Source organism: Enterobacter sp. MGH119 (assembly GCF_001037675.1).
GTDB lineage: Bacteria > Pseudomonadota > Gammaproteobacteria > Enterobacterales > Enterobacteriaceae > Enterobacter > Enterobacter hormaechei_C.
This window is the reverse complement of record NZ_KQ089932.1, coordinates 227615-284495: the sequence shown is the minus strand read 5'-3', so window position 1 is coordinate 284495 and position 56881 is coordinate 227615. Positions and strand designations below refer to the sequence as shown.

54 protein-coding genes, 4 tRNA genes and 1 pseudogene (2 of these 59 cut by a window edge) are annotated in these 56881 nt (G+C 56.1%); 14 read left to right on the top strand and 45 right to left on the bottom strand.

Annotated features, from left to right (window positions below):
- A protein-coding gene (gene cspA, locus SK53_RS18310) for a transcription antiterminator/RNA stability regulator CspE (protein ID WP_003860775.1) crosses the window boundary here: on the bottom strand, positions 1 to 41 show its 5' end (the start). Its footprint begins 172 nt before the window's first position; the window shows 41 of its 213 coding nt (coding positions 1-41); the start codon lies at positions 39 to 41; its stop codon lies off the left edge, out of view.
- Between the two features lie 243 nt (positions 42 to 284).
- Positions 285 to 995 carry a DUF3053 domain-containing protein gene (locus SK53_RS18305; protein WP_017383576.1) on the bottom strand — a complete coding sequence of 237 codons (711 nt, stop codon included), beginning with the start codon at positions 993 to 995 and terminating at the stop codon, positions 285 to 287.
- 330 nt (positions 996 to 1325) lie between these two features.
- Here SK53_RS18305 and SK53_RS18295 point away from each other — a divergent pair, with 330 nt between their 5' ends.
- A complete protein-coding gene (locus tag SK53_RS18295; RefSeq protein ID WP_003860776.1) occupies positions 1326 to 1613 on the top strand; it encodes an HTH-type transcriptional regulator in 288 nt (95 codons plus the stop codon).
- Between the two features lie 38 nt (positions 1614 to 1651).
- Here SK53_RS18295 and SK53_RS18290 read toward each other — a convergent pair whose 3' ends face one another.
- From SK53_RS18290 to ubiD, 3 genes are all read right to left on the bottom strand, one after another.
- A complete protein-coding gene (locus SK53_RS18290; protein ID WP_048209863.1) occupies positions 1652 to 3271 on the bottom strand; it encodes an ABC-F family ATP-binding cassette domain-containing protein in 1620 nt (539 codons plus the stop codon).
- 216 nt (positions 3272 to 3487) lie between these two features.
- Positions 3488 to 4189: an NAD(P)H-flavin reductase gene (gene fre / locus SK53_RS18285; RefSeq protein ID WP_003860778.1), complete on the bottom strand. Its 702-nt coding sequence runs from the start codon at positions 4187 to 4189 to the stop codon at positions 3488 to 3490.
- Between the two features lie 39 nt (positions 4190 to 4228).
- Positions 4229 to 5725, bottom strand: a complete 1497-nt coding sequence (gene ubiD, locus SK53_RS18280; protein WP_032608225.1) for a 4-hydroxy-3-polyprenylbenzoate decarboxylase — start codon at positions 5723 to 5725, stop codon at positions 4229 to 4231.
- A 169-nt stretch (positions 5726 to 5894) separates the two neighbouring features.
- Here ubiD and rfaH point away from each other — a divergent pair, with 169 nt between their 5' ends.
- Positions 5895 to 6386: a transcription/translation regulatory transformer protein RfaH gene (gene rfaH, locus SK53_RS18275; RefSeq protein WP_003860779.1), complete on the top strand. Its 492-nt coding sequence runs from the start codon at positions 5895 to 5897 to the stop codon at positions 6384 to 6386.
- On the opposite strand, the gene tatD is transcribed toward rfaH, so the two are convergent.
- The 9 genes from tatD to udp form a co-directional block, all read right to left on the bottom strand.
- Complete coding sequence (tatD, locus tag SK53_RS18270) at positions 6383 to 7165, bottom strand: 3'-5' ssDNA/RNA exonuclease TatD (RefSeq protein ID WP_048209862.1); 783 nt, start codon at positions 7163 to 7165, stop codon at positions 6383 to 6385. The genes rfaH and tatD overlap by 4 nt on opposite strands.
- Before the next feature lie 41 nt (positions 7166 to 7206).
- Positions 7207 to 7977: a Sec-independent protein translocase subunit TatC gene (tatC, locus tag SK53_RS18265; RefSeq protein ID WP_023315191.1), complete on the bottom strand. Its 771-nt coding sequence runs from the start codon at positions 7975 to 7977 to the stop codon at positions 7207 to 7209.
- Positions 7978 to 7979: 2 nt separating this feature from the next.
- The gene (gene tatB / locus SK53_RS18260) at positions 7980 to 8522 is read right to left on the bottom strand and encodes a Sec-independent protein translocase protein TatB (RefSeq protein WP_003860783.1); all 543 of its coding nucleotides are present in this window, start codon (positions 8520 to 8522) and stop codon (positions 7980 to 7982) included.
- 3 nt (positions 8523 to 8525) lie between these two features.
- A complete protein-coding gene (tatA, locus tag SK53_RS18255; RefSeq protein WP_003860787.1) occupies positions 8526 to 8780 on the bottom strand; it encodes a Sec-independent protein translocase subunit TatA in 255 nt (84 codons plus the stop codon).
- Between the two features lie 76 nt (positions 8781 to 8856).
- The gene (ubiB, locus tag SK53_RS18250) at positions 8857 to 10497 is read right to left on the bottom strand and encodes a ubiquinone biosynthesis regulatory protein kinase UbiB (RefSeq protein ID WP_048209861.1); all 1641 of its coding nucleotides are present in this window, start codon (positions 10495 to 10497) and stop codon (positions 8857 to 8859) included.
- Complete coding sequence (ubiJ, locus tag SK53_RS18245) at positions 10494 to 11099, bottom strand: ubiquinone biosynthesis protein UbiJ (protein ID WP_003860788.1); 606 nt, start codon at positions 11097 to 11099, stop codon at positions 10494 to 10496. The genes ubiB and ubiJ overlap by 4 nt, the downstream gene beginning before the upstream one ends.
- Positions 11100 to 11112: 13 nt before the next feature.
- Positions 11113 to 11868: a bifunctional demethylmenaquinone methyltransferase/2-methoxy-6-polyprenyl-1,4-benzoquinol methylase UbiE gene (ubiE, locus tag SK53_RS18240; RefSeq protein ID WP_003860790.1), complete on the bottom strand. Its 756-nt coding sequence runs from the start codon at positions 11866 to 11868 to the stop codon at positions 11113 to 11115.
- 66 nt (positions 11869 to 11934) lie between these two features.
- The gene (rmuC, locus tag SK53_RS18235) at positions 11935 to 13392 is read right to left on the bottom strand and encodes a DNA recombination protein RmuC (protein ID WP_023315189.1); all 1458 of its coding nucleotides are present in this window, start codon (positions 13390 to 13392) and stop codon (positions 11935 to 11937) included.
- Between the two features lie 139 nt (positions 13393 to 13531).
- The gene (gene udp / locus SK53_RS18230) at positions 13532 to 14293 is read right to left on the bottom strand and encodes a uridine phosphorylase (protein WP_003860792.1); all 762 of its coding nucleotides are present in this window, start codon (positions 14291 to 14293) and stop codon (positions 13532 to 13534) included.
- A gap of 259 nt (positions 14294 to 14552) precedes the next feature.
- Between udp and SK53_RS18225 the strand changes: the two genes are divergently transcribed.
- Positions 14553 to 15359 (top strand): dienelactone hydrolase family protein, encoded by an 807-nt coding sequence (locus tag SK53_RS18225; protein WP_023302906.1) that lies wholly within the window; start codon positions 14553 to 14555, stop codon positions 15357 to 15359.
- Positions 15360 to 15406: 47 nt separating this feature from the next.
- Here the strand turns inward: SK53_RS18225 and metE are convergent, their stop codons facing one another.
- On the bottom strand, positions 15407 to 17668 hold the full coding sequence (gene metE, locus SK53_RS18220) for a 5-methyltetrahydropteroyltriglutamate--homocysteine S-methyltransferase (protein ID WP_032661086.1): 2262 nt from the start codon (positions 17666 to 17668) through the stop codon (positions 15407 to 15409).
- Between the two features lie 116 nt (positions 17669 to 17784).
- Between metE and metR the strand changes: the two genes are divergently transcribed.
- Positions 17785 to 18738: an HTH-type transcriptional regulator MetR gene (gene metR / locus SK53_RS18215; RefSeq protein ID WP_015570000.1), complete on the top strand. Its 954-nt coding sequence runs from the start codon at positions 17785 to 17787 to the stop codon at positions 18736 to 18738.
- Here metR and SK53_RS18210 read toward each other — a convergent pair.
- The 3 genes from SK53_RS18210 to pldB form a co-directional block, all read right to left on the bottom strand.
- Entirely contained in the window at positions 18626 to 19525 is a 900-nt protein-coding gene (locus tag SK53_RS18210; RefSeq protein WP_045342698.1) for a carboxylate/amino acid/amine transporter, read from the bottom strand. The genes metR and SK53_RS18210 overlap by 113 nt on opposite strands.
- 82 nt (positions 19526 to 19607) lie before the next feature.
- Positions 19608 to 20408: a sugar/pyridoxal phosphate phosphatase YigL gene (gene yigL / locus SK53_RS18205; RefSeq protein ID WP_048209860.1), complete on the bottom strand. Its 801-nt coding sequence runs from the start codon at positions 20406 to 20408 to the stop codon at positions 19608 to 19610.
- A gap of 31 nt (positions 20409 to 20439) precedes the next feature.
- Complete coding sequence (pldB, locus tag SK53_RS18200) at positions 20440 to 21432, bottom strand: lysophospholipase L2 (protein WP_015570002.1); 993 nt, start codon at positions 21430 to 21432, stop codon at positions 20440 to 20442.
- A 111-nt stretch (positions 21433 to 21543) separates the two neighbouring features.
- Between pldB and rhtB the strand changes: the two genes are divergently transcribed.
- A complete protein-coding gene (rhtB, locus tag SK53_RS18195; protein WP_003860798.1) occupies positions 21544 to 22164 on the top strand; it encodes a homoserine/homoserine lactone efflux protein in 621 nt (206 codons plus the stop codon).
- Here rhtB and rhtC read toward each other — a convergent pair.
- From rhtC to pldA, 3 genes are all read right to left on the bottom strand, one after another.
- Entirely contained in the window at positions 22161 to 22781 is a 621-nt protein-coding gene (gene rhtC, locus SK53_RS18190; protein WP_022650176.1) for a threonine export protein RhtC, read from the bottom strand. The genes rhtB and rhtC overlap by 4 nt on opposite strands.
- A gap of 61 nt (positions 22782 to 22842) precedes the next feature.
- Complete coding sequence (gene recQ / locus SK53_RS18185) at positions 22843 to 24672, bottom strand: ATP-dependent DNA helicase RecQ (RefSeq protein ID WP_003860800.1); 1830 nt, start codon at positions 24670 to 24672, stop codon at positions 22843 to 22845.
- Between the two features lie 90 nt (positions 24673 to 24762).
- A complete protein-coding gene (pldA, locus tag SK53_RS18180) occupies positions 24763 to 25632 on the bottom strand; it encodes a phospholipase A (protein ID WP_003860803.1) in 870 nt (289 codons plus the stop codon).
- Between the two features lie 160 nt (positions 25633 to 25792).
- Between pldA and yigI the strand changes: the two genes are divergently transcribed.
- Together yigI and rarD are read left to right on the top strand one after the other, a co-directional pair.
- Positions 25793 to 26260: an acyl-CoA thioesterase YigI gene (gene yigI, locus SK53_RS18175; protein ID WP_006812366.1), complete on the top strand. Its 468-nt coding sequence runs from the start codon at positions 25793 to 25795 to the stop codon at positions 26258 to 26260.
- A gap of 51 nt (positions 26261 to 26311) precedes the next feature.
- A complete protein-coding gene (rarD, locus tag SK53_RS18170; RefSeq protein ID WP_017694744.1) occupies positions 26312 to 27208 on the top strand; it encodes an EamA family transporter RarD in 897 nt (298 codons plus the stop codon).
- A gap of 83 nt (positions 27209 to 27291) precedes the next feature.
- Here rarD and corA read toward each other — a convergent pair whose 3' ends face one another.
- From corA to SK53_RS18135, 8 genes are all read right to left on the bottom strand, one after another.
- Positions 27292 to 28242 carry a magnesium/cobalt transporter CorA gene (corA, locus tag SK53_RS18165; RefSeq protein ID WP_032608220.1) on the bottom strand — a complete coding sequence of 317 codons (951 nt, stop codon included), beginning with the start codon at positions 28240 to 28242 and terminating at the stop codon, positions 27292 to 27294.
- A gap of 150 nt (positions 28243 to 28392) precedes the next feature.
- Positions 28393 to 28449, bottom strand: coding sequence for a YsgD/CorL family protein (gene ysgD, locus SK53_RS23840; protein ID WP_212743980.1), 57 nt, complete (start codon positions 28447 to 28449; stop codon positions 28393 to 28395).
- Between the two features lie 149 nt (positions 28450 to 28598).
- A complete protein-coding gene (gene uvrD, locus SK53_RS18160; protein WP_017383586.1) occupies positions 28599 to 30761 on the bottom strand; it encodes a DNA helicase II in 2163 nt (720 codons plus the stop codon).
- A 79-nt stretch (positions 30762 to 30840) separates the two neighbouring features.
- Complete coding sequence (gene yigB, locus SK53_RS18155; RefSeq protein WP_003860811.1) at positions 30841 to 31557, bottom strand: 5-amino-6-(5-phospho-D-ribitylamino)uracil phosphatase YigB; 717 nt, start codon at positions 31555 to 31557, stop codon at positions 30841 to 30843.
- Positions 31557 to 32459, bottom strand: coding sequence for a tyrosine recombinase XerC (gene xerC, locus SK53_RS18150; RefSeq protein WP_022650173.1), 903 nt, complete (start codon positions 32457 to 32459; stop codon positions 31557 to 31559). Before xerC ends, yigB begins: the two co-directional genes overlap by 1 nt.
- On the bottom strand, positions 32456 to 33163 hold the full coding sequence (locus SK53_RS18145; protein ID WP_003860814.1) for a DUF484 domain-containing protein: 708 nt from the start codon (positions 33161 to 33163) through the stop codon (positions 32456 to 32458). Before SK53_RS18145 ends, xerC begins: the two co-directional genes overlap by 4 nt.
- Positions 33160 to 33984, bottom strand: coding sequence for a diaminopimelate epimerase (gene dapF / locus SK53_RS18140; RefSeq protein WP_022646661.1), 825 nt, complete (start codon positions 33982 to 33984; stop codon positions 33160 to 33162). Before dapF ends, SK53_RS18145 begins: the two co-directional genes overlap by 4 nt.
- A gap of 35 nt (positions 33985 to 34019) precedes the next feature.
- Positions 34020 to 34223 carry an LPS translocon maturation chaperone LptM gene (locus SK53_RS18135; RefSeq protein WP_003860815.1) on the bottom strand — a complete coding sequence of 68 codons (204 nt, stop codon included), beginning with the start codon at positions 34221 to 34223 and terminating at the stop codon, positions 34020 to 34022.
- 135 nt (positions 34224 to 34358) lie between these two features.
- On the opposite strand from SK53_RS18135, the gene cyaY reads away from it, so the two are divergent.
- Entirely contained in the window at positions 34359 to 34679 is a 321-nt protein-coding gene (gene cyaY, locus SK53_RS18130) for an iron donor protein CyaY (RefSeq protein WP_048209859.1), read from the top strand.
- Positions 34680 to 34770: 91 nt separating this feature from the next.
- Here cyaY and cyaA read toward each other — a convergent pair whose 3' ends face one another.
- Positions 34771 to 37314, bottom strand: coding sequence for a class I adenylate cyclase (gene cyaA, locus SK53_RS18125; RefSeq protein WP_022650172.1), 2544 nt, complete (start codon positions 37312 to 37314; stop codon positions 34771 to 34773).
- 350 nt (positions 37315 to 37664) lie between these two features.
- Between cyaA and hemC the strand changes: the two genes are divergently transcribed.
- From hemC to SK53_RS18100, 5 genes are all read left to right on the top strand, one after another.
- Positions 37665 to 38606 carry a hydroxymethylbilane synthase gene (gene hemC, locus SK53_RS18120; RefSeq protein ID WP_048209858.1) on the top strand — a complete coding sequence of 314 codons (942 nt, stop codon included), beginning with the start codon at positions 37665 to 37667 and terminating at the stop codon, positions 38604 to 38606.
- A complete protein-coding gene (hemD, locus tag SK53_RS18115) occupies positions 38603 to 39343 on the top strand; it encodes a uroporphyrinogen-III synthase (protein ID WP_003860818.1) in 741 nt (246 codons plus the stop codon). The genes hemC and hemD overlap by 4 nt, the downstream gene beginning before the upstream one ends.
- Before the next feature lie 20 nt (positions 39344 to 39363).
- A complete protein-coding gene (gene hemX / locus SK53_RS18110; protein ID WP_022646657.1) occupies positions 39364 to 40557 on the top strand; it encodes a uroporphyrinogen-III C-methyltransferase in 1194 nt (397 codons plus the stop codon).
- Between the two features lie 2 nt (positions 40558 to 40559).
- Positions 40560 to 41759, top strand: coding sequence for a protoheme IX biogenesis protein HemY (gene hemY / locus SK53_RS18105; RefSeq protein WP_026080629.1), 1200 nt, complete (start codon positions 40560 to 40562; stop codon positions 41757 to 41759).
- Positions 41760 to 41926: 167 nt separating this feature from the next.
- On the top strand, positions 41927 to 43138 hold the full coding sequence (locus SK53_RS18100; protein ID WP_048209857.1) for an MFS transporter: 1212 nt from the start codon (positions 41927 to 41929) through the stop codon (positions 43136 to 43138).
- A 505-nt stretch (positions 43139 to 43643) separates the two neighbouring features.
- Here the strand turns inward: SK53_RS18100 and SK53_RS18095 are convergent.
- From SK53_RS18095 to wecA, 15 genes and pseudogenes are all read right to left on the bottom strand, one after another.
- Positions 43644 to 43720: transfer RNA gene (locus SK53_RS18095), tRNA-Pro, on the bottom strand.
- Between the two features lie 44 nt (positions 43721 to 43764).
- Positions 43765 to 43851: transfer RNA gene (locus tag SK53_RS18090), tRNA-Leu, on the bottom strand.
- A gap of 21 nt (positions 43852 to 43872) precedes the next feature.
- Positions 43873 to 43948: transfer RNA gene (locus SK53_RS18085), tRNA-His, on the bottom strand.
- A gap of 67 nt (positions 43949 to 44015) precedes the next feature.
- Positions 44016 to 44092 (bottom strand) — tRNA-Arg (locus tag SK53_RS18080).
- Between the two features lie 102 nt (positions 44093 to 44194).
- Positions 44195 to 45580: a bifunctional threonine/serine APC transporter ThrP gene (locus tag SK53_RS18075; protein ID WP_017693946.1), complete on the bottom strand. Its 1386-nt coding sequence runs from the start codon at positions 45578 to 45580 to the stop codon at positions 44195 to 44197.
- Positions 45581 to 45778: 198 nt separating this feature from the next.
- Complete coding sequence (gene wecG, locus SK53_RS18070) at positions 45779 to 46519, bottom strand: lipopolysaccharide N-acetylmannosaminouronosyltransferase (RefSeq protein ID WP_022646653.1); 741 nt, start codon at positions 46517 to 46519, stop codon at positions 45779 to 45781.
- A 12-nt stretch (positions 46520 to 46531) separates the two neighbouring features.
- Entirely contained in the window at positions 46532 to 47884 is a 1353-nt protein-coding gene (wzyE, locus tag SK53_RS18065; protein ID WP_023323983.1) for an ECA oligosaccharide polymerase, read from the bottom strand.
- On the bottom strand, positions 47881 to 48960 hold the full coding sequence (locus SK53_RS18060) for a TDP-N-acetylfucosamine:lipid II N-acetylfucosaminyltransferase (protein ID WP_022650167.1): 1080 nt from the start codon (positions 48958 to 48960) through the stop codon (positions 47881 to 47883). Before SK53_RS18060 ends, wzyE begins: the two co-directional genes overlap by 4 nt.
- Positions 48957 to 50207, bottom strand: a complete 1251-nt coding sequence (gene wzxE / locus SK53_RS18055; protein ID WP_017383597.1) for a lipid III flippase WzxE — start codon at positions 50205 to 50207, stop codon at positions 48957 to 48959. The genes SK53_RS18060 and wzxE overlap by 4 nt, the downstream gene beginning before the upstream one ends.
- 1 nt (position 50208) lies before the next feature.
- Positions 50209 to 51339 carry a dTDP-4-amino-4,6-dideoxygalactose transaminase gene (gene rffA / locus SK53_RS18050; protein ID WP_032608214.1) on the bottom strand — a complete coding sequence of 377 codons (1131 nt, stop codon included), beginning with the start codon at positions 51337 to 51339 and terminating at the stop codon, positions 50209 to 50211.
- Positions 51340 to 51343: 4 nt separating this feature from the next.
- A complete protein-coding gene (gene rffC / locus SK53_RS18045) occupies positions 51344 to 52021 on the bottom strand; it encodes a dTDP-4-amino-4,6-dideoxy-D-galactose acyltransferase (RefSeq protein WP_022650165.1) in 678 nt (225 codons plus the stop codon).
- Positions 52018 to 53280, bottom strand: a complete 1263-nt coding sequence (gene wecC / locus SK53_RS18040; RefSeq protein ID WP_048209856.1) for a UDP-N-acetyl-D-mannosamine dehydrogenase — start codon at positions 53278 to 53280, stop codon at positions 52018 to 52020. The genes rffC and wecC overlap by 4 nt, the downstream gene beginning before the upstream one ends.
- A complete protein-coding gene (wecB, locus tag SK53_RS18035) occupies positions 53277 to 54407 on the bottom strand; it encodes a non-hydrolyzing UDP-N-acetylglucosamine 2-epimerase (protein ID WP_032608211.1) in 1131 nt (376 codons plus the stop codon). Before wecB ends, wecC begins: the two co-directional genes overlap by 4 nt.
- 56 nt (positions 54408 to 54463) lie before the next feature.
- A complete protein-coding gene (wzzE, locus tag SK53_RS18030) occupies positions 54464 to 55510 on the bottom strand; it encodes an ECA polysaccharide chain length modulation protein (RefSeq protein ID WP_017383601.1) in 1047 nt (348 codons plus the stop codon).
- Positions 55511 to 55523: 13 nt separating this feature from the next.
- A pseudogene (wecA, locus tag SK53_RS18025) lies at positions 55524 to 56546 on the bottom strand (UDP-N-acetylglucosamine--undecaprenyl-phosphate N-acetylglucosaminephosphotransferase); the annotation flags it as partial.
- Positions 56547 to 56606: 60 nt separating this feature from the next.
- Here wecA and SK53_RS18020 point away from each other — a divergent pair.
- Positions 56607 to 56881, top strand: the start of a protein-coding gene (locus tag SK53_RS18020; protein WP_001067855.1) for an IS6-like element IS26 family transposase. The gene runs 430 nt beyond the window's last position; the window shows 275 of its 705 coding nt (coding positions 1-275); its start codon is at positions 56607 to 56609; the stop codon falls past the right edge of the window.

The window sequence follows — 56881 nt, the reverse complement described above, 5'->3', positions numbered from 1 at the left end:
GCGTTGAACCATTTTACCAGACCAGTCATTTTAGCAGACATAGAAATTACCTTATTAACAAATATATTGTGCCTTCCGGCTTGATGGATTGCGTTACAGATTTTTAAGCGATGAAGGAAGGGTCACTACGAAGGGTATCTATGGATAACAATCTGGACTGCTTTACTAAACTGCTTTAGGTCTGTGTAACAAACCGACGAACATAGTTATACCGATGTGGTAGATGAATGACAAGCGTTATTTTCATCAAGCATAAAAAAACCCCGCCGAAGCGGGGGTTTTTCTTATTCCGTAGCAGCGACCGCTGCGCTCCAGGCCTGGCTAAAGGCCTGATGCTGGGACGCGAGCGGACCGATCAGCGCGTTATACTGGCTCGCCTGCTGGGAGGTCGGGAACTGGATACCGTTAGAGACAAAGCTCACCTGCGTACCTTGTTCACTAATAAAGTCACCCACCTGGACCAACTGCTGAGTAAAGACCTGCGCCGCCGGGATCAGCGGTTGCAAAGCGTTTGACGGCTTGGTCACGACTTTCTCATACACCTGGTCATAGACCGGTTTAAGATCCTCGCCCTGCTTCAACGCGGAACGCGACGCATCAGCCTGCATTTTGGCATTTTGCAGCTGCTGGCTCAGTACCCCAAGCGCGCCATTTGACTGGCGTAGCGGTTCGCGCTGGGTCATATAATCCTGTGGAACACGGATGGCATTCACGCTATCCACTACCGGGCGAATACCGGAATCCATCGCCTGGCTTACCTGCTGAGAATAGCCATACAGAATGGCGTAATCCGACACGAATGGACCAAACTGTTTTTTCTGATCCGCAGTCAGCGTTGGTAAACGCTCGCCGCTACGCATCACTGTATTCTGTAGAAAATCGATAAACGCTTTGCGCTGATCGCCTTCTTTATCGAAACACCCACTCAGGCTAACAACCATCAATAACGCCGCAATAGGCGCAAACCAGCGAGAGCAGGACTTTCCTGTCGCCATTTTATTACTCCTTTCACCCAAAAAGCGCACACCGGCACACGCGTGCCCAACGCTGACAAGGATAGTCCAGGTCAGCCTTGCAAGATAGAGTTTTCATGCAAAACGGGTATTCCCTTTTTTGTACTGACTATTTACAAAAAAATACCTGTGAATCCCTACATATGACTAATCAGGTAATTAGCATAACTATCCATATAGCTGAAACGTGTAAAGCGATCGTTATCGCACAATTAATCACAGCCGTGACGATCCTGTGTCTGGTTTAGGGACTATTCTTAACAGGCTCTCTGATGTTCATGATCCCGATGTGTGATTTATGAGGAGTTCTCAATGGAATTAAAAGATCCTGAGTTTGAGCTGCTGAGCAGCCTGGAACAGATTATTTTTAAAGATGTACCGCCGACGGTTACCCTGAATCAAAAGTCCAATCCTTTTAGTGAATTTGAGCGTTTACGCAAAGGATCGGGCCTGAAAACAGATGAATTCGCAAGAGCGATGGGTGTCAGCGTAGCAATGGTGCTGGAGTGGGAGTCAAAACGTGAAAAACCTACCCCAGCCGAGCTAAAGCTGATGCGCCTGATCCAGGCAAACCCTGACCTTCGCAAGCAGTTAGCCTGATAAAGTTTGTTTGCCCCCGCCCTTGCGGGGGCTTGTGTTTACAGGGTTTCACATCGCCATCCCGTCTCTTCCCACACCAGTTCATGCGTCAGCTTCAGCCCTGCCAGAAAAGCTTCATCGTGCGACACCACCAGCAGCGCGCCGGGGTAATCGGCTAAGGCCGCTTCAATGGCCTGAACAGAGGCCAGATCAAGATGGTTGGTCGGCTCATCCAGAAGCAACAGCTGCGTTGCCGCTTCACGCCACAATACGCAGGCCAGCGCGGCCTTCAGGCGCTCGCCGCCACTCAGTTCGGCCAGTGGTAGTGTCACTTTCTCTGCGCCCAGTTGAAGCTGCGCTAAACGGGTACGCAGCGCCCCCTCTTCGAGCGGCGTATTGCCCAGGCTAAGGTGAGTCATCACCGACTGCGACAGATCCAGCCGGGAAAGATGCTGATCGAGATAAGCACACCTGACAGAGACCTTACAGATTCCCGTAACAGGGGCGGTTTCGCCCAATATCACTTTCAACAGCGTGGATTTTCCACAGCCGTTCGGCCCGCGTAGCGCCACGCGCATCGGGCCATCCATTCGCCAGTTTATCGGTGGGACAGGCACGTGCGGAAGCACCAGTTCTTCCAGCACCAGCACCTGTTTCCCTTCCGGGATTTCACTGCCCGGCAGGGTAAACATCACCGCATTATCCTCTTCAACCCGCTCGCGTGCCTGGTTGACCGCAGCGTTCAAAGCATGGTTTTGATCGCTATGCTGTTTTTTCCAGGAACCAATACGCTCTTTCGCCGCCCCTTTGTATTTGACCCGTTCAAACGAGGCGATGTTAAGGCTGTCGACCGTGCGAAGCGTTTTGGCTGAACGCCGCAGGCTGTCGTCATGCTCTTTATGCATACGGGCGCGGGTACGCTTGCGCTCGGTGGCAGCATGCTCCAGCGCGGCGCGGGCAGCCAGCTGTTCAGCATCACGCTGGGTTCGATAGTCAGCATAATTCCCACCGTAGCTGCGCAAGCCCAACGCGCTCAGTTCAAGGATTCGCGGTACCTGGGCCAGCAACTCACGGTCGTGAGAGGCCACCAGCACCCCGCCCTGATACCTGGAAAGCTGCTCGTAGAACCACTTGCGGCCTTGCCTGTCGAGGTGGTTGGTCGGTTCGTCCAGCAGCAGGTAGTCAGCATCCGCGGTGAATGCGCTGCACAGCAAGGCACGAATGCGCTCGCCACCGCTCAACTCTGCCGCGCGTTTACTCGGGTCAAAAGGGGGAAGTTTTGCAGCGATAAAAGCCTGGCTCAGCCGTTCAGCCAGATCCCAATAACCGTCGAGCGTGTCGAGATCGTCGGGTTCATAATGACCGCTGTCGATGCGCGTGCGCGCCGCAAAGATCGCGTCGTAACCAAGCAGTTCGGCAAGCGTGGTATCCGCAGAAATATCCTGCTGCTGCGCCACGTAGACGTGTGTACCAAAGCGTTCAATATGACCGCTGGCGGGTTCATCAACTCCTGCCAGCAACCGGAGAAGGCGTGTTTTACCGCTGCCGTTGCGGCCAACCAGCGCGCACACTGACGCATCCAGAGAAAGATTCAGTGGACCAAAAAGGATATCGCCCGTCGCAAACTGACAGGTGACCTGATGCAAAATAAAAGAGGGGGACTGCGCAAAATGAGCCATAAGCACTCCTGAATGAAATCAAAACATCCCCTGCCGACGCGATGCGTTGAGCAAGGATCGAAATTCATCAGTCGTGTTTGTTCATTTTTGGGGGGCGCTCCTGAGGGCGAAATTTAACGGGAACAAGAATAACGGCAATGCGCCGCCCATTTCAAGGTTAAATTTTCACCAGGCTATTGCCCGAGCATAAAAAACCCGCCGAAGCGGGTCTCTCAATCAGATAAACGCAAACGCATCGCCAAACAGACGATCTTCCCGCGCGTCACGCTCGTTGCAGAACAGGTCGCGGGCAATTTTTGCCATTTCAAAGCGACCGGCAATGTAGATATCGTGCCCGGCCAGCGTCCCGTGATCCTGCAATACCGCAGTCAGCACCGTACCGCTGCGCCCGCGCCAGCCCTCTTCCGGCTGCTCGACAACCGGCTCAATGCGCAGGTTTGGATGATTTACGCTCAGCGCCTCCAGCTCAGACAGATCGTAAAGGTGCTTCTCTTCACGGCCGCCCCAGTAGATGGTGATATCGCGATTTGGATTACGTGCCAGCGCCGTCAGCAGAATAGAGCGGACATAGGAGAAGCCCGTGCCACCGGCAATCAGGATCAGCGGACGGTCTTCGTCTTCACGCAGCCAGGCCTCGCCATGAGGAATATCGACCACGATTTCACGCTCTTTCAGGATGCGGTCCATCACGGCCATCGCGTACAGGTTAAGCTCAGACGCACCAATATGCAGCTCAATAAATTCCTTCTCTGCTGGCGTTGAGGCCATAGAGAAAGGACGCTTATCACGCTCGTCCATCACGACCATCAGGTACTGACCGGCACGGAATGAGAATGCCGCTTCAGGAACCAAACGGACGCGATATACGGTGTCGGTAATAGCATCTACCGACGTCACTTTACAGCTTAAGGTTGTCATTCGCTCTCTCTGTCGGGAAGTCTATAGGGCTAAACGGTCTTATTCTGCCTTACCGTTATTCATTATGGCCAGCTCGTCCCAGATCGCGTCAATTCGCGCGGTCACGGCAGGATCTTTTTCGATCGGGCGACCCCATTCACGGTCGGTTTCGCCAGGCCATTTGTTCGTGGCATCCAGTCCCATTTTTGAGCCAAGTCCGGAAACCGGCGAGGCAAAATCCAGGTAATCAATCGGCGTGTTTTCCACTAACACCGTATCACGCGCCGGATCCATACGCGTGGTGATGGCCCAGATAACGTCATTCCAGTCGCGGGCATTGACGTCATCATCGCAGACAATCACAAACTTGGTATACATAAACTGGCGCAGGAAAGACCATACGCCCATCATCACGCGCTTAGCGTGACCGGCATACTGCTTCTTCATCGTCACCACCGCCAGGCGATACGAACACCCTTCCGGCGGCAGATAAAAATCAACGATTTCCGGGAACTGCTTTTGCAGGATCGGCACGAACACTTCGTTCAGCGCCACGCCCAGTACCGCCGGTTCGTCGGGTGGACGGCCGGTATAGGTGGAGTGATAGATGGCATCTTCACGCTGGGTAATGTGGGTGACGGTGAACACCGGAAAGTTATCCACTTCGTTGTAATAGCCGGTGTGGTCGCCGTACGGCCCTTCGGGTGCCAGCTCGCCCTGTTCAATGTAACCTTCCAGCACAATCTCTGCGCTGGCCGGTACTTCCAGGTCATTGGAGATGCACTTCACCACTTCGGTTTTGGTGCCGCGCAGCAGCCCTGCAAAGGCATATTCAGACAGCGTATCAGGAACAGGCGTCACCGCGCCCAGGATGGTTGCCGGATCGGCACCCAGCGCGACGGAAACCGGGAAGCGTTCGCCCGGATGGGCCGCGCACCACTCCTGGAAATCCAGCGCCCCGCCGCGATGGGACAACCAGCGCATGATGAGCTTGTTTTTGCCAATCAGCTGCTGGCGGTAAATGCCGAGGTTTTGACGCTCTTTATGCGGCCCACGCGTCACGGTGAGGCCCCAGGTGATCAGCGGTGCGGCATCTTCAGGCCAGCACTGCATGATGGGAATATTGGTCAGATCCACCGCATCGCCTTCCAGCACTTTTTGCTGGCACGGCGCACCGCGCAGGCGTTTGGTGGGCATATTCAACACCTGCTTAAACTGCGGCAGTTTGTCGAACAGGTCGCGGAACCCTTTTGGCGGCTCCGGCTCTTTCAGAAAGGCCAGCAGTTTGCCCACTTCACGTAACGCCGTGACATCTTCCTGCCCCATCCCCAGCGCCACGCGGCGAGGTGTGCCAAACAGGTTGCACAGCACCGGCATGGTGTAGCCTTTTGGGTTTTCAAACAGCAACGCCGGGCCGCCCGCGCGCAGGGTGCGGTCAGCGATTTCTGTCATTTCCAGATACGGATCAACAGGAAGCGTAATGCGTTTGAGTTCGCCCTGCTTTTCCAGCAGCGCCAGGAAGTCGCGTAGATCGTGGTATTTCATGCAGTTAATCATGGCCTCTCTGTAAGCGCTTCATTATACGGCGTAAGACCGCGTGATGCTGTAATTTTGTTAAATTAGCGTGAACTTCCACGACTTACTCTCTTTTTCGCCATTATAATCACCTTAGCGATCCCGCCAGGGTTTTGGTATGCTTGCGCCCCGAACAATGGGAAGAGTGATTATGCAGGCCTGGTATTTACTGTATTGCAAACGCGGGCAACTTCAGCGCGCGCAGGAACATCTTGAACGTCAGTCTGTTAACTGCCTGACACCCGTGATCACGCTTGAAAAAATGCAGCGTGGAAGACGCACGACCGTCAGTGAGCCTCTGTTCCCGAATTACCTGTTCGTCGAATTCGACCCCGAAGTGATCCACACCACGACGATCAGTGCCACGCGCGGCGTCAGCCATTTTGTGCGTTTTGGCGCCCATCCGGCAAGAGTACCGTCATCGGTTATTCATCAGCTTTCTGTCTACCAGCAGCCTGAAGATATTACCGATCCGGAAACCCCTTATGCCGGCGACAGCGTGGTGATCACCGAAGGCGCCTTTGAAGGCTTACAGGCCATCTTCGCTGAGCCGGACGGTGAAGCGCGCTCCATGCTGCTGCTCAACCTGCTGAACAAAGAGGTGTTGCAGAGCGTGAAAAACACCGATTTCCGCAAAGTTTAGAACTGCACGCCGAACAGACGACGCACGTTATCATCGGTTTGTGCTGCCAGCCACTGCACATCTTCTCCCCGCCAGTGCGCCACTCGCTCAGCAATATGCCCCAGGTAGGCCGGTTCATTACGTCGTGATGGCGGTTTGGGCTGCATATCCCGGGGCAACAGATACGGCGCATCCGTTTCCAGCAGCAAACGATCTGCCGGGATAACGGGTAACAGCTCACGCAGTTCCAGCCCACGACGCTCATCGCAGACCCAGCCCGTGATACCCAAATAAAACCCGCGGTTCAGGCAATCCAGCGCTTCCTGACGGGAGCCCGTAAAGCAGTGCAACACCGCGCCCGGCAGTTTCTCCAGCCAGGGTTCCAGTAGCGCCATAAAACGTTCATGCGCATCGCGACAGTGCATAAACACCGGCATCTCCAGCTCTGCTGCCAGCGCGAGCTGGGCGGTAAATGCCTTCTCCTGCTCTTCAGGCGTCGAGAAGTTACGGTTGAAATCAAGCCCGCATTCGCCAATGGCAACCACTTCTGGCGTTTGTGCCAGACGATGAAGCGCCTCAGCGCTTTCATGCGTCCACTGGCTGCTGTCATGAGGATGCACGCCTGCGGTGGACCAGCAGTGTTGATAGCGTTGCGCCAGCTGCCGTGCCTGCTCACTCTCATGCAGATTCGTTCCCGTCAGTAGCAGCCCACCCACGCCGGCGGCAAAGGCGCGCGCCACCACCTCATCGTGGTCTTTCGCAAACTGGGAGCTAGTGAGGTTAAGCCCGATATCAAACATACGTATCCCCATATGACAACCGCCCTGACGGGCGGTTGGTTTTATTCTTTAGTGGTCTCTTCAGACGGCTCGTCTTCTTCGTCCCGGGTACGTCCCTTTCCGACGTAGAAACGAGCGAAGAACACGCCGACTTCAAACAGGCAGTACATCGGTATCGCCAGTAAGGTTTGCGAGAAGACGTCCGGTGGCGTTAACAGCATACCTACGACAAATGCCCCCACCAGGATGTACGGGCGCTTCTTACGCAGATCGTCAGGCGTGGTCACCCCCACCCAGCAGAGCAGGACAATTGCTACGGGCACCTCGAAGGCGACACCAAAGGCCATAAACAGCGCCATCACGAAGCTGAGGTAGCTGGCGATGTCCGTCGACACCTGTACCCCTTCCGGTGCGGTATGCGTCAGGAAGCCGAAGGCCAGCGGGAAGACAACGAAGTAGGCGAACGCCATGCCGATGTAAAACAGCAGCGAACTGGACACCAGCAGCGGAATAACCAGCTTGCGTTCATGCCTGTACAGCGCGGGCGCCACAAATGCCCAGACCTGATACAAAATGACCGGCGCAGAGGCAATCAACGATACCCAGAAGGTCAGCTTGATGGGGGTAAAGAACGGTGAAGCAACGTCCGTTGCAATCATCGTCGCGCCCAGCGGCATCTGTTTAATCAGCGGCGCGGAAACCACCTGATAGATATCGTTGGCGAAATAGACCAGACATAAAAAAATGAGGAAAACCGCAATAATGCAGTTTAACAGGCGCTTACGCAGCTCAATGAGGTGCGCAATCAGCGGTTGAGTATCATCTACTGCCATGTTTACGCTTTATCACTCGACGAGGGGGATGATTCGGAAACAGGCGCGGCGGGTTTTACCTCAGCCGTTTTGACCACGGGCTCTTCCGGCGGCACCTGCTTTTTCACTTCGGGCTCCTGCGGCGATTGCTCTGGCGAAGCGGCCTGATGCTCCGCGCTGGAAGGCGTCACACCCTCGCGCTGCTCTTCGCTGCCCTTCACCACCGGATTATGGATGGTGTTTGCTTCATCGCTCGCCTTCTCAGGATCGTTAATGCTGTATGAGCGCTTCATGGATTCAGCCGCTTCGCGTAACTCATCCATTGATGCTTTCAGCTCCGGCGTCAGGTTATCCATGCTCGCCTTTTCAACCTTTTTCAGGCTGTCCTGAAATTCCTGAAGCTTCAGCTCCTGTGCCAGCTCGTTCTGCACGGTAGTTGCCAGCGAGCGAAGTGCCCGCACCCAGCCCACGACGGTTTTCACCGCAACGGGTAAACGCTGCGGCCCCAACACAATCAGACCAATCACAAAGACCAGCAGTAACTCACCAAAACCAATGTCGAACACGAATTACACCTGCTCTTTATCGTGACGTTTAGCCTCTTCCTTTTTGGCTTCGTCCTGCTTATCGGCGATGGATTTAGCGGTAAAATCAGCATCCTGACTGGTTTTTTCCTGCTTATTCTCATCATCGCTCATGGCTTTCTTGAAGCCTTTGATTGACGCGCCCAGGTCGGAACCAATCGATCCGAGTTTTTTCGTGCCAAACAGCAGCACAACGATGACGGCAATGATCACTAACTGCCAGATACTGATACCACCCATGCGTGTTCCCCAGTGATAGATGATTAATTAGTCAGATCGCATTATACGTATGCAATCTCTCGATAGCGACGCTAATTCAGCGCGTTTTTCGCCAGCCAGCAAGCCAGACAACCACACCGGCAGCCATAATCCAGGCTGGCATCATTTCCCAGTCCGGACGATTGATCAACAGTAACGTGCCGCTTATCAGCAGCGTCGCGCCAATTCCGAAGAGATAGCGGGACTGCCCCTGACGCACGCGACTGGATTGAAGCTCGTGCGCGATTTTATCCATGCTGTGCTGAAGGTTCTTGCTCTGACGCAAACTGTCGTAAACCAGTTCAGGAATTTCAGGTATTTTTTCAATCCAGAACGGGCCTTTGTCTTTAAGCGAGCGAACCAGGGCTGGAATACCGACCTGATCCTTAATCCAGGATTCGAGGAACGGTTTCGCGGTTTTCCACAAGTCTAACTGAGGATAGAGCTGGCGGCCTACGCCCTCAACGTAAAGTAATGTTTTCTGAAGTAAAACTAATTGTGGCTGCACTTCCATATTGAAACGGCGTGCGGTGTTGAACAGGTTGAGCAGGACGTGTCCGAAAGAGATCTCCGAGAGCGGCTTTTCAAAAATCGGCTCACAGACGGTGCGGATCGCAAATTCAAACTCTTCCACGTTGGTATCTGGCGGAACCCAGCCTGAATCCACGTGCAGCTCGGCCACCTTACGGTAGTCGCGATTGAAGAAAGCGATAAAGTTCTCGGCGAGATAACGCTTATCCTCTTTATTCAGCGAGCCGACAATACCGCAGTCGATGCCGATGTATTTAGGATCTTCCGGGTGCTCATAGCTGACAAAAATGTTGCCCGGATGCATGTCAGCATGGAAGAAGCTGTCGCGGAAAACCTGAGTAAAGAAGACCTGCACGCCACGTTCGGCCAGCAACTTCATGTTGGTGCCCTGTTTTTCCAGCGCCGTCACGTCCGAGACCGGAATACCGTAGATACGTTCCATCACCATCATGTTCTGACTGCAATAGTCAGAATAGACTTCAGGAACATACAGCATCGGGCTGTCTTCAAAGTTTCGACGCAGCTGAATGGCGTTCGCCGATTCACGCAGCAGGTTAAGCTCATCAATCAGCGTTTTTTCGTATTCCCGTACCACTTCCAGCGGACGCAGACGGCGGCCATCCGGCAACAGACGCGGCACCCAGCGAGCCAGGCGATAAATCAGCTTCATGTCTGCTTTGATAACCGGCAGGATATCCGGACGAATCACTTTAATGACCACCTCTTTGCCATTTTCCTTCAGGCGCGCAGTATGAACCTGCGCAATAGAGGCAGAGGCCAGAGGCTGAATATCGAAATCATCAAACCAGGTCTCGATGGGGATATTGCCCATCGCTTCTTCGATTTGTTTCTTCGCTCTCTCTCCGTCAAACGGAGCGACGCGATCCTGCAATAGTGCGAGCTGATCGGCAATCTGCGGTGGAAAAAGGTCGCGACGTGTTGAGAGCATCTGCCCAAACTTGATCCAGACCGGTCCCAGCTCCTGCAACGCAAGACGCAGGCGTGCGCCCAGCTCCTGATCCTTATGGCGATTCGGCATCCAGAACAGCGTGCGACGCCAAAGCCGAAGCGGCAGAGTGATACGCATTCTGGGGATAAGCTCGTCGAGCCCGTAGCTCAAAAAGGTGCGAACGATAAAATAGAGGCGCCGAATTTCACCAGGCGTCATTTGCCCTCCAGTTTTTCCAGCCGTTTGGTTAACGCATCAACTGCGCGCTCAACTGCCGCGGTCTCTTCTGCAAACCAGGCGACTTCTAAAGGCCCCGGCGCCATACGCCACTCTTCGGTCAGCACCTCGGCAGCATAGCGCTGTTGACGGAGCAGACCTTTACGCAGGAAAGCGGAACCCGTGCGCAGCGTTTTGCTTATCCCTTCAGCCGCGATGTCGCCGATATAGGGCGCCAGCAGTTCCGCCGGGTCGAATTCAGCCTGATCGCTGAGTGCAACGAAGTTCTGTACCACCTGAATATCGCCTTCGACCTCCAGCTCACCGCTGCGAATAAGCGCCGTCATCTGCTGACGGTCACGCAGTTTTGGTAAGACGCTCATGTGCGTAATTACCGAGCAATCAGCTTCGCCTTCCCACTCCCCCAGAACGTCAAGCTGGCGTTCGCTGAAGACCAGCACAAGCGGCGTCGAGAACTCCTTTAACACGATGCGCAGCACCTTTCCGTTAAGCCGCTGACGTGCGGTTTTCAGCGCCGGAGCGCGATACAGAAAGGCATTCAGTACGTTCTCGATGCCTGCGGTGACTAAGGGTTTAATGGGCACAGGAAACCTCCACTCAGAACTTGTAACCACGATGCAGCGCGACGACACCCGCCGTCATATTGAAGTATTCCACGTTTTCAAACTCGGCATCCTGCATCATCGCTTTCAGCGTGTCCTGATCCGGGTGCATTCGGATGGATTCGGCCAGATAACGGTAACTTTCTGCATCGTTTGCCACCAGCTCGCCGATGCGCGGCAGAACGTGGAAGGAATAGGCATCGTAAGCTTTGCTCAGCGGGTCGATAATCGGTTTAGAAAACTCGAGAACCAGCAGTCGGCCGCCCGGCTTCAGCACGCGGTACATGGAGCGCAGCGCTTTATCTTTATCGGTCACGTTACGCAGACCGAAAGAGATGGTGATGCAGTCGAACGTATTATCCGGGAACGGCAGCGCTTCGGCGTTGGCCTGAACATATTCAACGTTGCCTACCACGCCGATGTTACGCAGCTTTTCGCGTCCCATTTTCAGCATGGAGTCGTTGATATCCGCCAGCACCACGCGGCCGGTTTCGCCAACCAGACGGGAGAATTTAGCGGTTAGATCCCCTGTGCCTCCGGCTAAATCCAGCACCGTTTGTCCACGGCGCACGCCGCTGCAATCAATAGTGAAGCGCTTCCACAAGCGATGAATGCCGAATGACATCAAATCATTCATCACATCGTACTTCGCCGCCACGGAATGAAATACGTGGGCCACCATGTCAGCTTTCTGCGCTTTGGCGACAGTCTGAAAGCCAAAGTGCGTTGTGTCTTGTGAATCGTCAACCATCTCAGAGCCTGCTAATCAGTCAAATGTTCGTGAAGTGTAACAGATTGGGCGCATTTGCCCTACGTTTCAACCACCGTGAAAGAAACGTGCCGGCTGCGCTTCGGGGGATAAACTCGCCGCTAAACCGTTGTCTTCATTGCGGCTATTTTGCTCACCGTCGCCTTCACGCAGACGAAACTCTTCGTCCTGAGCGGTAGCCTGCTCCACCAGTTCCGGATTAATCTCGCGTTTAACTTCCACCCCCAGGCTGCGAAACGCCTCCGCCTGCGCCAGCAAATTGCCACGCCCGGAGGAGAGTTTTTTCATCGCCTGGCGGTAGTTATCCTGCGCGCGATCCAGGCTTTGCCCCACCGAGGACATATCGTCCACAAACAGCCGCATTTTGTCGTACAGCTTGCTGGCGCGATCGGCAATCTGCTGCGCGTTACGGCTTTGGTGCTCATAGCGCCACAGGTTGGCAATGGTACGTAACGCCACCAGTAGCGTGGTGGGGCTGACCAGCATAATGTTATTTTTCAGCGCTTCGGTGATCAGTTCGGGCTGTCTGTCGAGCGCCAGCAGGAAGGCTGGCTCAACCGGAATGAACATCAGCACATAATCCAGCGATCGCAGCCCCGGCAACTGCTGATAATCTTTTCTGCCCAGCAGACGGATATGGTTACGCACGGAGGCGATGTGCTCCTGCAACGCTGTTTCGCGGGTGTAGTCATCTTCCGCGTTGAAGTAGCGCTCATAGGCCACCAGCGTCATTTTGGCGTCGATAACCACATCTTTGCCCTGTGGCAGACGAACAATGACATCCGGCTGCATCCGCGAGCGCGCATCGTTTTCAATGCTGACCTGCGTTTCGTATTCGTATCCTTCGCGCAGGCCAGAGGCCTCCAGCACGCGCGTCATGACCACTTCGCCCCAGTTTCCCTGCGCTTTGTTATCACCTTTCAGTGCGCGCGTCAGGTTAACCGCCTCCTGCGCCATCTGCGCATTCAGCTGCTGGAGATTACGAATTTCATGCGCCAGCGTGTGGCGCTCGCGGGCCTCCTGACCAAAGCTGTCCTGTACCTGACGTCGAAAGCCGTCCAACTGCTCACGCAGGGGCGTCAGCAGGCTGTTCAGGCTCTGACGGTTCTGCTCATCCACGCGGCGATTGCTGTGCTCAAAAATGCGGTTCGCGAGGTTCTCAAACTGCTCGCTAAGACGCTGCTCGCTGTTGATCATCTGACGGATTTTGTCTTCGGCGTGCAGTTGGGTGGACTCAAGGCGGGTGGTCACTTCCCGGAGATCGGCCTCCAGCGAGGTGTTAATGTCGCGCAGATTGCGCAGTTCGTTATTGAGCAGTTCACACTCATCGCGCCAGTGGTCACTCAGCGCAAGCTGTTGTTTCGTCGCGCTGAGTTCGGCGACGATCTCTTCGCGCTCTGCCAGCTGTTCGGCTTTCTGCTGCGCATGCTGGTAGCCGGAAATGAGCCAGCCAATCCCCACGCTCACCAGCGCAACTACCGCATAAACCAGGATTGAGATATCCACAATGCCCCCTGCATCCACGTCTAACCCGCACAAAATAGAATTGTGCTGTATGAACGTCCAGTTTGAAAGGGTTTTCCTGCGAGGCGTTACGCAAAAAGAAAAGGCCGAGCATGTCGGCCTTTTAGCACTGAAGAGAGAATTAGATCAGGCGGCGCGCCGCTTCAACCACGATTTTCACCGCATGGCTTTCAGTCTGCTTCATGGTTTCAGCGTTCGGGATCTCCTGTTGGGTACGGTTGACGATAACGCCCGCCACCATACCGGCACGCAGACCCTGGCTCGCGCACATGGTCAGCAGCGTCGCAGATTCCATTTCGTAGTTCATGACGCCCATCGACTGCCACTCTTCCATGGAGCCTTTGAAACGGCTCACCACGCGACCAGAGAAGGTGTCGTAACGCTCCTGGCCCGGGTAGAAGGTATCGGAAGAGGCAGTTACGCCCACGTGGGTGGTGGCGCCCACGGATTTCGCGGCTTCAACCAGCGCGGTGGTGCATTCGAAATCAGCCACTGCCGGGAATTCCATCGGTGCAAAGTGCAGGCTTGCCCCGTCCAGACGCACGGATGCGGTGGTAACCAGCACGTCGCCCACGTTGATGTGCGGCTGAATGGCGCCTGTGGTGCCGATGCGCAGGAAAGTACGAATGCCCAGCTGCGCCAGCTCTTCAACGGCGATAGAGGTAGACGGGCCACCAATACCGGTAGAGCACACGATCACCGCTTTACCGTCCAGCTCTGCGCGCCAGGTGGTGAATTCGCGATGCGCTGCCAGCTTAACCGGCTTATCCATCAGCGCGGCGATCTTTTCCACACGCTCTGGATCGCCAGGGACGATAGCAAGCGTAGCCCCTTGTAAATCGTTTTTAGTGAGGCCGAGATGAAAAACATCAGACTTAGACATAGGTGACTCCTCTGTGGGTCGGTTTGTCAGAAGAAGTAAAACGGTACTTTACAGAAGCAATGTGCATTATTTCGTGACACACCTCACCATGAATGAAAATGATTGCAGCTAATTTCCATAAAACAGTGATTCACATCACATTAACAAGTTATATCGCCGGGTGCTGCACAAAAGATAGACGCTATAAGGCACTGTGGGTTGTTAACCTGGTGTCTATATTTATCTTTGCGCTAATCCATTCATTGGTACGGAGAATGCCATGACTGAAAAAATCGGTTTTGCACCTGCTGCGGCCCCGCACGCTTCAACCATCGTCTCAACCCCTGAAGAAGCCATTACCGCAGGCGAGACCTCCATTCCCTCCCAGGGAGAGAACATGCCAGCGTACCACGCGCGGCCAAAATCTGCCGATGGCCCGCTGCCCATCGTGATCGTGGTGCAGGAAATATTTGGCGTTCATGAACATATTCGCGACCTCTGCCGCCGTCTGGCGCTGGAAGGTTACCTGGCCGTTGCGCCGGAACTCTATTTCCGTCAGGGCGATCCGAATGATTACAGCGACATCCCGACGCTGTTCAGCAACCTGGTCAGCAAAGTGCCGGACGCGCAGGTACTGGCCGATCTCGACCACGTTGCCAGTTGGGCGGCGCGCAACGGTGGCGACCCGCACCGTCTGATGGTGACCGGCTTCTGCTGGGGTGGACGCATTAGCTGGCTGTATGCCGCGCACAATCCGCAGTTGAAAGCGGCCGTGGCCTGGTACGGCAAACTGGTGGGCGAAAAGACGCTGAACTCGCCGAAACATCCGGTTGATATCGCCACCGATTTAAATGCCCCGGTGCTAGGGCTGTATGGCGGTCAGGATACCGGCATTCCGCTTGATACCGTCGAGACCATGCGCCACGCGCTGCGGGCGGCAAACGCGAAGGCCGAAATCGTGGTGTACCCGGATGCGGGACACGCGTTTAATGCCGATTATCGTCCGAGCTATCACGCGGAATCCGCGAAAGATGGCTGGCAGAGAATGCTGGCGTGGTTCAGCCAGTACGGCGGGAAGAAAGCGTAATACCAAAAGCCCGGTGGCGGCTACGCCAACCGGGCAATCCAGCCCCACTACGCCTGACGCAAATTCTGCGCCGCCTGCACCATGTTCGCCAGCGCCGCGCGGGTTTCAGGCCAGCCACGGGTTTTCAGGCCGCAATCCGGGTTTACCCACAGACGTTCCGCCGGGATGCGCTGGGCCGCTTTTTGCAGCAGCGATTCAATCCACTCCACGCTCGGCACGTTAGGGGAGTGAATGTCATACACGCCCGGCCCGATTTCGTTCGGGTAGTCGAACTCTTCGAACGACTCCAGCAGCTCCATGTCTGAACGCGAGGTCTCGATGGTGATCACATCGGCGTCGAGCGCGGCAATGGAGTCCATGATGTCGTTAAATTCGCAGTAACACATGTGGGTGTGGATCTGCGTGTCGTCCTTCGCGACGGCCGCGTTGAGGCGGAACGCCTCCACGCCCCACTGTAAGTAAGCATCCCAGTCGCTGCGACGCAGCGGCAACCCTTCACGCAGCGCCGGTTCGTCGATCTGAATGATGCCAATCCCCGCCGCTTCCAGATCCGCCACTTCATCACGCAGCGCCAGGGCGATCTGTTTGGCGATGGTTTCCCGGGATACATCTTCACGCGGGAACGACCAGCAGAGAATGGTCACCGGCCCCGTCAGCATGCCTTTTACCGGTTTGTCGGTCAGAGACTGGGCATACTTCGCCCACTCCACGGTGATCGCTTCCGGGCGGCTGACGTCGCCGATCACCACCGGCGGCTTCACGCAGCGGGAGCCGTAGCTTTGCACCCAGCCGTTCTGGGTAAAGACAAAGCCGTCCAGGTGTTCACCGAAGTATTCCACCATATCGTTACGCTCGGCCTCGCCGTGCACCAGCACGTCCAGACCCAGACGTTCCTGCTCGACGATCGCCTGTTTGATGTGTTCCGCAATGCCGGTGCGGTAGTGATTCGCATCCAGATTGCCCTTTTTGAAGTCCAGGCGCAGGCCGCGGATCTCGGTAGTCTGCGGGAAGGAGCCGATGGTTGTGGTCGGCCACGCGGGCAGGTTAAAGCGCGCACGCTGGGCTTCGGCGCGCACTTCATACGGGCTCTGGCGCTGGCTGTCCCGGGCGGTGATGGCCGCCAGACGTTTTTCCACCGCCGGGTTATGCACGCGCGTCGAGTGACGGCGCGCCTGGATCGGAGCGCTCCAGTGGGTAATCGCTGCCGTGTCGCCGCTGTTCAACGCGTCGCGCAGCAGAGCCAGCTCCTCACACTTTTGCAGGGCAAAGGCAAACCAGCTTTTCACCTCAGGGTCGAGTCGGGTCTCCACGCTCAGGTCGATCGGGCTGTGCAGCAGGGAACAGGAAGAGGCTACCCATAATTCACGTTTACCGACAATGTCCTTAATTTGTGCATATTTCTCGGTGAGATCGGCACGCCAGACGTTACGACCATTCACCAGACCGGCAGAGAGCAGCCACTCCGCAGGCAGACGCTTGTGCAACTCTGCCACATCGTCTTTGCCGTGAACGAGATCAACGTGCAGACCCTGAACCGGCAGCGCAGTAATGGTGTCGAGGTTAGGCGTTACGCCCTCGAAATAGGTGGTCAGCAGCAGCTTCACCTGGCCCGTGAGCGCGTCATACGCCGGTTTGAAGGCATCCAGCCACGCCTGCGGCAGCTCAAGCACCAGCGCCGGTTCATCGATTTGCACCCACTGAATACCGCGCTTACCCAGCTCAATCAGCACCTGCTTATAAACCGGCAGAATATCGTTCAGCAGGCTGAGGCGGTCGAACTGCTCACCTTTCACTTTGCCCAGCCACAGGTAGGTGACCGGCCCCAGCAGCACGGGTTTCACCTGGTGACCCAGCGCCAGCGCTTCGTCCACTTCATCCAGAAGCTGGGTCCAGGTCAGTTTGAACTGCTGGCCCTTAACGAACTCCGGCACCATATAGTGATAGTTGGTGTTAAACCACTTGGTCATTTCCGCCGCTGCCGCTGGCTCACCCGTTGGCGCGCGGCCACGGCCGATGCGGAACAGGGTATCGATATCCACCGATCCATCGTTGTTCTGATGACGAGCCGGCACGTTGCCAAGCAGCAGGCTGGTGGTCAGAACATGGTCGTACCAGGCGAAATCGCCCACCGGCAGCAGGTCTACGCCCGCCTGTTTTTGCTGATCCCAGTGACGCGCGCGCAGCTCGCGTCCCACCGCCAGCAGTTCTTCGCGGGTGGCGTTACCCGCCCAGTAGCTTTCTTGCGCTTTTTTCAGCTCGCGACGCAGACCAACGCGAGGGAAACCGAGAGTGTGAGTGCGGATTGTCATGGCATACCCCTTGTAGAAATTCGTTATTTAGACGTCCAGATGTTTACACTTCTATAATTGGCAGGTACTGTATATTCCTCAAGCGCAAAATGTTCATGCCGAAGTGAAGGACTTTCATGATCGAGATTAAACACCTGAAAACGCTACAAGCGTTGCGGAACTGCGGTTCTCTTGCGGCGGCAGCGGCCACGCTGCACCAGACTCAGTCTGCCCTTTCTCACCAGTTCAGCGATCTGGAACAACGCCTCGGCTTTCGTCTTTTTGTGCGTAAGAGCCAGCCTTTGCGCTTTACGCCGCAGGGCGAAATTTTGCTTCAGCTGGCGAACCAGGTGCTGCCGCAGATTGCCAGCGCGTTGCAGTCCTGCAACGAGCCGCAGCAGACCACCCTGCGCATCGCCATTGAGTGTCACAGCTGTATTCAGTGGCTGACCCCCGCGCTTGAGAACTTCCGCCAGAAGTGGCCGCAGGTGGAGATGGACTTCAAATCCGGCGTCACGTTTGATCCGCAGCCGTCGCTTCAGCAGGGTGAGCTGGATCTGGTGATGACCTCAGATATTCTGCCACGCAGCGGTCTGCACTATTCGCCAATGTTTGATTTTGAGGTGCGTCTGGTGCTGGCCCCGGACCATCCGCTGGCCGCCAAAACGCGTATCACGCCGGAAGATCTGGCAACGGAGACGCTGCTGATTTACCCGGTACAGCGCAGTCGTCTGGATATCTGGCGCCATTTCCTGCAACCCGCGGGCATCAGCCCACAGCTGAAAAGCGTGGATAACACGCTGCTGTTAATTCAGATGGTGGCGGCCAGAATGGGGATTGCGGCGCTGCCGCACTGGGTGGTCGAGACGGTTGAACGCCAGGGTCTGGTGGTTACCAAAACCCTGGGTGAAGGACTGTGGAGCCGGCTGTACGCCGCCGTGCGCGATGGCGAGCAACGTCAGCCAATTACGGAAGCGTTTATTCGCTCAGCGCGGAACCACGCGTGCGACCATCTTCCGTTTGTGCGGAGCGCGGAGCGACCCAGCGGCGATGTACCCACAGCGAAGCCAGGATCACCGTTCCCCCAATAAGGAAACTCGGCCAGTGCGGCTGCTCCTGCCAGATGGCGAGGTTCACCAGTAGCCCCGCCGGCACGTGCACGTTGTTCATGATCCCCAGCGTTCCGGCGTCTACCTGCGTAGCGCCGTAGTTCCACATAAAATAGCCCAGCCCCGACGCCACCACGCCCAGCCAGACCAGAACGCTCCACTGCACGGAGGTTGTCGGCAGCTTTTGCGGATTGCCGAGCATAAACCATGCCGCAATCGCGACAATCGCCGCGCCCATATAGAACCACGCAAACGCGTTATGCTGCGGCATCGGGCGGGTCTCCATCAGGCGTTTGTAACCCACCATCCCGATGGCAAAGCTGATATTAGCGAGCTGGACGAACATCAGCCCGGTCCAGAAGTGATCGCTTACCTTGTCATAGCGAATAATCGCCGCGCCAATGACTGCCAGCGCAGCGCTCAGCAGATATCCCCAGCGCAGGCGGCGCCTGCTGAGCAGGTCATAAATCAGCGTGATGTAGAGCGGCGTCAGCACGGTGAAGAGCAGAAATTCCGAGACGGACAGGTAAACGTAGGCCCGGAAGCTGAACAGGTACATGATGCCGAGCTGCATCGCGCCTACCAGCATGTACAGCAGAATAGTTTTTAGCGATTGCCCGCGGGTACGCAGGAACGGCAGGAACACCAGCGCCGCCAGCCCCACGCGCATCAGCACCGAAAAGTAGCTGTCGACCGATCCGGCAAGGTATTCGCCAATCAGACTAAAGGAGAAGGCCCACAGGATAGTCGTGATAATGAGTAGCGCCACAATGCTTGTCTCTCAAAAAGAAGGAGAGGCATTGTAGCGAACTCTTTAGTTGACATCTGAACAATAAACAATCAAATGAAGATTATTCAAGGAACAGTTTGCGCAGATACTTAGGTACCGCGTTGTCTGCGTTCGTGCCAATCACTTCCAGCTCCGGGTGCAGATCTTTCAGGCGCTGGTGCGCGTTCTGCATGATGCAGCCTTTACCCGCCATGGAGAGCATCTCGGCATCGTTCATGCCATCGCCAAAGGCGATACAGTCTTTCAGATCAAAACCCAGCCGTTTCGCGACCGCTTCCAGCGCGTGACCTTTGGACACCCCGCCCGCCATCACTTCCAGACAGGTCAGCGTGGAGAAGCTCACGTTCACGCGGTCGCCCCAGCGGGCGTTGATCGCCTGCTCCAGCGGCAGTAACTCCTCATGATTTACACAGGTGAAGAACACCTTACTGATCCCTTCCGGCTCCAGCAGACCCGGCTCGTACAGTGAGTACTGGAATACGGCTTCCTTGAAGAAGCGCATCTCTTCCGGGCGATGGCGGTTCATAAACCACTCGTCGTCGCGGTAAACGTTAGTCACGATATCCGGGTTGTAATGCACAATGCCGAACAAATCGGTGGCGATGTCACGATCGAGATTATGGGTAAAAATCAGGTTGCCGTCCGTGTCATGTACGCGCGCACCGTTAGAGGTGATCATGTACGACTTGATCTCCAGGTTATCGCGGATCTGCCCCACGTCCACGTGGTGGCGGCCAGTGGCGAACACGAAGTTCACGCCACGGGCAGTCAGGAGTTTTAGGGTCTCTTTCGCATAAGGCGACAGGGTGTGGTCGGGGGAAAGCAGCGTGCCATCTAAATCAGATGCAACAACCTGGTACATAGGGATTTCAACCTCTGGTGGAAAACAATAATCAGTTATGCCTGTTGAAAAATTCAACAATGGCGTTGAGCGCGACTGAGCGCATAGCGTCCTTTTCAAAAAGGATCTCATGGTACGCACCGTTGATGACCAGCGGTTTACCCCCTTCACAGGGATGGCCCGCAGCGGCGCGAAGTTCACAATAGCGGTCATGCATGCGGTTATCCACCACACGCTCTTCTTCCGCCTGGATCAGGAGCGTCGGCGTGTCATCATCGCCTACGCCTGCCAGCACCTGTTCACCGGCATGAATACCTTCCCGCACCCAGTGCCAGGTGGGGCCGCCGACCCGCAGACGCGGTTCATCGGCATAAAAACGCAGGTTGCGCCGATAACGCTGCCGACTGTGGGTTAACACGTTGATGGCAAACGGTAACGCCCGCCAGCGTCCTGTTCCGATGGCATAGCCTTCTCGAATGCGCTGATGGCCCTCAGCCCAGTCGAGAAGATGGCGCACCATCCAGTCAGGAAAACGTATCACAATGCCGTACATCGGCGCGGTCAGCGCAATGGCGTCGCACTGGTGCTTATGGCGCTGCAAAAACAACGTCGAGATCGCGCCCCCCATGGAGTGGGCAAGAATATAACGCTTGCGCCACGGCCCGGGCTGCACTTCCTGCTGCCAGAACGCGGCCAGATCGTCGACGTAATCGCTGAAGTTATCCACGTGGCCGCGATGGGTATCCGGCAACATCCGGCCGGAAAGCCCCTGCCCGCGATGGTCGATAATTAACACATCAAAGCCCAGATGGAACAGGTCATACGCCAGCTCGGCATATTTGATATAGCTTTCGATGCGCCCGGGGCAGACCACAATCACCCGGTCATTTTTTTCATCACGGAAACGAACGAAGCGTACCGGGATTTCCCCGACGCCCATAAACTCATCTTCCTCACGCTGGCGCCAGAAATCGGTCAGCGGCCCCATGGAGAAAGCAGCAAATGCGTTTTCTCGTGTTTCCCAGTCCTTTTTCTGCTGAAACATTGGGTTTCCACCCCCCGTAATTCAGGGAATATCGTTTTTTTCGTCACCGGTCACAAAATGACTCAACAATAGCGTATTGTGGCATAAAAACAGACGATCCGGGAGTTTCAAATGACCTTCGAGTGGTGGTTCGCCTACCTGCTGACATCCATCATCCTCAGCCTTTCACCTGGCTCGGGCGCAATCAACACCATGACCACCTCAATTAATCACGGCTATCGCGGCGCGGTGGCGTCAATCGCCGGTTTACAGACCGGGCTTGGCATTCATATTGTGCTGGTGGGGATTGGTCTGGGCACGCTGTTCTCCCGTTCGGTGCTGGCCTTCGAGGTGCTGAAATGGGCTGGCGCAGCGTATCTTATCTGGCTGGGCATTCAGCAGTGGCGCGCCGCTGGCTCGATTGATCTGCATACGCTCTCCCGGACGCAAACACGCGGCCACCTGTTTAAGCGCGCGGTGTTCGTTAACCTGACCAACCCGAAAAGCATCGTGTTCCTCGCCGCCCTGTTCCCGCAGTTTATCGTGCCGCATCAGCCACAGGTGATGCAGTACGTGGTGCTGGGCGCAACCACCATTATTGTCGATATCATTGTGATGATTGGTTACGCGACGCTGGCGCAGCGAATTGCGGCGTGGATCAAAGGGCCTAAGCAGATGAAGGCCCTGAACAAAGTCTTTGGTTCGCTGTTTATGCTGGTTGGCGCGCTGCTTGCGTCAGCGCGTCATGCTTAGCGAGAAATGATGAGATGAATGCCGAAGCCGGCGAACAACGCGCCGGCAAAGCCGTCGATCCACTTCGCGATGCGCTGGTAGCCGCGACGCATCGCCGGTAAGGCAAACAGGCTTGCCACAACGGTAAACCAGGCGAACGTTTCCACAACGATCAGCAGGAAGATCCCCCAGCGCGCGCCCGCGCCGACGTTATCCCCCACAAACAGCGAGAATACCGAGCCGAAGTAAATAATTGCTTTCGGGTTCGCCAGGTTGGTCAGTAGCCCTTTCACAAAGCTACGGCCGCCCGTTGCCAGCTCAACCTTTGGCTCTTCCGGCTTGCTCTCTTCTTTCTTCAGCGCTCCGCGCAGCATCTGGTAGCCCATCCAGCACAGGTACAGACCGCCGCCAACCATAATGATGTTATGCAGCCACGCCATTTTCGCCAGGATCAGGTTCAGACCGAGCAGCGCAACCGCCGCCCAGACCATGACGCCCATGGTAATACCGAGCACACCCATCATCGCCTCTTTGCGGGAGCGGCTGACGGCCGTTTGCGACACGAAGAAAAAATCAGGGCCTGGGCTCATCAGCGCAACGATGTGCACTAACGCCACGGTGAGAAATAGCATTAACATAATTAGCTCGCGGGGAAATAATACAGTGAGTCACCATCCTGGCACTTTTTCGCCCGGCTGACTACTCCTCATCATCACCATCAGCGTGGGAACGGATGAGCGCCATAAACTCTTTACCGAAGCGCTCCAGCTTGCGCGTGCCGACGCCGTTGACGCTGAGCATCTCGCTGGCGCTGAGCGGCATTTGCTCGGCCATCTCGATCAGCGTCGCGTCGTTGAACACCACGTATGGCGGGATGTTCTCTTCATCGGCAATAGCTTTACGCAGCTTACGCAGCTTGGCGAACAGCTTGCGATCGTAGTTACCGCCGTAGGATTTCTGCATCACGCGCGGCTTCAGGGCGACGACGCGCGGAACGGCGAGCTTCAGTTCAACCTCGCCACGCAGGACAGGTCGCGCCGCTTCGGTCAGCTGAAGCGCAGAATGCTGGGCAATATTTTGCGTGGCAAAGCCGAGGTGGATCAACTGGCGGATAATACTCACCCAGTGCTCATGGCTCTGGTCTTTCCCGATGCCGTAAACCGGTAGCTTGTCGTGACCCATATCGCGGATACGCTGGTTGTTAGCCCCGCGCAGCACTTCAACGACGTAGCCCATCCCAAAGCGCTGGTTCACGCGTCCGATAGTCGAGAGCGCTTTGCGCGCGTCCATCAGGCCATCGTACTGCTTCGGCGGGTCGAGGCAGATATCGCAGTTGCCGCACGGCGCCTGACGCCCTTCACCAAAGTAGTTGAGTAACACCAGACGGCGGCAGGTTTGCGCTTCGGCGAAGGCCCCCATCGCGTTAAGCTTGTGGCGTTCGATATCCTGCAACTGCCCCTGCGGTTTCTCTTCCAGACAGCGGCGCAGCCACGCCATATCCGCCGGGTCGTAAAACAGCATCGCTTCCGCAGGCAGACCATCACGCCCGGCGCGGCCGGTTTCCTGATAGTAGGATTCGATATTGCGCGGAATGTCGAAATGCACCACAAAGCGCACGTTGGGCTTGTTGATCCCCATCCCGAACGCCACCGTTGCGACCACGATTTGCAGGTCGTCGCGCTGGAATTTTTCCTGCACATCGGCGCGGATGTGGTTCTCTAACCCGGCATGGTATGCCGCCGCGCTAAAGCCGCGATTTTGCAGACGCGCAGCGGTGTCTTCCACCTTTGCGCGGCTGTTGCAGTAGATGATGCCGGACTTGCCGCGCTGCTCCTGCACGTAGCGCAGGAGCTGATCCAGCGGCTTGAACTTTTCCATCAGCATATAGCGGATGTTCGGGCGGTCGAAGCTGCTGACCTGAATATACGGGTCGTTCAGTCCCAGCAGGCGAACGATGTCCTGACGCGTGGTGTCGTCCGCCGTGGCGGTAAGCGCCATAAACGGCAGCTCGGGGAAGCGCTGACGAAGCTGGCCGAGGGCGGCGTATTCCGGGCGGAAATCGTGCCCCCACTGGGAGATACAGTGCGCTTCATCCACCGCCAGCAGCACCGGGTTCCAGTGCGCCAGGTGGTCGAGGAAGTTGTCCAGCATCAGGCGCTCTGGCGCGATATACAGCAGGCGAACCTGTCCGGTGCGGCACCCGGCCATCACCTCTTGCTGCTGCTCGCGAGTTTGCGTTGAGTTAAGACAGGCCGCCGCCACGCCGTTGGCGAGCAGCTGGTCGACCTGGTCTTTCATTAGGGAAATAAGGGGTGATACCACAACCGTCAGGCCATTAAGCACCAGCGCGGGCACCTGATAGCAGAGCGATTTACCGCCGCCGGTCGGCATGACCACCAGGCAATCGCGGCCTTCCAGCACGGTTTCAATGATGGTTTCCTGGCCAGGACGGAACTGCTGGTAGCCAAAGGTTTCATGCAAAACCTGTTTAGCCAGCGATTCCTGATTCAATACTTCCGCCTGCGCCACGTTAACCCCATATGCCAGAAATGAAACAGGCGCTATTTTCAGCGCCTGAGAGAGAAACTTCAACGTTTAACGCAAAAACATTCGAGCAGCTTAGAAAATATCGTTCAGCATGACGCCCACACCGACGCGGGTCTGGTTGAAGTTGTAGTCGATCAGCGATTCGCCATACCCGCTATACACCTGAGTATAGAGACGAACGTGTTTCGTTACCGGGTAGCTCAGGCCCAGCTCTGCACCGCCGTAGCCGGTATTCCAGTTGTACTGGCCTTTGGCACTCAGCACCGCGTCACCCAGCTGATAGCCCACTTTAAGCTGATAGTAGCCCATATATTTGGTGATATCCGGGTTGTCATCGGTGCTGCCTACTACGTACCACGGCTTCACTTCCACCATGAAATTGCCGTTCTGCGCCATCAGACGCGTATAGATGCGGTTCCAGCTGCGTGAGGTTGGGTCGGAACGACCGTTGGAATCGTGGTTATAGCCCACCTCCACGTCTCGCAGCGTCCAGCCTGCAAACTCATAATCGGTGGCGAAACCGAGGAACAGCTGCGGTTCATAGTTGGTTTCGCGGAACGGTGATGATTCCCCGCTGTTGGAGAGCTGCCACCATGACTTCTGCGTGTAGGACGCGCCAAGTACCGAGTTCGGCCCCAGGATGCCGCGCCAGAACGGGAAGGCGAGGCTGAGCTGGAACTTCACCTCATCTTTACGCGCATTATCAGACCAGTTATAGGAGCTTATCGCCTCTTTGTTGAGATCGCTGGTCTGGGTGTAGATCACGTAGTTTGTGTCATACGGGTACAGCGTGAACGGATTGTCATGCTCCTGAAGCATATTGGCGATGATGCTGCCCTTAACGGCAGGTTTATCATGCACCTCTTTGATCGTCGCTTCCTGCGCATATGCTGTGAGGGGCAGCGCAACCGCCGCCAGTAACCAACCCAGATACGTCCGCATCGGTGGTGTTCTCCTGAAATGGTGACATTTAATGAATAGTTTTGTCCGGGCATTCTACAGACTTCTGCGATAACTTCCGCTTCCTCGTTTCTTAAAGTGGCATTCCTTTATCCTGAAGCATAAAATCAACATTTTGTTAACAACAAGGATGCCACGTCAGATGTCAGCCACACTCACCGCCGAAGAAACCTTAAAGCTCGTGGGCGAGATTTTTGTGTACCACATGCCGTTCAACCGTGCACTGGGTCTTGAGCTGGAGCGATACGAAAAAGACTTCGCTCAGCTGAGTTTCAATAATCAGCCAATGATGGTCGGTAACTGGGCGCAAAGCATTTTGCACGGCGGGGTAATTGCCTCCGCGCTGGACGTGGCGGCCGGTCTGGTGTGCGTGGGCAGCACGCTGACGCGCCACGACACCATCAACGAAGATGAGTTACGCCAGCGCCTGTCGCGCATGGGCACCATCGATTTACGCGTCGACTACCTGCGCCCAGGACGCGGAAACCGCTTCACCTGTACCAGCAGCCTGCTGCGCGCCGGGAATAAAGTTGCCGTCGCCCGCGTTGAGCTGCATAACGAGGAGCAGGTTTATATCGCCAGCGCAACCGCCACTTATATGGTGGGTTGAGACGGCAAATTCGGGTAAAATTACTTCACTTTTTTGTAACGGATTTTCCCGATGGATGCTAAACAGACGCGGCAGGGCGTTTTACTCGCCCTTGCCGCTTATTTTATTTGGGGTATAGCACCGGCGTACTTCAAACTTATCGCCTATGTCCCGGCGGACGAGATCCTCACTCACCGCGTCATCTGGTCGTTTTTCTTCATGATTGCGCTGATGAGTATCAGCCGTCAGTGGTCAGGCGTCAAAACGCTGCTGAAAACCCCGAAGAAGGTCTTCCTGCTCGCCCTCTCTGCGGTGCTGATTGGCGGAAACTGGCTGCTGTTTATCTGGGCGGTGAATAACCATCACATGCTCGAAGCCAGCCTGGGCTACTTTATTAACCCGCTGGTCAATATTTTGCTGGGGATGATTTTCCTCGGCGAGCGCTTTCGCCGGATGCAGTGGGTGGCAGTGATTCTGGCCTTCTGCGGCGTGCTGGTACAGCTGTGGACCTTCGGCTCACTGCCGGTTATCGCCCTGGGGCTGGCGTTCAGCTTTGCCTTCTACGGCCTGGTGCGTAAAAAAATCGCCGTGGAAGCGCAGACGGGAATGCTGTTTGAAACCCTGTGGCTGCTGCCTGTCGCCGCGATCTACCTGTTCGGTATTGCCGACAGCGCCACCAGCCATATGGGCAGCAACCCATGGTCGCTGAACCTGATGCTGATGGCCGCGGGCGTGGTCACGACGATACCCCTGCTGTGCTTCACCGGCGCGGCAACGCGTCTGCGCCTCTCCACGTTGGGCTTCTTCCAGTACATTGGCCCGACGCTGATGTTCCTGCTGGCGGTGGTGTTTTACGGCGAGGTGCCGGGTGCGGATAAGATGGTGACGTTCGCCTTTATCTGGGTGGCGCTGGCCATCTTTGTTGCGGATGCGATTTATACCCAGCGCAGGGTGCGCAAAGGGCTGTGATGTTGCCCTCACCCTAACCCTCTCCCACAGGGAGAGGGAATTCGATCGTAGGGCGGGTAAGCGCAGCGCCACCCGCCAGATTTTTACAGCCAGTTCCGGCGTTTAAAATAGAGATACGGCGCCAGCCCGGCGAGGATCATAAAGATAATCGCCCCCGGGTAGCCAAAGCTCCACTTCAGTTCCGGCATAAACTCGAAGTTCATCCCGTAGCTGGAGGCTACCAGCGTCGGCGGCAGGAACACCACGGACACCACCGAGAAGATCTTGATGATGCGGTTCTGCTCGATGTTGATGAAGCCCATCGCCGCCTGCATCAGGAAGTTGACCTTCTGGAACAGGGATTCGTTGTGCGGCAGCAGGGATTCGATATCGCGTAAGATCTCACGCGCCTGCTCCAGCTGACCGCCCGGCAGACGCGCCTTGCGCACCAGGAAGTTCAGCGCGCGCTGGGTATCCATCAGACACAAACGCACCTTCCAGCCGATATCTTCCAGCTCAGCCAGCGTGGACAACGCTTCGTCGTACTCATCGCCCTGATGGCCTTCCATGATCACGCGGCTCAGCTTTTCCAGGTCGCTGTAGATGTTTTCGATTTCATCCGCCAGCTGTTCGATTTTGGTTTCGAACAGATCCAGCAGCAGCTCATAGGCGTTACCGTCCATCATCGCCTGGCTGCGGGCGCGCATACGGTAGAGACGAAACGCAGGCAGTTCGCGCTCGCGCAGGGTGAACAGGCGGCCATCGCGGATGGTAAACGCCACGGTGGAGTTCCCCGCGTGGTCTTCGGCATCCTCGAAAAAGAAGAAGGAGTGAATGTGCAGGCCGTCTTCGTCTTCAAAAAAACGGGCGGATGCTTCGATGTCTTCCAGTTCCGGGCGTGTCGCCAGGCTTTGCCCCAGTTCAGATTGTACGCGAAGGCGCTCATCGTCGTCCGGCTCGACCAGATCCACCCATACGGCATCAATGAGGGGCTGTGACTCTTCGGCTTCAAGCCGAGTCAGTCGGTTATTTTCGAGTTGAAATGCGCTCAACATGACCGGGACTCCCAATGCAAAAAATATCGGACAGTTCGGTGGGCACACAGAAACAAATTGGGTTTCAGACCATTAAACAGCCTGACTCAGCGCGACGGGAATGATGCAGTCGCTGACAACCACTAAGGCCATCAGCAAGAGGAGATAGCCTTAGGAGTTGTTCCTGGATGACAGGGAATTGAGCCAGTATCTACTGGGTGTGTCCAAGGCGAATGTCCTCTTAGCGTAATCGTGCGCGCATGTTACGCCAGCAATAACTGTGGCGTCAACACGCAACGGAACGCTGAAGGGCATTAATTGACCTTCAACGTATAAGGCTAGCAGATTATTACAAAATAGTGATACTTTTCTGAAAGTTACACACTTTCCAGCTTGGCATAGGCTGCCACCAGCCATTTGATCCCCTGCCCCTGGAACGCTACCTGCAAACGGCTGTGCTCGCCGCTGCCTTCCAGGTTGACGATGGTGCCTTCGCCAAACTTCGAGTGGCGCACGCGCTGGCCCAGCTTGTAACCGGTGTCGGTTTCAGAGATCGGCGAGCCCATACGCTGATGGCTGACCGGACGGCTGATGCTGGCGCGCAGGCGCACCTCTTCCACACACTCTTCCGGCAGTTCGCCGATAAAGCGCGACGGACGGTGATACACCTCTTTCCCGTACAGGCGGCGGGTTTCCGCGTAGGTCAGAGTCAGTTTCTGCATCGCACGGGTCACGCCCACGTAGGCCAGACGACGCTCCTCTTCCAGACGCCCGCCTTCATCCAGCGACATCTGGCTCGGGAACATCCCCTCTTCCATCCCGACGATGAACACCTGCGGGAACTCCAGACCTTTCGCGGAGTGCAGGGTCATCAGCTGAACCGCATCCTGCCAGGTATCGGCCTGCCCTTCACCCGCCTCCAGCGCGGCGTGAGAGAGGAATGCCTGCAACGGCATCAGGTCTTCGTCTTCTTCGTTGTAGCTGAACTGGCGCGTTGCCGTCACCAGTTCCTCTAAGTTCTCAATACGGGTCTGGCCCTTCTCGCCTTTTTCCTGCTCGTACATGGTGCGCAAGCCGGAATCTTTAATCACCCGGTCGGTCTGGACGTGCAGCGGCATGTCGGCCGTTTCCTGCGCCAGTGCGTCGATTAACTCCAGAAAGCGTTGCAATGCGCTGGCGGCGCGCCCGGCGAGGGCTTTTTCCTGTAACAGCTCGCGGCATGCCTGCCACAACGTGAGCTGACGATCGCGCGAGGCCTGACGCACCACGTCCAGCGTACGATCGCCGATGCCGCGCGTCGGTGTGTTCACCACGCGCTCAAATGCCGCATCGTCGTTACGGTTGGCAATCAGACGCAAGTACGAGAGCGCATCTTTGATCTCCTGACGTTCGAAGAAGCGCATACCTCCATAAATGCGGTACGGCATGCTCACCTGCAACAGCGCCTCTTCCAGCACGCGCGACTGGGCGTTGCTGCGATAGAGAATGGCACACTGCTCCAGCGCGCCGCCGTTCTCCTGCCAGGTTTTAATGCGGTTCACAACGAAACGGGCTTCGTCGAGCTCGTTGAAGGCGCAGTAAATCGAAATCGGTTCGCCGTCGACGCCATCGGTCCACAGCTTTTTACCCAGGCGCCCGTTGTTGTTCTCAATCAGGGCGTTGGCCGCGCTCAGAATGTTGCTGGTAGAACGGTAGTTCTGTTCCAGACGGATGGTTTGCGCGCCGGGGAAATCGTTGAGGAAGCGCTGGATGTTCTCCACCTGCGCGCCGCGCCAGCCGTAGATAGACTGGTCGTCATCGCCTACGATCATCACCTTGCCGGTATCCCCGGCCAGCAGGCGGATCCAGGCGTACTGGATGTTGTTGGTATCCTGGAATTCGTCCACCAGGATGTTGGTAAAGCGTTCACGGTAGTGTTGCAGGATATGCGGTTTGTTCAGCCACAGCTCGTGGGCACGCAGCAGCAGTTCGGCGAAATCCACCAGACCGGCGCGATCGCACGCTTCCTGATAGGCCTTGTAGACGTTCTGCCAGGTCTGCTCGACCGGGTTACCGAAGCTCTGAATATGATGCGGACGCAGCCCTTCGTCTTTCTGACCGTTGATGTACCACATCGCCTGACGCGGCGGCCACTGCTTCTCGTCGAGGTTCATCGCCTTGATCAGGCGTTTCAGCAGGCGCAGCTGATCTTCGCTGTCGAGGATCTGGAAATCCTGCGGCAGGTTAGCGTCCATATGGTGCGCGCGCAGCAGACGGTGCGCCAGGCCGTGGAAGGTGCCAACCCACATGCCGCCCTGGCTGGTGCCCATCAGCTGTGCGATACGGTGGCGCATCTCCGCCGCCGCCTTGTTGGTGAACGTCACGGCCATAATCGAGTACGGCGAGCAGTTCTCCACGCTCTGTAGCCAGGCGATACGGTGAACCAGCACGCGCGTCTTACCACTGCCCGCTCCAGCCAGTACCAGCAGGTTTGTACGCGAGGCGGCAACCGCGTCACGCTGTTTATCATTAAGGCTGTCGAGCAGGTAAGAAACGTCCATTGGCACCGTCACGTCATGGCGGGCAGGCAAATGTTTCCATTCGCCAAAACCCTGTTAATTTATACAGAACAATTGATGATTATATCAGCGTCGTGAGGGATGCCAACCGTGAAATTTCCACGTGCGGCAGAAGACGGCTATCCGGGGTAGTCATCAGATCGGCATTTTCCGGCTTGATCCAGCAGGCCTGCATGCCGCAGCGGATCGCCCCGGCGACGTCCGTGGTCAGGTCGTCGCCCACGTGCAGGATCTCACCGAGCGGCAAATCCAGTTTTTCCGCTGCCAGATGATACATATCGTTGAACGGCTTCGAGCGTCCGTGCGGGCCCGCGCGCAGAACGAACTGAAAATAGTTCCCCAGACCAAACAGTTCAGGCTGAGCGTTGCCGTTGGTGATGGCCACCAGCGGCCACTTTTCGGCGAGCTTCGCCAGCGTGTCGTGGGTCTCCTGCGGCACGTCGATCCGACTGCGCCATTTGGCGAAGTTTTCCATGGCCGCTTCGGCACCCGTGGCCGCGTCCTGCGCGCTCAGGCCGGCATTGAGCATCGCCTGCTCAACCGCACGGCGGCGCCATTCGGTCACGTCATGATAAATTTCCGGCTCGGTTTCCCGCAGGGACTGACGCAGCTTCTGGAAATCTTTGTTCTGCATTGTTTTCAGCGCAGGATGGTAGTTCTGCACAAACGCCAGCGACTCCTGCTCGGTACGCAGGATCACCGGACGATTGTCGTAAAGGGTGTCATCAAGATCAAACGTCAGGGCTGAGATCTGACCAAGTGGGCGGTAAAAACGCATTATTTCCCCCGTTTGGCGCGTGGATGCGCCGCGTCATACACCGAGGCAAGGTGTTGGAAGTCTAAGTGGGTATAGATTTGGGTGGTCGACAGATTCGCGTGACCAAGCAGCTCCTGTACCCCACGCAGGTCGCCGCTTGATTCCAGCATGTGCGTCGCAAAGGAGTGGCGCAGCTTGTGGGGGTGAACGTGGCTGTTCAGCCCCTGCTTAATGCCCCACTCCGCAAAGCGCTTCTGCACGTTACGCGCCGAGATCCGCTTGCCGAGTTTCGACAGGAACAGCGCATCTTCGTCGGCGCCAAACAGCCCGCGAAGGTCCAGCCAGTGCTCAATCCAGGAGACCGCATTGCGGCCGATCGGCAGGCGGCGCTCTTTGCTGCCCTTGCCCATCACCCACACCTCGCCGGATTCCAGATCGAGGTGCTTCAAGTCGAGGTTCACCAGCTCAGAGAGACGCAGGCCCGCGCCGTACATCACCTCCAGCATCGCGCGGTCGCGCACGGCCAGCGGATCGTTAAGATCGATATCCAGCAGGCGGTTTACGTCGTCAACGTCGATATTTTTCGGCAGATGACGCGGGGCTTTCGGCGTGGCGATCCCTTTCGCCGGGTTGGCTTTCAGACCGCCCTGACTGACCAGCCAGTCGAAGAAACTGCGCAGGGCAGAGAGTCGGAGCGCCAGGCTCGCCGGGCTTAAGTTTTTTTTACGGCTACGCACGACGAACCCGCGTACCGTGGCGGCGTCACATTGTTGCCAGCTTTTCAGGCCGATTTCATCGGCAATCTGCATGATGGCATCAAGCTGACGCTGATAGTTGAGCAGCGTAATAGGGCTGAGCTGGCGTTCTACGCCCAGATAGCGCAGAAAGCGGGTGACGTCAGTGGCGAGCAGTCCGTCCGTCATACGCGCTCAATCCAGCGCTCCAGCAACTCAGGCAACATCAGGGCGATCTCCTGCAACAGTTGCGTACCCTGCCCCTGTTCATAGTGATGCGCGTCGCGGCTGGTAAATAACATCACGCCCAGGTCACCATCGCGCCCCATCAGCGACATCGCCACCGAGCCGATAGCTTTGGCTTCCGGCAGCACCACCAGCAGTTCTGGCCCGTTGAGCGGCCCCAGATAATGGTGCTCATGGCCCAGACGCTGAATGCGCAGCGGCTCAAACGCCTGACGGCTCAGCGCCAGATGGGTAAACCCGGACGGCGCGCCAATGCGCCAGCGGTCAGGGAAGAGACGGATCGTCGCGCCTGCCAGCCCCAGCTCGCGCGCCCAGCGGTGGAAGCGGTTGAGGAACTCTTCGAGACTGTGTGCGGAAGCCAGACGCGCCTGAAGGTGCAGAAGACGGTAGAACAGGCTTTCGTTATTGCTGGCCTGCTCCATCAGCAGCGTCATGTTCTCTTCGAGCTGATTGATGTGGTTGCGCGAGCGCGCCATGTGCCATTCAACCAGCGACACGGTCTCGCGAACCGGATGCGGCACGCGCATCCGTTCGACGACGCGTGCATTGCGGATAAAAAACTCAGGATTGTGCAGCAGATAATCCACAACAGTGCTGTCGTCCAGCTCTGTTACAGGTTCCCGCAGTTCTTCCCCTGGTTGCTTCATAGATGGATAAACCCGTCATAAACATGTGTCGCCGGGCCAGTCATGTACAGTGGATGACCCGCTCCTTTCCAGGCGATATCAAGCCGACCGCCTGGTAATTCCACGCGAACCTCTTCTGCCAGTAACCCCTGTGAGATACCGACGGCCACCGCCGCACAGGCACCGCTTCCGCAGGCCTGGGTTTCGCCCGCGCCGCGCTCGTAAACCCGCAGGCGAATATGTTCACGCTTCACCACTTGCATGAAACCGATGTTCGCCCGCTCCGGGAAGCGCTCGTGGCTTTCCAGCACCGGGCCGAGCGTTTCAACCGCCGCGGTTTGCACATCATCCACCTGAATCACGCAGTGCGGGTTACCCATTGAGACGACGCCGCACAATACTGTCTGCTCGGCGGCACGCATGATATAGGTCTTTTCCGCTTTGTTGGCGCGAAACGGCACGGCAGAGGGTTCGAAGTTCGGCTCTCCCATGTTCACGCGCACCAGTTCGTCGTCGGTGACGCTGAGCACCATCCGGCCATTGGCGGTGCTGACGCGGATATCGCGCTTGTTGGTCAGCCCTTTCAGCCGAACAAAGCGGGCAAAACAGCGCGCGCCGTTGCCGCACTGGGAAACTTCGCTGCCGTCGGCGTTAAAAATGCGATAGTGAAAGTCCAGGTCAGGATCGTAAGGCGGCTCCACCACCAGCAGCTGGTCAAACCCCACGCCCACGTGTCGATCCGCCAGACGACGGATCAGTTCCGGGGAGAAAAAGACATTCTGCGTTACCGCGTCGACGACCATAAAGTCGTTGCCAAGGCCATGCATTTTAGAGAACTGCATCATTTGCTCCATTGCGCGGGTACAGAACGTAATTGTCAGAGATTGACCTGAGTCGGGCCGCCGTTATTGCCGCGATCGTTGGTATCTGGCGTAGATGACTCGATACCACTTTGCACCGGTTTTGTCGGCGGTGGTGCGTTTTTATCCTCTGGCGGGAAGTACAGTGGTCCCTTCAGTCCACAGCCGGTCAGGCTAAACAGAGTGACAAGAACGACAAGCGTTCGGAAGACGTTTTTCATGTAGAGGTTGCCCGTAAGTTCAAATCTGTTTCTATCATCGCAGGAGAAGACACAAAAGCAAGAGTTTGCCGCTTTCCTGCAACGGGAATTATTTAGCGTTATACTGCCGCCATCACGAAAAACAGGAATAAAACCATGAACGACAGTGAATTTCATCGCTTTGCCGATACCCTGTGGATGACCATCGAAGAGCGTATCGACGACTGGGACGGCGACAGCGATATCGATTGTGAAATCAACGGCGGGATCCTGACCTTAAGCTTCGAAAACGGCAGCAAGATTATTATTAACCGTCAGGAGCCGCTTCACCAGGTGTGGCTGGCGGCGAAACAGGGCGGATATCACTTTGATCTGAAAGGTGACGAGTGGGTCTGCGACCGCAGCGGCGAAACGTTCTGGGATCTGCTGGAGCAGGCGGCGACCGCGCAGGCGGGTGAGGACGTGAGTTTCAGGTAGTTTTGTTGCCCGGTGGCGGCTACGCCTTACCGGGCCTACAACGGCTCGGACCGTAGGCCGGGTAAGCGATAGCGCCACCCGGCGAAAAGCCTCAGGAAAAATACTGCTGCAACAGCGGCGCAGTTTCCTGGTTAGCGGGCGCCGCAGGGGTAATCGCCTGCGTACGGAACGGGATCACCTGCGCTCGCCCATCCACATTCACAATCTGGTAGAACTGCGGCAGGTTGAAGTTGATAAAGCTTGAGCCGTAGGTAAAGCGATCGTGCGAAGACGAATAGAAGCGGCTGACGTCGCGCACCAGCTCCTCTTTGCTGCCTTCACAGTGGTGATACACCTCGGCACGGTTGGTTTCATCCAGAATGTAGATGTTAAACCCAGCATTATCGCCCGACTCTTCGAAGAAGAACTGAATAATCCCTTCACTCGCAAAGCCATCCACCACTTGCGGCAGCTTAACGTGGTTGGTTTCCACCTGAACCGACAGGCCATGCAGTTTGTTGTGTGAAATCGCGCCGTAGAATTCAATGGCGTTCTCCAGCTTCTGCACCGACACGTTCAGGCGCTCAAAGAACAGGCCCCAGGTCTGGCCGGAGACGCGCAGCGCTTTAAAGCGCCCGGTTTCCTGACGGGTGCTGGAGAGACGCAGTTCGATGCACTCAGACACCAGCTGCTGCACGCGGGTACGAATCAGGCCGCGCAGGTGCTGGCTGTAGCAGAACACCTCCACGCTGTCCGGGGGTGCGGCGTCCTGGTGCATCTTGCCGAGGATCGTTTTCAGCGCCTCGATCATCGCCTGCTCGCCGTTAAAGTGTAAGGTACGCACTTCGTTCCACGAGTTGCGGTACAGCAGATCCACGCTACCCACCAGGCAGTTTTGCTGCTCGCCGAAGCTAAAGACGTCCAGCTTGCGGAAGTCAAAGTGAACTACCTGATTGCGGAAGGCCGCCGTCGGGTCGTATTCCAGGTTGACGATGATCGCCAGATGGCGGATCTCACACGGGCTGTAGAGCGCCTTTGGCGTCGGCGCAGGCAGACGCAGTGGGAAGTGGTGCGAGACATCCGCCACCATCTCCTGCAACTTGGCTAAATCGACCACCTCGTTACCCTTGATAAACAACCGGGTGCGTGAGGTGAGAAGGCCGTTAAACCAGGCCCAGGCCACCAGCTTGTTCAGATAGCGGTTATATTCCAGCGGCTGATGGCTGATGATCGAATCCATGCTTGGCGCACGGTTGTACAGATACCACCCGGTGCGGTTTGCGCGGCCCGGCGGCACGTAGATAAAGGTCAGATTCGGCTCAGACAGGTCAGGCGAAATCTGTGGGTTAACCAGCGTAACCTTGCCCGGCAACGCTTCAAACGCGGCGTACAGTTTACGGGTCAGCACCCCGATATCCTGTGGGCTGGCAGAAACGCTAAGGTTGTTACGGCGGGCAAAGCGGATCAGGTTGCGGTAGCTCTGCATCATCGCATCAAGCAGTTCGTTGTGCGCCTCGCGCACCTGATCGATCTTCCAGTTGGCGCGGTTGTCCAGCATGGCGAGACGCGCTTCGTCCCATCCCCACTCTTTGACTAACTGGCTGACGACTTCACGACGCCAGCCCACGCAGGCGCGTTCGCGGCTCAGTTTTTCACAAACTTTGAGATAGAAACATCGACGCACCAGGTCAAGACGCGTGGCGTCCTCAATGGCTGTCAGGTATTCGGTGACGCGTTCCAGCATCATGCAGTAGGCATCAAGCCCGTAGGAGACGATCTCCCCGTCGTGCAGACGCTGTTTAATATCTTTCGCCAGCAGGCGCGGCGTGGGGTATTCCCAGGAGTAAGCTTCCAGCAGCAGGGTTTTCAGCACCGCTTTGTATGGTGAATCAATGCTCTTATAAAGCTGCCAGAGGCTTGCGCCAAAGTACTCTTCGGCGGACAGGGAGCTCAGGCCGCCCAGATCCAGCCACTCGTTTGGCGTCAGAACGCCCTGCGAGTAAAGCGACATGACGTAGTCGTCATAATTCTCTTCTTCATCGCACGGCACCATATTCCACAGAATACGTTTCCCGGCCAGGCGAACGGCAGTACGGTAAAACTCATCCAGCAACAGGATGTGCTGAGTCGAGCCGCAGTCTTCACCACCCAGACTGCCGCTTTCGTTATGGCGGAAACGGTTTTCATCAATCAGGAAGAAGCTCACTTCCACGCCGAGCGACGCCGCCCAGCTCTCCAGCAGGCTGCATTTACGCTGCAACAGCTGGCGCTCTTCATTGTCGAGCCAGGACTGATGGCAGACCCAGATATCCAGGTCAGAAGAGCAGCTTTGCCCAACCGATGATGTGCTGCCCATGGAGTAAACCCCGGTAATCGGCAGCTCGCCTTTCGGCGAATCCTGCGGCGGCATACCACGGTAGAGTTCAAGTTCAGTCAGGTAATGCTGTTGGGTTTCATCAGGCGTGAAGAGGCAAATGCCCTGGGGAACGTTACCATCGAGGTAACCCGGCATTAGCGGATGGTGATAGTGCAACAATGTCGGCAGAAGACTGTATACCTGCTGGAAAGCAGGGCCCATGGCAGCAAGCGCGCGATCCACGCGCAATTGATTGATGGCATCCAGTCTCTGTTTCAGAGTCTCAATATAGAGGTACAAGACGTATCGCCTGATGTTTCCGGGTGTCGCATGCCAGTCAGAACAGAAAAAGCAGCGGACCCGCAGTATTTCAAAAAATAACCGTTACCCTTTTTTCGCCTTTTGCTTTTCTGGTGGTACAGACGAAAAAATGGTCTAAAACGTGATCAATTTAACACCTTGCCGGTTGACCGTAAAGAAAGATGCGCTACATACAAGTGTAGCACCGTTATGTACGTGTAAATTCCTGAATACGGCGATGGCTGACGAATACGCCGCCCTGTCCCTCTCACTCTTCATCAACCGTAAAACTGCCATCCGAGTGTCAACAATGTTAGGATGGTTAGCGATTGATAATGACGGTAACAAGCATGTTAGACAATGTTTTGAGAATTGCCACACGCCAAAGTCCTCTTGCACTCTGGCAGGCACATTATGTTAAGCAGCGCCTGGAAGCCTGCCACACCGGATTACGCGTTGAGCTGGTGCCAATGGTTACGCGTGGCGATGTCATACTGGATACGCCGCTGGCCAAAGTGGGCGGAAAAGGTCTGTTTGTCAAAGAGCTGGAGCTGGCATTGCTTGAGAACCGCGCCGATATCGCCGTGCATTCGATGAAGGATGTGCCCGTTGAGTTCCCGGAAGGGCTGGGGCTGGTGACCATCTGCGAGCGCGAGGATCCGCGCGATGCGTTTGTCTCTAATCGATATGACTCGCTCGATGCGTTGCCGGCAGGCAGCGTGGTCGGCACGTCAAGTTTACGCCGCCAGTGTCAGCTGGCTGAACGTCGCCCGGATCTGTTGATCCGTTCGCTGCGCGGGAACGTCGGCACACGCCTTGGCAAGCTGGATAACGGCGACTACGATGCCATTATTCTTGCGGTTGCGGGCCTGAAACGCCTGGAGCTGGAAGAACGCATTCGCGTGGCGTTGCCGCCGGAGCTGTCGCTGCCCGCCGTCGGCCAGGGCGCCGTCGGCATTGAGTGTCGTCTGGATGATGTGCGCACTCAGGCACTGCTGGCGCCGCTGAATCATGACGATACCGCCGTTCGCGTAAAAGCCGAGCGCGCGATGAATACACGCCTCGAAGGAGGCTGTCAGGTGCCAATTGGCAGCTATGCTGAATTAACTGACGGTGAACTGTGGCTGCGTGCGCTGGTTGGCGCGCCGGACGGCTCGTATATGGTTCGCGGTGAACGTCGCGGCAAACCGCAAGATGCCGAGGCGCTTGGCGTATCGCTGGCGGAAGAGCTGCTGAATAACGGCGCACGTGAAATTCTGGCCGAGGTCTATAACGGAGAGCCCCCTGCATGAGCATACTTGTCACCCGCCCTTCTCCCGCAGGAGAGCAGTTAGTGAGCCGTCTGCGCGCACTGGGGCAGGTGGCCTGGAGTTTTCCGCTGATTGAATTCTCCCCCGGTCGCGAGCTGCCTGAGCTCGCTGACCAGATGCGTCTCTTGCAGGAAGGCGATCTGCTCTTTGCGCTGTCGCAGCATGCCGTGGAGTTTGCCCATGCGCAGCTGCAACAACAGGGCGTTCGCTGGCCTCACGCCCCCCGCTATTTCGCCATCGGGCGCACTACGGCGCTGGCCTTACATACCGCGAGCGGAATCGATGTTCGTTACCCGTTAGATCGGGAAATCAGCGAAGTCTTGCTACAATTACCTGAATTACAAAACATTGCCGGAAAGCGCGCGCTTATTTTGCGCGGCAACGGTGGCCGCGAACTGCTGGGCGAGACGCTGCGCGAACGCGGCGCAGACGTGACGTTTGTGGAGTGCTATCAGCGCTGTGCAAAACACTATGATGGCGCGGAAGAAGCAATGCGCTGGCACGCCCGCGGTATTAATACGCTGGTGGTCACCAGCGGTGAAATGTTACAACAGCTTTGGTCGCTGATTCCGCTTTGGTATCGCGAAAACTGGTTACTCCGCTGTCGGCTTCTGGTCGTCAGTGAGCGTCTGGCGAACCACGCCCGGGAACTGGGCTGGCAGGATATTCGGATCGCTGAAAACGCCGACAACGATGCGCTGCTGCGCGCATTACAATAACTCTCAAATGGGAAGCCATAATGACGGAACACGAAAAATCCTCCGCCGTGGTTGAAGAGACCAGGGAGACTGTGGACACCACGTCACAGCCAGAGACGACAGACAAAACCGTTGAGAAGAAAAACGGCAGCAATAAAACCAGCCTCACGCTGAGCGTGATTGCCATCGCGATTGCGCTGGCCGCAGGCGTGGGTCTCTACGGACTGGTGAAGAAACAAGGCACCAACCAGACGGCCACCAGCGACGCGCTGGTTAACCAAATCACTGCCCTACAGAAAGCGCAGGAGACGCAAAAAGCTGAGCTGGAAGGTGTGATCAAACAGCAGGCTGCCGCCCTCGCCGACGCGAACAGCAAACGTGAAGAGTTGACCAAACAGCTGAGCGAAGTGCAGGAAAAAGTCGCCACAATTTCGGGAACAGATGCCAAAACCTGGCTACTTTCACAGGCCGATTTTCTGGTGAAACTAGCCGGGCGCAAGCTCTGGAGCGATCAGGATGTCACCACCGCCGCCGCGCTGCTGAAAAGCGCCGACGCAAGCCTGGCTGATATGAACGATCCGAGCCTCATCAACGCACGCCGCGCTATTACGGAAGATATCGCCAGCCTGTCCGCGGTTTCTCAGGTCGACTACGACGGTATCATCCTTAAGGTGAATCAGCTCTCGAACCAGATTGATAACCTTCAGCTGGCCGATAACAACGACGATGACTCTCCGATGGATTCCGACGGTACCGAGCTGTCCAGTTCCCTGAGCGAATGGCGTATCAACCTGCAAAAGAGCTGGCAGAACTTTATGGACAGCTTTATTACCATTCGCCGCCGCGATGAAACTGCCGTGCCGCTGCTGGCACCGAACCAGGACGTCTATCTACGCGAAAACATTCGTTCCCGCCTGCTGGTCGCGGCGCAGGCCGTGCCGCGTCACCAGGAAGAGACCTACAAACAGGCGCTGGATAACGTTTCAACCTGGGTACGTGCTTACTACGATACCAATGATGCAACCACGACCGCGTTCCTTGAGGATATCGACAAGCTGAGCCAGCAAAACATCACCATGAACGTACCGGACAAGCTGGAAAGCCAGCCGATTCTGGAGAAGATCATGCAGACGCGCGTGCGTAACTTGCTGGCCCAGCCGGGCGTTCCGGCAGAGCGTCCGGCTGAAGCACCTGCCGCCGCGCCAGCGCCTGAAAGCGCGCCGCAAGGAGAGTAATGATGCTAAAAGTCTTCTTACTCTTCATCCTGCTGATCGCCGGGATTGTACTGGGGCCGATGCTTGCGGGTCACCAGGGTTACGTATTGATCCAGACCGATAACTACAACATCGAAACCAGCGTAACAGGGCTGGTGATTATCCTGATCCTGGGTGTGGTCGTTCTGCTGGCAGTGGAGTGGCTCCTGCGTCGTATTTTCCGTACCGGCGTACATACGCGCGGCTGGTTCGTTGGCCGTAAGCGCCGTCGCGCCCGTAAGCAGACCGAGCAGGCATTGCTGAAGCTGGCCGAAGGCGACTATCAGCAGGTTGAAAAGCTGATGTCGAAAAATGCCGACCATGCAGAACAGCCGGTTGTTAACTATCTGCTGGCCGCTGAGGCGGCGCAACAGCGAGGCGATGAGGCCCGCGCCAATCAGCATCTTGAACGCGCGTCTGAGCTCTCTACTAAGGATCCGATTCCGGTTGAGATCACCCGCGTTCGTCTGCAACTGGCGCGCAATGAAAACCATGCCGCACGTCACGGCGTTGACCGTCTGCTGGAAATTACCCCTCGTCATCCGGAAGTGCTGCGTCTTGCTGAGCAGGCATATATTCGGACCGGTGCATGGGGCTCGCTGCTGGACATTATCCCTTCCATGGCGAAAGCCGACGTGGGTGATGATGAACATCGTGATGAACTTCAGCGTCTGGCCTGGATTGGCCTGATGGATCAGGCGCGCGCCGATCTCGGCAGCGACGGCCTGAAAACCTGGTGGAAAAACCAGAGCCGCAAAACGCGCCAGCAGGTTCCTCTTCAGGTTGCGATGGCAGAACATCTGATTGAGTGTGACGACCATGACACCGCGCAGGAGATCCTCCTCGACGGTCTCAAGCGACAGTATGATGACCGCCTGGTGATGGTCATCCCGCGTCTGAAAACCAACAATCCGGAACAAATTGAAAAAGCACTGCGCCAGCAGATCAAAACCGTGGGCGATCGTCCGCTGCTGTGGAGTACGCTGGGCCAGTCTCTGATGAAACACGGCGAGTGGCAGGAGGCGAGTCTCGCCTTCCGCGCCGCGCTGAAGCAACGCCCGGACGCATTTGATTACGCCTGGCTTGCTGATTCGCTGGACAAGCAACACAAGCCGGAAGAGGCCGCAGCTATGCGCCGTGATGGGCTGTTATTGACGTTGCAAAATAACGGAACGCAGCAGTAATTAACAGGAGGCCAGATGGCCTCCTTTTTTTATCTCATTTCTCCTGCTACATTCTTTTAACACTTACCTGCAAACGAACCCGCCAATGTAACGATGTCTTTTCCTTAACTTTTTTTTGCACACGCGCTTACCCGCGTGGAATAAACCGTTTCTGAAAGGATATCGTCATGAACTCGCTTTTATATGCGCTTTTCGAAGCGCTGCGGTGCCATCGCTGGCTCCGCCTGCTGGCCTGCGCCTTTATCTTTAGCTCCCTGGGTAATGGCTTAACTCAGGTTGTTGTTTTCGGATTATTGTTACAGTGGTCAGCCCCGTCAGCGCTGTTAACCCTCGCCTTCCTTTTTGCTACGGTGCCCGGTTTTATCGGCAGCCTGATTGGTGAAAAGCTGTGCCAGCGGTTTTCACCTCTCTACCTGTTGATGCTGACCGAATGGCTGGGCTTGCTCGCCCTGCTCTTTCCCCTTTCAGGCGCACATTACCACAGCATACCGGCGCTGCTTGCGGTGCAATCCACAGAAGCGTTGCTGAGCGGGATGAGCTGGCCTGCGTTAACGCTGCTGTTTAAACGCGGACTGCATGAGGCAGAACTGCCTGCGGCAACGTGTCTGGAAAATGTGATTTTTGCCTCCCAGGTTTTGTTAGGAACCGGGCTGGGTGTGGTGTTGTTCCAGCGCATCCCGGTCTTCGCCTTACTGGTCATCGACGCCGCCAGTTTTATGGGATCGCTGGTCATGCTGTTTCTCGCAGAACGCCAGTATGTAGCGCGTCCAGCACCGTTGCCTGTCGGGGACCCTCAACCTGTGGCATTGCGCTGGCAAACTCTGACCCTTCGACAAAAACGCAGTTTGCTGATTTTGCCTGCCCTTGCTGCCGTAGGCTCGCCTGCAATGGCGTTGCTGCCAGCACTGGCGCAGCAGATCAACCCCGAGAATGCCGCTGGGCTTGCGCTGCCCTTGCTTTTTGCCAGAAGCCTGGGACAGCTTTGTGGCCCCTTGCTGCTCAGAAAAGAGAGTCTGACGCGCTTTGCAGCAAGAACGCCTTTGCTACTTAGCTGTCTTGCTCTTTTTCTGGCAGCCTATGGGTTGCTTCCGTTTTTATCCGCATGGGTCGTGCTTGCGCTGGGGATGATCTTTATCGCGCATCTGGCGTCGAATATCGTTTTTGCGGCGGGTACGTTTGGGGTACTGAGTAATTTTCAGGCTATACAGATATCCGCTGCCAGCGGTAAGGCCTGGCGCTGGCAAACGTTGAGCGCTTCCCTTTTTACGGGCCTCGCCGCAATGACGGCGACGATAATGGGAGCGGCTCAGACGCTATATGCTGTCTCTGCTATCGCTCTGCTGTTAGTGGCGCTGGTCCTGGCCCATTATCGTGAATAAGGCATAAAAAAACGCCTGCTATAAAAGCAGGCGTTAAAACAGGTCTGTAAGACAACATATTTGGTGCTTCACTCAACGTTGTGTCCATGGTGTCTGATGAGGCCGAAGCGACATCTGTCAGTGGACGATAAGCACCGTAAACGGCTCTGCGTCATTCCTGAGTTTATGAGGCCTAAAGGCGAACATAAGAGATGGAATGAGCATCTACACGCATATTATTGCATGTAATGTGCCAGGTTTACACGCAGAACTTTTACATCGCGCAACATTTTAAGATAAAAGGAAATTATGTTGTTAAGAACCGCCTGAAGCCATACAACATCGCGCTAAAGTCGGTGATCTGTCGCCACAAGGAGACAGGTTAAGAGGTGAAATAATAAATACTTAAATATTAATGGTTTATATGTCGCTGAATCGCGACAAGGATATGGGGTGTTGTCGGGAAATGACTACAGGATAAAAAAACGCAGAAAACAAAAAACCCCGCCGAAGCGGGGTTCAAAATTGGTCGGCGAGAGAGGATTCGAACCTCCGACCCACTGGTCCCAAACCAGTTGCGCTACCAAGCTGCGCTACTCGCCGATGTACTGCTTTTTTGAATTTTTAGTTCAACTCATTAAAAGTCGTGGTGCGAGGGGGGGGACTTGAACCCCCACGTCCGTAAGAACACTAACACCTGAAGCTAGCGCGTCTACCAATTCCGCCACCTTCGCAATTCACAACTCTTTCAATAATGGGGTGGCTAATGGGATTCGAACCCACGACAACTGGAATCACAATCCAGGGCTCTACCAACTGAGCTATAGCCACCACTGTATTCTTTCACGCGGTTCTGACTACTTCTCAGACCACCGCAGCTCTAGCGCCGGGACTAAAATGGCGCGCCCGACAGGATTCGAACCTGAGACCTCTGCCTCCGGAGGGCAGCGCTCTATCCAGCTGAGCTACGGGCGCTTAGCGCCGTTGCGGGGCTGGATATTACGTACCTCCGTCCCCGCTGTCTAGTGCTTTTTTGAAAAAAATGCGCGTTTGGTTATGGTTTGCACATTTTGCCGCTTATTCCTCCACTTTATGGGCGGAGCCACGGCGACCCAGGCCAAAAAGTTTATATGCAGCTGTGACGGCAGCCAGGAAGATCATCCCGACAAACAGCGACATGCGGGTATCTTCATTAAAGTACATTCCAATTAATACGCAAATCAGGAACGCCATCGTCAAATAGTTCGCATACGGGAACAGAATGGAGCGGAACGGATGGCTGGCGATCGCTTTTTTGTGCGCCTGCCGGAAACGCAACTGGCTAATCAAAATGACAAACCACGGTACCATCCCCGGCAGCACGCTGGCGCTATAGACGTAAACAAACACGCGCTGCGGATTTGGGATGATGTAGTTCAGGCAAGAGCCAATCAGCAAAATCACAATCGACACGGCTACGCCCGCCACCGGTACACCTACGCGGGAGACTTTGCCCATCACAGCCGGCAGCTGTTTGTTTTGCGAGAGCGCGTAAAGCATACGCCCACAGCTGTACATTCCGCTGTTACAGCCGGAAAGCGCCGCCGTCAGTACCACAAAGTTGATAATGGCGGCTGCCGCCGTGATGCCAATCTTAGCGAAAGTTAAGACAAACGGGCTGCCGGTGGTGCCGATCTCGTTCCATGGGAAAATGGTCACGATAACGAAGATCGCGCCCACATAGAAAATCAGGATACGCCACAGCACCTTGCCTACCGCGCTACGCAGTGTCACCTGCGGGTTTTTCGCCTCACCGGCGGTAATGCCGATCAGCTCAACGCCCTGATAGGAGGCGACAACGATACAGAGCGCCGTCAGAAAGCCCTTCCAGCCACCCGCAAAAAAGCCGCCGTGCCCGGTCAGGTTACCGAAACCGATAGCGTGCCCGCCGTTACCGAAGCCAAAGAAGATGACACCCAGACCCACAACAATCATCACGATGATGGTGGTAACTTTGATCATCGCAAACCAGAACTCGATTTCACCGTAAAGACGAACGGCGGCAAGGTTCGCCAGCGCCACTAGCCCTACGGCAATAAGCGCAGGTATCCACTGGGCCATCTCCGGGAACCAGAACTGCACGTAGACCCCGATGGCGGTGATCTCCGAAATCCCGACGGCCATCCACATAAACCAGTACGACCAGGCCGTGAGATAACCAAAGAACGGGCTCATATACCGGTGGGCGTAAACGGCGAAAGAGCCCGTTACCGGCTCCAGGAACAGCATTTCGCCCATTGAGCGCATGATGAAGAAGACGAACAGTCCGGCAATAATATACGCCAGCAGGACGGAAGGCCCCGCCCATTTCAGCGTGCTTGCCGAGCCCATAAACAGGCCAACGCCGATAGTCCCGCCCAGCGCGATCAATTCAATATGTCGAGCTTCCAGCCCACGCTGAAGCTCCGGTTTTTTCTCTGCCATAATTCCTCGGTTGTGTTTGCTGTTTCCCGACTTATTGCCGGGTATTGTTTTTGAGGGGTACTGAAATACGGAGCGAATGGTTTCTTAAATTCTGGCAAATGGCAAACAATGCATTAAAAAAATGAATGCATTGCACAGAAATTCAGCAGCTTTGCAGGGGGCGTTGCAGCGCGAACAGCAGATCGCGCTGCATATTGATTACATTTTACCGGTGTAGTGCCAGGCGAGGTAGCGCAGAAGACGAATCTGTCGTTTGATTCGTGTCGGTTGAGAAAGCAGGCGGTAGAGCCACTCCAGCCCCAGGTTTTGCCAGACTTTGGGCGCACGCTTAACGTGGCCGGTAAAGACGTCGTAGGTGCCGCCGACGCCCATATAGAGCGCATCCGGGCTGACCAGACGGCAATCGCGCATTAGAATTTCCTGGCGCGGCGACCCCATGGCGACAGTGACAATTTTCGCCCCGCTGTCGCGCACGCGCTCATATAACGCCTGGCGATCTTCCGGCCTGAAATAGCCATCCTGACTGCCCACGATGTTAACATTCCACTGGTTACGCAGCTTTTGTTCGGTCTGCGCCAGCACCTCTGGCTTGCCGCCGATCAAAAATACCGGTGTGCCTTCAGCGCCTGCGCGTTCCATAAGCCGCTCCCAAAGGTCAGCTCCCGCCACGCGAGACACATTAGCGTCTGGAAACTTTTTACGAATTGAACGCACCACGCTAATACCGTCTGCGTATTTAAACTCCGCGGCTTCAATCAGGCTTTTCACTTCCGCATTATCTTCAACCGCCAGCATTTTTTCTGCGTTGATGGCCACCAGCGTGCCCGATTTCATCTGCCCGTCCGCGAACAGGAAATCCAGCGCGTGCTGCATGTCTCGCCAGCCAATCAGCTGTAGCCCGCGCAGCGCATAACGCGGGGCTGAAGTTGTATCCGTCATGATAATCCCTACTCAGACTTGCGACAGCGTTGTGCTGCCCTGTGGCTCACGTCTGTGCACAAGCCCTGCACTGTCAAACAACCAGTACAGCAGTTTTGCCAGCAGCAGACAGAGTCCGAAAACGACCATAAAGAACACCACGCGTGAGACGAATGAATCCAGCCCCTCGCGCGCCAGAACGATCATATTGAAAATGGCACCGAAACAGAAACTGTGCAAAACAGCGGCTTTGTAGCGGTTGGTCTCTTCGTTACCCAGCGTATATAGCCAGTCGAACCATTTTATTATCAACCCGACCGCGATCGCGCCCGGCAGGATAAACCACGTTCCGCCCATCACTACCAGCGAGCCAATCAGGGTTGGGGAAATCGCCAGGCCCGAATGGTTGTTCAGCACTTCCCAGGTAAAGTAGTTCGCCGTGTTCAGGACAATACCGGGACGGTCAGGCCACAGCCACGTCGGTATAAAGACATAGAAATCGCGAACAATCGGCGCCAGCCCCTGGAATTCGATTTTGTCGTAGTTTTGCAGCAGCAATGCCAGGTTTTCCCACGGCGAGAAGGTGTCGCGCGTCAGATACAGGAAGGTATAAAACGCTTCGTCGCCCGCCACGTTCAGTCCGTAGCGCTTCAGCGCCAGCCAGAACATCCCCACAATGCCAAAGACGCCTGCCGCCGCCAGCATCCACAGCGAGATCCAGCCGCGAATAATGCCGATAAACAGGAAAATCGCGAAGGCGATAATGATGTTGGCGCGGGTGCCGCCGACGATCATGTAGGTCAGAATGCCAAATGCGACGGTGCTGACCAGGAAGAACAGCCAGGCTTTGCTGTCCTGACGCAGGAAAAAGACCACCAGCATCGCCGGAATGAAGAAATAGAAGAAACGCTTGAGCGCGACACCAGAGACTTCGGCGGAGAAAATCTGGCTATAGGACTGTAACTTAAACAGTAAAAAGCCGTTATGCATGAAGAAGATCGCCACGCTGACGAGGGCGATGGTCATCAGCATAACCCACGTCAGATGGGTTTCTACCCGGTTCATGGTAAACAGCGGACGACGGGGTGCGGTGTCTTTCGCCGCGCGCAGGCGCGTTTTATAGGTGACGTAATACACCGCGTAGAAGCAGGTCGCAGAGAGCAGTGCCTGCAACAAGATTTCCGGCGGAGCGACGCCAACATCAAAGCGGAACACGAGGATGCTGGTCAGCGGGAAGCCAAAGAAAAAGGTCAGCAAAAACAGCAGCGAGAAGAAAACGTTGAAGTTAAAACGTACGCGCCGGAACTCAAACCAGGTGAGCGTGGCGATAAACAGCGTGCTCAGCAGCCAGACCACCAGCAAGCCGCTAAATTGCAACTGGCTCATGCGTTGTCTCCTGAAGCAATACGCAGCGCGTGGTGCCACGGCGTGAGGTAGTTCGGGCTGAAAAAGTCGATGCTATTTTTATCCACCAGCGTGAGCTGACGCTGCGCTTCCCGTACGACCTCGACATTAAGCGTGTCAGAGGTAAACAGCACCGGAATATGCTGTTCGGCCATGTCCTGCCAGAACGGGTTTTCGCGGTTGAGCACGCACGGTACGCCCGCCTGAATCAGCAGACACAGCGTACCAATCCCCTGCTGACGGGCAAAGATGAAATAGCCCAGATCGCATTTTCGCAGGAGCGCGAGATAGTCATCAAATTCCAGCTTATCGTTGAGAATGTGCAGATTTTCCGCGCTAAACAGCGCAAGCCCCTGCTGGCGAACGTCATTGATGTAGGCGTCGTTATTAGCGGGATAGCCCATCGGCACCACTACGTTCACCGTATCGCCAAACTGCTGATGTACCGCCCGCAGCGCCGCGACATGCTCGTTACTGCGATCGCCGGAATTTCCCACCAGGATGGTCAGTTTGCCCTCACGAATCGCGTCATTCGCCAGGGTGTTCAGCGCCGGATCCATACGGGTCGGAAAATAGAGCAGCTCCCCGCGAACCTTCGGGTGCTGTTTAGCAAAATAGTTGAGATCGCCACGGGTAGCAAAAACGCAGCCCACGCGCGCCTGGGCCAGACGACGCAGCGGATAGAAAAGACGGAATTTCCAGCCACGTGAGACTTCGTAGAGATCCGCTCCCCAGATATGCCAGCTGAACTGGGAAGGTTTTATCCCGCCGCTTAACAGCGCCAGCCACAGGCCAGTATTGAACTGTCCGTGGAAGAAGAAACGCTGGCTTCGGTCCGCTTTAGCTTTCGCGACAACGGCTTTGGTCAGCGCCGCTTTGTCTGGCCAGAAGGTGATGTGCAATGCCGGACACGCCGCGCTCAGACCGTTATCGCGTCCAACGACCATAAACTCGCGCGCATCGGGCGTGCCGGATGCCAGTTCATCATTGAAGAAACGTAGAACGGTCTGGTTGTGATGCGGGATATCCGATCCCAGTATGTGTATCAGTGCAGTCATGCGCGTTTACGCCAAAGTAAAAATACGCCGCAACAGGCAGCGAAATAAACGATATAAGTTGCCATATAGGCCTGAGCCGCCCCCAGCGCACCGTGGGTGGGGATCAGCCAGTGAGAAAATGCCGTCAGCAGCGCAAACTGGCCGATCTCTGCCAGGATATACAACCGCAGCGAAGCCTTCGCAATCACCAGATAGCCGAAAACGTATGCCCCCACTTTCAGCACATCGCCGACCAGTTGCCAGGCAAACAGATCGCGCATGGCGGTAAACTTCGCCGAAAACAGCAGCCAGATGGCGAAATCACGCAGTAACCAGACGGTAAAGCTGGCGATCGCAACCGCCGGCAATACAAAACGCAGGGAGCGAAAAATCTCGCGGGTAATATCCTGCCTGGAAGTCAGGCGCGATAAGGTTGGCAGTAAATAGACGCTAAAGGAAGCCGTAATAAATTGGAGGTAAGCATCTGAAATGCTGCTCACGCCCTGCCAGATCCCCACTTCATCCCAGCTGTAATGCGCTGCCAGCAGGTTTCGCATCATCACGTAGGCAACGGGAAGCGTTACCGAAGTGATGAGCGCCATCAGGGTAAACTTACCGAGCTGCCCCGCCAGCATCTTGTCCCACTGCGGTTTCAGGTAATTCAGCGGGACATTGCCTCTGCGCATCAGCATAAACGCTGCCGGAATGACAACGAGCGCAGGCACCAGCGCCAGCCCCAGCAGCGCGCCTTCATAGCCGCCCAGCCGATAGCAAAAGTAGTAGGCGATAACGCCGATGATGCTGCCGAGGATCAGCGCCAGCGCATTCCCGGCGGCATCACGGAAGCCTTTCATCAGCGCCAGCAGCAGGTTTGCCCAGGCGATCCCCATCTGAACGAGCGCCACCAGGCGCACCAGCCCCTGATAATGCGTGTGTCCGAACAGCCCCTGGCTGATGGGTGCCGCCGCCAGCAAAAAGACGACGGCCAGCAACGTAGAGAAGCCCAGCACCATAGCCGAGGAGGTGCCCACCACCGTGCGGAGCTTTTCGGCATCGTCATGATGCTGCGCGACGTATTTGGTGACGCCATTGAATATCCCGGCTCCCGCCAGCACGCCAAGCACCGTGACCAGCTGGCGGAAGTTCCCTGCCAGCCCAACGCCTGACGGACCAAATGAGACGGCCAGCAGCTTGACGACCAGTAACCCGGCGCCAATTTTTACTAGCGTGGACGCTGCCGTCCACACCGACGCTTTTGCCAGAGACATATCAGGCGAAATAACTCAGAAGCGAATTGATCACCGTACGCTGGTTCACCGGCGCGAGGTTGTAGAACAGGGGGAGGCGGAGCAGACGTTCGCTCTCTTTGGTGGTGTAGCGGTCTTCACCGGCAAACATCCCGAAGGCTTCGCCAGCCGGGCTGGAGTGCAGCGGAATATAGTGGAATACCGCCATAATTTCCGCCTCTTTCAGCCAGGCAATCAGCTTGCTGCGATCGTCGTTATCGCGCAGCTTGATGTAGAACATGTGAGCGTTGTGGATACAGTCTGCCGGAATAGTCGGCAGTTCAATACGTCCGGCTTTTGCCAGCGGCTCCAGCGCGTCGTAGTAGGTTTGCCACAGGGAGAGGCGTTGCAGATTGATTCGCTCTGCCGCTTCCAGCTGCGCCCAGAGATACGCGGCCTGCAAATCCGCCATCAGGTAGCTTGAGCCGATATCGCGCCAGGTGTACTTATCCACCTGACCGCGGAAGAACTGGCTGCGGTTGGTCCCTTTTTCACGGATCACTTCCGCACGCTCCACCAGGGCACGATCGTTAATCAGCGTCGCGCCGCCTTCGCCGCCTGCGGTGTAGTTTTTGGTTTCGTGGAAGCTAAAGCAGCCGATATGACCGATGGTGCCCAGCGCGCGCCCTTTGTAGGTGGACATCACGCCCTGCGCGGCGTCTTCCACCACAAACAGGTTGTGCTTTTTGGCGATGGCCATGATGGTGTCCATCTCACAGGCCACGCCCGCGTAATGCACCGGCACAATCGCCCGCGTTTTGTCAGTGATCGCCGCTTCAATCAGCGTTTCGTCGATGTTCATGGTATCCGGACGGATATCCACAAACACGATTTTCGCCCCGCGCAGGACAAACGCGTTCGCCGTGGAGACGAAGGTGTAGCTCGGCATGATCACTTCATCGCCAGGCTGGATATCCAGCAGCAGCGCCGCCATCTCGAGCGATGCGGTACAGGACGGCGTCAGCAGCACCTTGGCACTGTGAAAACGTTGCTCCATCCACTGCTGGCAGCGGCGGGTAAAACCGCCGTCGCCACAGAGCTTGCCGCTGCCCATAGCCGACTGCATGTAATCAAGTTCAGTGCCCACAACGGGAGGCGCGTTAAATGGAATCATCTTGTCACCTGTATAACCAGTAGGCGGTGGCGTCGATGCTGGCACCACTCGCAATATAACGTTTAAGCGCAGCGGTGTTGCCCATCTGGGTTGCGACCCGCAGCGTCGATACCTGTTGTTGCTCCGCCCAGTGCAGCGCCGCCTGCATGAGTTTCTCGCCCATGCCGCGCCCGGCTAACAGTCCGATGCGCGCCTCGTGCTCGGTGAGCCTGCGAAGCGAAACAAAACCCTGAATCTGTCCCCCGTCAGTACGGAACACCAGACATACGTGGTCAAACGTGCCTTTGACCGCATTCTCTATCCACTGAGCATAAAAGCGACCGCTGTCATCGGGCGCATACCAGGGCGCCCGGAAACGGCTCTGAGCGAAGGCCAGCGCCGCCATCTTGCGCAGCGTGGGGATATCCTGCTCCGTTGCAATTTCCGCGCCCGGTGAGGCGTAGCGAGCCACGGTAACAGAGAGATCAACCTCGCCCTCGACCAGCCGGAATCCGTGCTGCTGGAGGGCGTCCAGCAGATCGGCGCGGTCCGCCGGGATCTTAGCCTGTACGCGCTGCCAGGCGCTGAAGTCTGCATCCTGCAACGCAGGGGCATTGTCGCGCAGACGCACTATCGCTGAGGGACGCGCAAAAAATGCGCTTTCCCACTCAAGAGACTCCAGCACGCCGTTGAGGATACTCAACGCCACACGCCTTTGGTATCAACAACATACTGCTGACATACGGCATCACCGGAAACCGCTTTAAACGCATTGTGATCCACCAGCAGCACCAGCACATCCGCCGTCGCCAGCGCGTCATCCAGGGCGGTAAGGGTGCAGTGACCGGCAAGTTTTGCCGGCAACGCATGAATATTCGGCTCAACCACCAGCGTTTCACCGCTGTGCCAGGCAGCGATCATTTCGGCAATTTCCATCGCCGGGCTTTCGCGCAGATCGTCAATATTCGGTTTGAATGCCAGACCAAAGCAGGCAATTTTCAGCTCACTGGCGCGTTTGCCGCTGTCGGCCAGGCAATCCGCGACCGTGGCTTTGACCTGGTTGATAACCCAGTGCGGTTTATGGTCGTTTACTTCGCGCGCGGTGCGAATCAGGCGTGCCTGTTCCGGATTTTGCGCCACGATAAACCACGGATCGACCGCGATGCAGTGCCCACCCACGCCCGGCCCCGGCTGAAGGATGTTCACGCGGGGGTGACGGTTGGCAAGGCGAATAAGTTCCCAGACGTTAATCCCCTGATCGGCGCAAATCAACGACAGTTCATTCGCAAACGCGATGTTAACGTCGCGGAAACTGTTTTCGGTCAGTTTGCACATCTCGGCGGTGCGGGAGTTGGTCACCACACATTCGCCTTCAAGGAAAATTTTATACAGCTCGCTGGCGCGCGCGGAGCAGACTGGCGTCATGCCGCCAATCACGCGGTCATTTTTAATCAGTTCCACCATCACCTGGCCTGGCAGTACGCGCTCAGGGCAGTAGGCGATATTGATATCGGCCTGGTCGCCCACCTGCTGGGGGAAGCTAAGATCGGGACGCGCCTCGGCCAGCCACTGTGCCATCTGCTCGGTTGCCCCAACAGGTGAAGTGGACTCAAGGATAACCAGCGCCCCTTTCTTCAGCACAGGCGCAATGGATTTTGCCGCCGCCTCGACGTAAACCATGTCAGGCTCATGATCGCCTTTAAAGGGCGTTGGAACCGCAATCAGGTACGCATCGGCTTCTACCGGCGTGGTGCTGGCGCGCAGGAAGCCACCGTCCACCGCCTTTTTCACCACGCGATCGAGATCGGGCTCCACGATATGAATTTCGCCACGGTTGATGGTTTCCACCGCGTGCGCGTTGATATCTACGCCAACGACCTGCTTTTGACGAGAGGCAAAGGCCGCCGCAGTAGGCAGCCCGATATAGCCAAGACCAACAACAGAGATGGTAGTAAAACTCATAGCGTTACCCGATTGTGTTTAAGTGCGTGCAAAATACGACCACAAGCCTGCCCGTCACCGTACGGATTGTGGGCCCGGCTCATCGCCTGATACTCTTCATCGTCATGCAGTAAGCGCGTGACCTCTTCGACAATACGACGCGGATCCGTTCCCACCAGACGCACGGTACCGGCAGTAACCGCTTCCGGGCGTTCGGTGGTTTCACGCATCACCAGTACCGGCTTACCGAGGGAGGGCGCCTCTTCCTGAATGCCGCCAGAATCGGTCAGGATCAGCCAGGCGTGGTTCATCAGCCAGACAAATGGCAGATAGTCCTGCGGCTCGATCAGGAGCACGTTTTCCACGTGACCCAGGATACGGTTGACCGGTTCGCTGACGTTCGGGTTGAGGTGCACCGGATAGACAATCTGCACATCCTCGTTCTGCGCGGCGATTTCAGCCAGCGCGTGGCAGATTTGCTCAAAGCCACGGCCAAAGCTTTCGCGGCGGTGGCCCGTCACCAGAATCGTTTTCTTGCCGTTGTTCAGGAACGGATAGCGCGCAGCAAGTTCTGCCTGAAGCTCGCTGTTAGCCAGCACGCGGTCACGCACCCAAATCAGCGCATCAATGACCGTATTGCCGGTGACGAAGATCTTGCTGTCGCTGATATTTTCGCGCAGCAGGTTTTGGCGTGAGTTCTCGGTTGGCGCAAAATGGTACATCGCCAGGTGACCGGTGAGCGTACGGTTGGCCTCTTCCGGCCACGGGGAATAGAGATTGCCGGTACGCAGACCCGCTTCAATATGACCAACGGGGATACGCTGATAGAACGCGGCCAGGCTGGTTGCCACGGTAGTAGTGGTGTCGCCGTGCACCAGCACTACATCCGGCCTGAACGACTCCAGAATAGGCTTTAATTCTTGCAGAATACGGCAGGTTATTTCCGTCAGTCCCTGTCCCGGTTTCATTATATTGAGATCGTAATCCGGGACGATAGAAAAGAGGGTTAAGACCTGATCGAGCATCTCACGGTGCTGGGCAGTCACGCACACTTTCGCTTCAATATCAGGATCTCTGGCCAGCGCATGAACCAGAGGCGCCATCTTGATGGCCTCCGGCCTGGTGCCAAATACGGTTAGTACTTTCACATCGATTCTCTTCGATTAGACGATGAAGGTCACAGCCTTCATCGTAGACGGCGTTCTTAGTTTGTGCGGCGACGCAATAACGCTACGCCAGCGCCAGTCAGTGCGCCCACAATCCCCCACATGATCATCAGGAATGCGCGACGCGGACTATCGCGTTTTACAGGCTCTTCAGGCGTTCTTAAATAACGATAGGTCTGAAAACGCGGGTCCAGCGTTGGACCGACGTTGAGCGTATTGAGCATGGCGCGGTTTTGGTCGTAATCAAGGTCAAAGTCAGGGCCAACGGCCTGGATATTTTCCAGACGAGCCTGAAGCATTGGGCGACCAAGAAGGAACATTTCTGAATCCGGGAGTTCGTCCGCCGGAACATCCGTTTCGCTACGGGAAATATTGTGCTGTTCCGCAATCTTCAGCGCCTGCTCAAGATTATGCACGCGACGGGCGAAGATGGCCTTAGCGACCTCTTCCTGGCGTTTGACCTGCGCTTTCATCTGGATAGTGCGCGCAGCCCAGGCGCCTTTCAGCTCGTCATTCAAATGACTGGCCGCGCGCTGGCTGGCAAAAGCAACGTACTGACGCAACAGGTTATTGGCGTCCGGCGCCGTTTCCGCAATCAGCTTCACGCTGTCGCTAACGTTACGAAGCACATCGCCAGGCATAAACTGAATGTTATTAATCAGATCATCCAGCAGCGCGGCATCCGCTTTGCTGTTACCGACCATGCGCTGCTTGTAGTAGTCCGTCTGGGACCAGAAATCGCGACGTGTATCCCACGACGCCAGCTGCATCACAAACTCTTTGTAGGATTCATCCATCACCGAGGCCTGATCCGGGGTCGCCAGATTGGCCTTGATATCAAGATTACGCAGGAATTGCTGCTGGGAGTAGTAGCCTCCAAGCATATTCACCGTTGGTCGGTCTGTGATCGCCGTGGCGCTCCACTCTTGTTTTGCAAAGAAGGTGTAAGCAAGCGCTAACAGCGCGAACCCCAGGGCAATCCCTACAATCCACAGTTTGCCCTGCCATAACACGCGAAACAAACCACGAATATCCAGCTCGTTCTCAGTGCCCACTGATTTCGCTCCCGCCAACGGTTGAGTCATCATAGTCCCGGTTTTACTTAGTTAATGTTGTGTTTTTGCCACTGTTCCGACGCATCCTGCGTTTTAAACGTTTAATAAAACGCGCGACTTTCCATGCACGCTTGATGCAGTAACCGTACATGAAAAATGCTAGCAAGAATAATACCAACATTACCCATTCAGGAATGAAATGTGCGTATTCTGCGGCAACGCCAATCGCAGCCAGAATAGCAGCCGCAAGCGTAATCAACACAAATGCCTGACGAGACGTGAAGCCGGCGCGCATAATCAGGTGGTGAATATGCTGCCGATCGGGAGAAAACGGGCTCATTCCTTTACGCAGACGGCGGTACATAATAGCGACCATGTCCATCAGCGGGATGGCGATAATCCAGAGAGCCGTTACCGGGCTGATAGGGTGCGTTTTACCCTGCGTGGTTTCCAGCAGGACCCAGATAACCGTAAAGCCAATCAGGGTACTGCCCGCATCGCCCATAAAGACTTTATAGCGACGCCCTAACACACCCAGGTTCAGGCAGATGTATGGCAGGATGGCGGCAATCATAGCAAAGCACCACATTGACAGGCTGTACTGGCCGTCAAACCATAAGATGATGCCGATCGCGCCAAACGAAACAGAGGACAGCCCACCAAGCAGACCGTCTATACCGTCAACCATGTTAAAGGCGTTGATAGCCGCCCACACGGCAAACAGCGTCAGGAAGAAGCCGAATGGCCCAAGCACCAGCTCCCAGGGACCAAACACGTAGCCCAGGCTTCTGAGATAGAGTCCGCCTACCACCATCATAATGATGCCAATGGCCGCCTGTACCGTCGCGCGGAACTTCACGCTGATATCAAAACGATCATCAAGGGCGCCGACCAGTACCAGCACACCGGCACATGCCAGATAGAGTGCGGCATGGGGGATATAATAATCCGCGATCCCGAATGTGAAACAGATGCCTGCGTATACCGAAATGCCGCCCACCAGCGGAATAAGCCCCTGATGACGTTTACGGAAGTTCGGTTTGTCCACTAACCCAATTCTTTTGGCACTGTTGCAAATAGTCGGTGGTGATAAACTTATCATCCCCTTTTGCTGATGGAGCTGCACATGAACCCATTCAAAGGCCGGCATTTTCAGCGTGACATCATTCTGTGGGCCGTACGCTGGTACTGCAAATACGGCATCAGTTACCGTGAGCTGCAGGAGATGCTGGCTGAACGCGGAGTGAATGTCGATCACTCCACGATTTACCGCTGGGTTCAGCGTTATGCGCCTGAAATGGAAAAACGGCTGCGCTGGTACTGGCGTAACCCTTCCGATCTTTGCCCGTGGCACATGGATGAAACCTACGTGAAGGTCAATGGCCGCTGGGCGTATCTGTA

What these genes read in the sequence shown, in the direction of transcription:
- pldA (WP_003860803.1), bottom strand. Translation starts at nt 25,632, where the DNA reads ATGCGGACGTATCTGGGTTGGTTACTGGCGGCGGTTGCGCTGCCCCTC.
- cyaY (WP_048209859.1), top strand. Translation starts at nt 34,359, where the DNA reads ATGAACGACAGTGAATTTCATCGCTTTGCCGATACCCTGTGGATGACC.
- tatC (WP_023315191.1), bottom strand. Translation starts at nt 7,977, where the DNA reads ATGGCAGTAGATGATACTCAACCGCTGATTGCGCACCTCATTGAGCTG.
- udp (WP_003860792.1), bottom strand. Translation starts at nt 14,293, where the DNA reads ATGTCTAAGTCTGATGTTTTTCATCTCGGCCTCACTAAAAACGATTTA.
- pldB (WP_015570002.1), bottom strand. Translation starts at nt 21,432, where the DNA reads ATGTTTCAGCAGAAAAAGGACTGGGAAACACGAGAAAACGCATTTGCT.
- tatA (WP_003860787.1), bottom strand. Translation starts at nt 8,780, where the DNA reads ATGGGTGGTATCAGTATCTGGCAGTTAGTGATCATTGCCGTCATCGTT.
- wecG (WP_022646653.1), bottom strand. Translation starts at nt 46,519, where the DNA reads ATGACGGATACAACTTCAGCCCCGCGTTATGCGCTGCGCGGGCTACAG.
- ubiE (WP_003860790.1), bottom strand. Translation starts at nt 11,868, where the DNA reads ATGGTTGACGATTCACAAGACACAACGCACTTTGGCTTTCAGACTGTC.
- wzzE (WP_017383601.1), bottom strand. Translation starts at nt 55,510, where the DNA reads ATGACTCAACCGTTGGCGGGAGCGAAATCAGTGGGCACTGAGAACGAG.
- SK53_RS18060 (WP_022650167.1), bottom strand. Translation starts at nt 48,960, where the DNA reads ATGACTGCACTGATACACATACTGGGATCGGATATCCCGCATCACAAC.
- SK53_RS18305 (WP_017383576.1), bottom strand. Translation starts at nt 995, where the DNA reads ATGGCGACAGGAAAGTCCTGCTCTCGCTGGTTTGCGCCTATTGCGGCG.
- SK53_RS18290 (WP_048209863.1), bottom strand. Translation starts at nt 3,271, where the DNA reads ATGGCTCATTTTGCGCAGTCCCCCTCTTTTATTTTGCATCAGGTCACC.
- yigL (WP_048209860.1), bottom strand. Translation starts at nt 20,408, where the DNA reads ATGTACCAGGTTGTTGCATCTGATTTAGATGGCACGCTGCTTTCCCCC.
- rffA (WP_032608214.1), bottom strand. Translation starts at nt 51,339, where the DNA reads ATGATTCCATTTAACGCGCCTCCCGTTGTGGGCACTGAACTTGATTAC.
- wzyE (WP_023323983.1), bottom strand. Translation starts at nt 47,884, where the DNA reads ATGAGCCAGTTGCAATTTAGCGGCTTGCTGGTGGTCTGGCTGCTGAGC.
- metE (WP_032661086.1), bottom strand. Translation starts at nt 17,668, where the DNA reads ATGACAATCCGCACTCACACTCTCGGTTTCCCTCGCGTTGGTCTGCGT.
- SK53_RS18075 (WP_017693946.1), bottom strand. Translation starts at nt 45,580, where the DNA reads ATGGCAGAGAAAAAACCGGAGCTTCAGCGTGGGCTGGAAGCTCGACAT.
- hemC (WP_048209858.1), top strand. Translation starts at nt 37,665, where the DNA reads ATGTTAGACAATGTTTTGAGAATTGCCACACGCCAAAGTCCTCTTGCA.
- SK53_RS18100 (WP_048209857.1), top strand. Translation starts at nt 41,927, where the DNA reads ATGAACTCGCTTTTATATGCGCTTTTCGAAGCGCTGCGGTGCCATCGC.
- SK53_RS18145 (WP_003860814.1), bottom strand. Translation starts at nt 33,163, where the DNA reads ATGAAGCAACCAGGGGAAGAACTGCGGGAACCTGTAACAGAGCTGGAC.
- metR (WP_015570000.1), top strand. Translation starts at nt 17,785, where the DNA reads ATGATCGAGATTAAACACCTGAAAACGCTACAAGCGTTGCGGAACTGC.
- SK53_RS18295 (WP_003860776.1), top strand. Translation starts at nt 1,326, where the DNA reads ATGGAATTAAAAGATCCTGAGTTTGAGCTGCTGAGCAGCCTGGAACAG.
- hemY (WP_026080629.1), top strand. Translation starts at nt 40,560, where the DNA reads ATGCTAAAAGTCTTCTTACTCTTCATCCTGCTGATCGCCGGGATTGTA.
- rhtC (WP_022650176.1), bottom strand. Translation starts at nt 22,781, where the DNA reads ATGTTAATGCTATTTCTCACCGTGGCGTTAGTGCACATCGTTGCGCTG.
- yigI (WP_006812366.1), top strand. Translation starts at nt 25,793, where the DNA reads ATGTCAGCCACACTCACCGCCGAAGAAACCTTAAAGCTCGTGGGCGAG.
- hemD (WP_003860818.1), top strand. Translation starts at nt 38,603, where the DNA reads ATGAGCATACTTGTCACCCGCCCTTCTCCCGCAGGAGAGCAGTTAGTG.
- corA (WP_032608220.1), bottom strand. Translation starts at nt 28,242, where the DNA reads ATGTTGAGCGCATTTCAACTCGAAAATAACCGACTGACTCGGCTTGAA.
- xerC (WP_022650173.1), bottom strand. Translation starts at nt 32,459, where the DNA reads ATGACGGACGGACTGCTCGCCACTGACGTCACCCGCTTTCTGCGCTAT.
- SK53_RS18225 (WP_023302906.1), top strand. Translation starts at nt 14,553, where the DNA reads ATGACTGAAAAAATCGGTTTTGCACCTGCTGCGGCCCCGCACGCTTCA.
- uvrD (WP_017383586.1), bottom strand. Translation starts at nt 30,761, where the DNA reads ATGGACGTTTCTTACCTGCTCGACAGCCTTAATGATAAACAGCGTGAC.
- ubiD (WP_032608225.1), bottom strand. Translation starts at nt 5,725, where the DNA reads ATGATTAACTGCATGAAATACCACGATCTACGCGACTTCCTGGCGCTG.
- rarD (WP_017694744.1), top strand. Translation starts at nt 26,312, where the DNA reads ATGGATGCTAAACAGACGCGGCAGGGCGTTTTACTCGCCCTTGCCGCT.
- SK53_RS18135 (WP_003860815.1), bottom strand. Translation starts at nt 34,223, where the DNA reads ATGAAAAACGTCTTCCGAACGCTTGTCGTTCTTGTCACTCTGTTTAGC.
- wzxE (WP_017383597.1), bottom strand. Translation starts at nt 50,207, where the DNA reads ATGTCTCTGGCAAAAGCGTCGGTGTGGACGGCAGCGTCCACGCTAGTA.
- rfaH (WP_003860779.1), top strand. Translation starts at nt 5,895, where the DNA reads ATGCAGGCCTGGTATTTACTGTATTGCAAACGCGGGCAACTTCAGCGC.
- wecC (WP_048209856.1), bottom strand. Translation starts at nt 53,280, where the DNA reads ATGAGTTTTACTACCATCTCTGTTGTTGGTCTTGGCTATATCGGGCTG.
- hemX (WP_022646657.1), top strand. Translation starts at nt 39,364, where the DNA reads ATGACGGAACACGAAAAATCCTCCGCCGTGGTTGAAGAGACCAGGGAG.
- dapF (WP_022646661.1), bottom strand. Translation starts at nt 33,984, where the DNA reads ATGCAGTTCTCTAAAATGCATGGCCTTGGCAACGACTTTATGGTCGTC.
- rhtB (WP_003860798.1), top strand. Translation starts at nt 21,544, where the DNA reads ATGACCTTCGAGTGGTGGTTCGCCTACCTGCTGACATCCATCATCCTC.
- tatD (WP_048209862.1), bottom strand. Translation starts at nt 7,165, where the DNA reads ATGTTTGATATCGGGCTTAACCTCACTAGCTCCCAGTTTGCGAAAGAC.
- fre (WP_003860778.1), bottom strand. Translation starts at nt 4,189, where the DNA reads ATGACAACCTTAAGCTGTAAAGTGACGTCGGTAGATGCTATTACCGAC.
- ubiB (WP_048209861.1), bottom strand. Translation starts at nt 10,497, where the DNA reads ATGACGCCTGGTGAAATTCGGCGCCTCTATTTTATCGTTCGCACCTTT.
- yigB (WP_003860811.1), bottom strand. Translation starts at nt 31,557, where the DNA reads ATGCGTTTTTACCGCCCACTTGGTCAGATCTCAGCCCTGACGTTTGAT.